Here is a 54,226-nt window from a genome sequence, read left to right on the forward strand (position 1 = left end):
GCTTCGGCTGGCGCGGGCGCCGTGATGGCCGGCGCGCCTGCCGCCGCGGGAGCGGGAGCGGCGGGGACTTCCGGCACGTCGCTGGGCGGCGCCGTCAGCTGGGCCGTCTCGCTCGACGGCAACTCGGTCGGCGGCGGCGGCGGTGGCGGCCGCGGCTTGGGCACGGGCTTGGGTGTCGGCGGTGGCGGCGGCGTCACCGGCAAGGGCTTGGGCGCTTCGGCAATCAATGCCATGCTGACCACATGCGCCTTGTCCTGTCCCGCAGGCACCGTGCCGGCATGCGACGTGAGCCACTCCAGCGCCACGTAATGCAGTGCGCCGATGATCGCGACAAAGACGACGGTGCGGCGGCGCGGCGGTGAGAAGAAGGAAGCTGGCATCATAAGCCGTAGTGTAACGCTTTCGCCCCGCCACTGCCCCTTGCCTGTGCTCAACTCCTGATGTTTTATGTAAGAAAATGTTGGCGACTTTGCGTCAGTTGCAAGCTGATATCTGCTACGCTAGGACTATCCATCCAACAGGAGATTTCGCATGGCAAACCCGCAAATGCCCCAGATTCCGGGCGCAGCAGTTGTGACCGATACGCTCGACTTCGTCAAAAACCTGTGGGGCAGCATGAGCGTGCCTGGCATGGGCGTGCCTGGCATCACGGCACCGACCATGTCGGTGGAAGAGCTGGACAAGAAAATCAACGACTTGAAAGCCGTCGAAGCCTGGCTAAACCTGAACACCAGCATGCTGCGCGGCAGTATTCAGGCGCTGGAAGTGCAGCGCGGCACCATCGCCACCCTGAAGTCGATGGGCGCCTCGCTGGCCGCCGCCATCACCCAGCCTGGCGCCAGCGACACCTCGCTGTTCGAATCCGTGCCGTACGCGTCCGCATTTTTCCAGCAGCCGACGCCCGCAGCGGCGGCGCCGAAAGCGCCCGCACCGGCCCCCGCACCAGCGCCTGAGCCGGCGCCCGCACCAGCGGCCAGCGCGCCCAGCGAGGCGAATGCCCATGCGGCAGCCCAGCTGGCCAATCCGAGTGCTTGGTGGAATTTGTTACAAGATCAGTTCAAACAGGCGGTATCGACGGCAATGTCGCCCGATACGGCCAGTGCGGCGGCCAGTGCAGGCAGCGCGGCCAAGGCCAGGCCGGCAGCGGGCAAGCCGGCCAAGCCTGCCGAGACCGGCGCGGTAGCCAAGGCCAAGGCGGCGCCACGCAAGGCGCCGGCGAAACGCGCGGCGCCCAAGGCCAAAGCGCCAGGCAAGTCCTAGCGCTTCAAGACCTCAAGCAGCGATATGATCAGGCGATACGATGAATGCGGATCGCCTCGATCATATTGTCGGCCTGGCGTTTTACGTCACCGATCGTGATCAGGCCTTCGTCCGCCAGCGCCTTGGCGTGCTCGTACGAAGACTGGAATGTTTCCAGCGTGTCTCCCTTGGCGGCGACCGGGCGTACCCAGGCAATGCTGCCGACTTTCATTTTTTTGTACACTTCATTGACCACATCACGCATAGTTTCTTCCTTATTGTTGTAAAGCAACTCAAGCACGGGCAAGCCCACGCTGGCCCCTAGTTTATCATCCGGCGCGCTCGCGCACGGATTTTCCGGGATTTTCGGCTGCCGGCGGCGCTTTTTCCAGGGCCACGAGTTCCGCTTCCGGCGCGGGCGGCGGCGTCAGCTGCACCAGTTGCTCCATCAATTGCGCGAAACGCTGCTGCCCTGGTGCAATTTTGTCTACATACAACAACACCTCCATGGCCTCGGCCGCCAGCTCCGCCTGGTAGCCGCGCTGCTGCAGGAAAGAAACGATGATTTGCGCCGAATTGAACAGGATGCGCAGATTGTTCGGCAGTTTTTCGCGCGCCGCGCGCATCCAGCTGACCGCTTCGTTGAGCTTGTCCGTCTTCCACAGCAACACGCCCTTGTTCATCAGGTCCGACGCTTCCTTGCGCGACGCGATGATCATGCTCGTGCCTTCGTCGCCCATCTTCGCCTTGTCGAAGATTTTCTGCACCTCGTCCTGCACCACCTGATTGTCGTGGTTGTTTTTCACCACGTAGCACAGCAGGCCGGCCGGCGCATCCTTGACGCCGACGGCGAACAGCAGGGTCGCCAGCTCCATGCAGATGCTTTTCTCGGGCCGCGCCGGATCCTCGGCCAGCATGGCTTCCAGCTCGTCGCCGCACTTGCGCGCGCGCCGGTAATCGCCCGTTTCGTGGTGCACCATGCCTTCCGTGATCTTGGCGCGCAAGCCGATCTGCTCGGGAGAAAATTCGCGCTGCGCCAGCAGCAGCCACTGCAGCGCCTCCTTGGCATCCTTTTTGAGGCCGCATACGCGCGCCAGGCCCAGGTAGGCATCCGGCGTCTTCATGACGGAAAACTCGCCGATGGAAATGCACTTGCGGAAGGCCTTTTCCGCCATGCCGACATTGCCGATTTTTAGCGCCGCCAGTCCCAGGTTGCGCTGGCGCGGCACGGAGTTGGGCGACAGGCGCGCCGCTTTTTCCAGCACGCCGCACGCTTCCTCGTGCTGGCCCATCAGCTGGTAGGCGACGGCCATCTGGTCGTAGGCGTCGATGTAGTACTTGTTTTCAACGATCACGCCCTGGAAGATCTGCCGCGCCGCCTCGTGTTCGCCGTTATTCATGCGAATCTTGCCCAGTCCCGCCCTGGCCCAGCTGTAATCGCGGTCGGCCAGCACTTTTTCATACACGGCGCGGGCTTTTTCCGGTTCGCCGCTTTTCAGCAGCAGGGAGGCCTTCATGCGCAGCAGTTCCAGCTCGTGCAGCTTGTTGACCTCGATCTGCGCATCGCACAATTTGGCCGCGCGCAGATAATCCTTTTCCATGCACGCCTGGTCGATTTCGCGGAATACCTGCTTCTTGTGCCAGACGCGGTTCAGGCGCGTCAGCAGCACGCCTTCCGTGATGGGCTTGATCAGGTAGGCGTCGGGCTGGTGCTCGGCCGCGCCCATCACCGATTCCACGCTTTTCTCGGCCGACACCATCAGCCACACGCTCGATGGCGCCGTCAGGTTGCGCACGCGCGTCTCTTCCAGCACCTGCTGGCCGTTCTTGCCTTCGCCGAGGTTGTAATCGCACAGCACCACGTCGTAGCGCGTCTTGGCCAGCAGTTTCATGGCTTCGCCGCCGCTGGCCGCCTGGTCGATATGGCGCGCGCCCAGGTTGCGCAGCGATTCGCGCAGCAGGATGCGGATGCCGATGAAGTCGTCGACCAGCAGGTAATGCTTGTCGGCCCAGTCGGTGCTGCCCGCTTCGGCGGCGGTGGCGTGGCTGTCTGTCGTCATGGCGTCCTCGTTCAGGGCAGGCGCAGGATGAAGCAGCCGCCGCCCAGGGCGCCGCCATTTTCCAGCGCGATGCTGCCGCTGCTGCCCCGGTGCTTGTGCATCTTCGCCACTTCGCTGGAAAAATACAGGCCCAGGCCCGTGCTGTTGGTGGAGAAATTCACGCCGGCCGCCATGCCGTCCATGGCCGCGCTGCCCGCCTCGAGCAGCGCCTGCGAATAGCCGTCGCCATTGTCTTCCACGCGCAATTCCAGCAAATCGCCGTGCTCCCGCACGGACAGGCGGATCGTGTCCCGCGTGTAGCGGATGGCGTTGTTGATCGCATGCGCGAGCACGCCGATGACGAGGTCTTCATCGAGTGTCCAGATCAGCTCCGGCGGGCATTGCGTCTCCAGGCGGATGCCCTTCGACAGCAGCAGGATCTTTTCCTGGTCCACCACCTGGTCGATGACCTGGCTGACCAGCTGCGGCTGCACGTCGAACGGGTAGCCGGGCTTGCCCACTTCCTTGTACAGGGCCAGCAGCTGGATCAGGTTATCGTTCAGGCGCTTGGTCTGGTACAGCATCTGCGCCATCTGCAGGTAGGCGGGGTCGGCCTGCGGGACGTCTTTCGCCTGCTCGGCCGCCAGCAGCGATTCCAGGGTGCCGCTGACCACGCTGATCGAGTTTTTCATGTCGTGCACGGTCGACGCCAGGAACAGGAAAAGCTCGGGCGAGCTGTGTTGATCTTCCACCGGATATCTCCTTGGGCGCCAGCGGCACCGCGCCGCGGCTCAAATGTTGCCACAAGCAAATTATACCGTTCGTGCCGGGCAGCGCTCCAGCATAGCGCAGAAGTCTGTGATCTGACGCAACAAAGCCGCCCCGCGTGGCGCACGGGGCGGCTTTCAGCCAGCAGCAGGGCTGTCTCAGCGGCGCGCGCCCGCCAGGCGGCGCACCACCGCAACCATGCGGTCGATCTCCTCGTACGTGTTGTAGAACGCGAACGAAGGCCGCACGGTCGCTTCCACGCCGAAGCGGCGCAGGATCGGCTGGGCGCAATGGTGGCCCGAACGCACGGCGATGCCCTCGTCGTTCAGGGCGCGCCCCACTTCGGCCGGCTCGTAGCCGGCCAGCACGAACGAGGCCACGCTGGCCTTGTCCAGCGCCGTGCCGATCAGGCGCACGCCGGCGATCGCCTGCAAGCGATGCGTCGCGTAGTCGAGCAGCGCGTGCTCGTAGGCGGCGATGTTTTCCAGGCCGATGCGCTGCACGTAATCGATGGCCGCGCCCAGGCCCACGGCGTCGGCGATGTTGCCCGTGCCCGCCTCGAAACGGTTCGGCACGCCCTGGTAGACGGTGCGCTCGAACGTGACGTCGGCGATCATGTTGCCGCCGCCCTGCCATGGCGGCAGCTGCTCGAGCAAATCGGCCTTGCCATACACGGCGCCGATGCCCGTCGGAGCAAACACCTTGTGCCCCGAAAACACATAGAAATCGGCGCCCAGCGCCTGCACGTCCACGCGCAGGTGCGACACGGCCTGCGCGCCGTCGACCAGCACGCGCACGCCGGCCGCATGCGCCAGCGCGATGATCTGCGCCACGGGCGTCACCGTCCCCAGCGCATTCGACACCTGCGTCACGGACACCAGTTTGGTCCGCCCGTTGAGCAGTTTGCGGAATTCATCGAGGATGATCTGCCCGCTGTCGTCGACGGGAATCACGCGCAATGTCGCGCCCTTCTCCGCCGCCAGCTGCTGCCACGGCACGATGTTGGCGTGGTGTTCGAGCTGCGAAACGATGATCTCGTCGCCGCTGCCGATGTACTTGCGGCCAAAGGTATTGGCGACCAGGTTGATGCCTTCCGTGGCGCCGCGCACGAAGATGATTTCATTGGCCGAGGCGGCGCCGAGGAAACCGGCGACCTTGGCGCGCGCCGCCTCGTACGCATCGCTGGCGCGCGCCGCCAGCGCGTGCGCGGCGCGGTGGATGTTCGAGTTCTCGTGCGCATAGAAGTACGCGATGCGGTCGATCACCGACTGCGGCTTGTGCGTGGTGGCCGCATTGTCGAACCAGGCCAGCGGCTTGCCGTTGACCCGTTCGGCCAGCACGGGAAAGTCGCGCCGCACGGCATGCACGTCGAACGGCGCCGGCGCCTGGTGTTCACCCGGTGTCGCCCCCGCCGGCTGCGCGGGCAGCACGGTCTGGAAATAGAACTCGGGCTGGCTGTTTGACGGCGGGACAGGCAGCTGGCGCGCAGGTGCACGCTGCGGCGTGGCAAACAGGCCACGCAAGTCGTCCGCATCGTGCTGTCCCCGTCCCTGCCGCGCCAGGCCGTCGAGACCATGGCCCGACGCGGGATAGCCGTGCGCGCCACCGATGAAATAATACGGCGATGGCGCACCGGGCGCGTTGATCGCCGACAGGCGCGGCGTCGGCACGGAGGCCGGCGCCGGCGCAATCGGCGACTCCAGCGGAGGCGTCACGGGCGGCACCTGCGCCGTCGCCACGCCGGGCGCGATGGCGGCGAACGCAGGACCGGGTTGCGGCGGCGGACGGTTCGCATAGCGGGGCGCCGCATCGAGCACGCTGCCGGAACCGCCGAGACTGGGCGATTTATCCACTGCAGGCGCGAGCCCCGGCAGGCGTGCGAAAAACTCGCCCGCCAGGCGATTCAGCGTCGCTTCGTCGGGCAACAGCGATGCAGGCGGCGAAGACGGCGCCAGGGCCGCCGCACCATCACTTGTAGGTGTCTGGGTAGTCATGGTATTTACCGATCTCCACGTCTTCCAGCACGGCCAGCGCATCGTCCGTCAATACGGCCAGCGAGCAATACAGCGAAATCAGGTAAGACGAAATCGCATGGCGGTTGATGCCCATGAAGCGCACGGACAGGCCCGGGCTTTGCTCGCCCGCCAGGCCGGGCTGGAACAGGCCGATCACGCCCTGGCGCTGCTCGCCCGCGCGCAGCAAGATAATCTTGGTCTTGCCGTCTTCGATCGGCAGTTTGTCGGACGGCACCAGCGGCACGCCGCGCCACGTGAGGAACTGCGAGCCGAACAGGCTGACGGTCGGCGGCGGCACGCCGCGGCGCGTGCATTCGCGGCCGAAGGCGGCAATCGCCAGCGGATGGGCGAGGAAGAAGCCGGGCTCCTTCCACACTTTCGTCAGCAGTTCATCGAGGTCGTCCGGCGTGGGCGCGCCCGTCAGGGTAAAGATGCGCTGGTCATCGTGCACGCTGGCCAGCAGGCCGTAATCGGGATTGTTGATCAATTCGCTTTCCTGGCGCTCCTTGATCGTTTCGATGGTCAGGCGCAGCTGCTCCTTGATCTGGTCGTGCGGGCTGCTGTACAGGTCCGACACGCGCGTGTGCACGTCGAGCACCGTGCTGACGGCATTGAGGAAATACTCGCGCGGCTGGTCATCGTAGTCGACGAAGGTTTGCGGCAGTTCCGACTCGTCGCGCTGCGAACACGCCACGCGCACGTCCTTCGGATTTTTCACGCGGTTCAGGCGGTAGATACCCGCTTCCACGGGCAGCCATTGCAGCAGGTGCACGAGCCAGCGCGGCGTGATGGTGGACAGCTGGGGGACGCTCTTGCTGGCATTGGCCAGCTGGCGCGCGGCGTTGTCGCCCAGCGCAAACTGGCTATCGGGGGTTGCTTCGGCCATCAACTACTCCTAATGAGAAAAGTGAATATGCTTATCTGAAAAACAAATAAAGTATCGGACGCCCCTCTCGTTTACTCAACATGCTATCGCCACCAATGCAGCGCTTAATCGACCCGCCTTAATCGACCAATTCCGGTTCGCAGCGCGCCATCAAGCCCGCCAGGCCGATGCCCAGCGCGCCGGCCAGCTTTTCCACCGTCAGCAGCGACGGCGTGGCCGCGCCCCGTTCGATTTCGCCGATGAAGGAACGGTTCAAGTCGGCCGCTTCGGCCAGCCGCTCCTGCGACCAGCCATGCCCTTCGCGCAACTGGCGCACGGCCAGTCCAAACTGTTTGATCAACATGCTGTCCTCATGGGTGGTGGGCAAAGGCGGAGTGCGGTGCAAGTGCGGCGGCGGGCAGCGATACCTCGCCCGCTTCCTGCTGGTTGTGGGCTTGCGTGACGTTGCTGCCGGGCGCCACGTTACGGGTCAGCCAGACATTGCCGCCGATGACAGAACCCTGGCCGATGGTCACCCGCCCGAGTATCGTGGCGCCGGCGTAAATGACCACGTCGTCCTGCACGATGGGGTGGCGCGCCAGTCCCTTTTTCAGCACGCCGTCGGCGCCGGCGGGAAAGCGCTTGGCGCCCAGGGTGACGGCCTGGTAGATGCGCACGCGTTCGCCGATGATGGCCGTCTCGCCGATCACCACGCCCGTGCCATGGTCGATGAAAAAGCTGCTGCCGATGACGGCGCCCGGATGGATGTCGATGCCCGTCTGCGAATGGGCCACCTCGGCGATGATGCGCGCCACCAGCGGCGCGCCCAGCGCATACAGGGTGTGCGCCAGCCGGTAATGGATGATGGCCAGGATGCCCGGATAGCACAGCAGCACTTCATCGACGCTGTGCGCGGCCGGGTCGCCATGGAAGGCGGCGGCCACGTCCGTGTCGAGCTGGGCGCGGATGCGCGGCAGCGCGCGGGCGAAGCGCTGCACGATGGCCAGCGCCTGCTGTTCGATGGGTACCGTCTGCTGCAAGCCATGCTGGCGCGCGTGGTAACTGAGTTCGCGCCGCACCTGTTCGTGCAGGCCGGTCAGGGTCGTGTCGAGCGTGTGGCCGACAAAGAAATCCTCGCTCTCCTGCTGCAGGTCGAGTGGCCCCAGGCGCATGGGGAACAGCGCCGCGCACAGGGCATCGACGATGTCGCGCAAATGCTGGCGCGACGGGAATTCGCGCGCGCCGCACTCCTGGTGGCGCAACAGCCCTTCGCGCCACTGCTCGCGCACGGCGCGCAATTCATCGACGATCTGGCGCAGCTCCCATTGCGGCTGCGCGGCGAGGGGAACGGGAGGCAAGGCACGCTGGTTCATGGTGGTCCTGAGAGGTGAATTAGTCCTGGATCCAGGGCAGGGAGTGCCAGCGCCAGCCGCCACTGTGGCCGCGCTGCTGTTGTCCGTCGAGGTCTCCCTCGAAGCCTTGCGCGATATTGAACACGTGCGTGAAACCGGCCTTCGCGGCCGCTTCGGCGGCAAGGGCCGAACGCTTGCCGCTGCGGCACAGCAGCACCACCACGGCGTCCTTGCCGCCCGCCTTCGCTTCCAGTTCGCGCGTGAAGCGGGGGTTGCGGTTCATGGCCGTGCCGGTGGCCCATGCCACGTGCAGCGAGTCGGGCACGTAGCCGACGAAGGTGCGCTCTTCATTCGTGCGCACGTCGACCAGCACGGCCTTGCCGGCCTGCACCAGCTGCCACGCATCCTGCGCGCTGACGATGCCCGCATACGGCAAGCCTTGCGCCTGCGCCTGGGTGCGCGCGAGATTGAGCACTTCGTCGAACGCCGCCTCGCCGTGCGCGGCGCGCGGGTCGAATACCAGTTCTGTCGCTGCCATCTGTCCACCTCTTTATTCCGTCGTCAAAAAACAAGCACGAGTCCACTGTAGCGAACTTATGTTGTTCGGAAAACAAATTAAAAAGAGTTTGGAAAGATGAAAAACGTATATGGGGGCAGCCCCTCACACGCGTTGGCGCCATCTCTTGACGGCGTATCCAAGAGCAGGCACCGGGGTCGGACCCTGAGGTTCCGCCCCCGGAACTTGCTTCCGGGGGGCAATCAGGAAGCCCGGCGACGCTCGCGCAGCAGGAAACGGGCGGGATCGAGCGCCTCGGCCAGCTGGCGCTCCAGCGGCAGCGGCTCGCCCTCCAGCTGGCAGGCCAGCAGTTCGGCCGCCAGCGGCGCCCAGATCAGGCCGCGCGAGGCATAGCCGAGCAAGCCAAACAGGCCGGGCCAGCGCGGCACGTCGCGCAGGCGCTCGCAGCGGCCCGGCACGCCGGGGTCGGGCACGGCGCCCGCCAGCGGCAGGCGGTCCGGCGCCACGCAGCGAAAACCCGTGCGTCCGGCCAGCGGCGCGTCGAACGGAGGCACGCCGAGGATATCGGCGCTCTTGTGGATGTTCTCGTGCTGGCTCGATGCGCGCACGCTGGCGTCGGCATCCGCGTCGTAGCTGGCGCCCACGCAGACGATGCCGCCATGCGCCGGCGTCATGTAGGCTTCGCGGCAGACGACGAATGGCGGCACGGGCAAGCTGCCTTCGGCCAGGTGCGTGACCTGGCCGCGCACGGCGTCGAGCGGCAGGCCGGCCGCCTGCTCGAACTGCAGCGCGCCCGTGCCGGCGGCCAGGATGACGGTGGACGCCGCCGCGATCAAGCCGCCCTGCGCATCGCGCACCAGCCACTCGCCGTCCTGGCGTTCCAGGCGCAGCACACTGCTGGCAAAGCGCCGCGTCAGCAAAGTGCCGCAGGCGTCGAGCATGGCCGCGCAGACGGAGGCTGGGCGCGCCCAGCCGCCTTGCGCGAACCACCAGGCGCCATCGGGCGCGGGGCAGCCCAGCATGGCTGTCGCCTCGGGCGCTTCCAGCCAGCGGGCAAAATCGGGCGGATACAGGCCGCTGGCGGCGATCTGCCGCTGCACCTGCGCATGCGCGCCGTCGCGCGCCAGCTGCAGCACGCCGCACTGCGCGCCATCGAAGGCGGCGCCGATGCCGCCCAGGCGCTGCCAATGGCGCAGCGAATACAGATACGCGGCGCGCACCAGGCGCGTGGCGATATTGTCGTCCTTCGACAGTTGCGGCATGAAGATGCCGGCCAGGTTGCCGGATGCCTCGCTGGCCGGCTGCGCGTGGCGTTCAACCAGCGTCACCTTCCAGCCGCGCGCGGCCAGCCGTTCGCAGGCCGCGGCGCCCGCCACGCCCGCGCCGATGACGATGGCGCGCCGTTCGGGCGCCACGCGCGCCTCGCTGTCGCCGCGCCGGGCATAGAACACGGCGCGCAAGCGGCTCTCGTCGAAGACAAAGCCATTTTTTTGCAGCGCCGCGCGCTGCGCCTCGTCGAGGTGCACGGCGTGCAGGCGGGCGCCGTCGACCATCAGGCGCGCCAGCATGGCGGTCGCCGGCGGCACCCACGCCAGATGCACTTCATCGACGCGCGCCGACAGCTGCGCCAGGCAAGCGTCAAGCTCGCCGATCAGCACATCGAGCGTGACCAGGCCATCGCGCGACACCATGCGGTGCAGGCCGGGCACGCAGGGCGGCCATTGCGCGCGCCACTCCTGCGGCAAATGGCTGGCATCGATGGGACGGGGCGCCAGCGCGATGTAATGCAGGCGACGTCCGCCATGCCGGGTACAGGCGGCGCGCAGGCGCGCGCCGTCGAAATCCGTGTCGAGCAGGACCAGCGCGTGGCGCATCAGCGCCCCGCGCGGCAAAAGCAGGCGGGCGCATGGTCGTTGACCATGCCGATGCCCTGCATGTAGGCGTAGATGATGGTCGAGCCGACGAACTTGAAGCCCCGTTTGAGCAAGTCTTTCGACAACCTGTCCGACAGGGCCGTCTTGGCGGGAAACTCGCCCGGCTGCCAGCTATTGACGATGGGCTGGCCATCGACATACGCCCACAGGAAGCTGTCGAGCGTCTGCCCCTCGTCGCGCAGGCGCAGGTAGGCTTGCGCATTCGTGATGGCGGCCGCCACCTTCAGGCGGTTGCGCACGATGCCGGGGTCCAGCAGCAGCTGCGCCACCTTGTCCGGGCCATACGCGGCGATCTTTTCCGCGTCCCAGCCGTCGAAGGCGGCACGGTAGGTTTCCCGCTTGTTCAGGATGGTTTCCCAGCTCAGGCCCGCCTGCGCCCCTTCCAGGTTCAGCATCTCGAACAGGCGGCGCTCATCGTGGCAGGGCACGCCCCATTCCGTGTCGTGGTACGCGACGTAGCGGGGGTTGGCCGGATTGGCCCAGGAACAGCGGATGAGATTCATGGTCGTATTCTTCGTGTGCGGGTAACTGCCAGTATAGATTATCGGCCGCGCAGGATGCGCCCCAGTTCAAGCAGGCCGTGCTGAATTTCGGCCGGCGGAATGGCGGCAAAGCCCAGCAGCAGCCCGGGCGGCACGGCGCAGGCAGGACTGGCGTCAGGGTCCGCATAATGGCCCAGCGGGCGCAGTTCGATGCCCCGCTCGACGCCCGCGCGCGATACGGCCTCTTCATCGTGCGCGGGCGCCTGGCGAAAGTAGGCGCACAGTTCCAGGCCGCTGTCGGCCGGGCCGCACGCGAGCTGGTCGTCGAGTTCGCGCGCGATGCCGCGCAACAGCAGGTCGCGCCGCTCGGCATTGCTGTCGCGCGTGCGGCGGATATGCCGGCCGAAATGCCCCTCGGCGATGAAGTCGGCCAGCGCCATCTGCGGCACGATGGCCGTGTGGCGGTCCATCACGGCCTTGGCCTGCACCAGCGCCTCGGCCAGCGCCGGCGGCGCCACCATGTAGCCCAGGCGCAGCCCGGGGAACAGCACTTTCGACAGGGTGCCCACGTACACCACGCAGCCGGCCCGGTCCAGGCTTTGCAGCGACGCCAGCGGCGCGCCCGTGTAGCGGTACTCGCTGTCGTAATCGTCCTCCACCAGCCACGCCTTGTGCTGCGCGGCCCAGGCCAGCAAGGCCAGGCGGCGGGGCAAACTCATGCTCACGCCCAGCGGCATCTGGTGCGACGGCGTCACGTACGCCAGCTTCGCCTGCGGACAGTGCGCCACGCCGTACGCCACGTCCAGCCCCTGCGCATCGACGGGAACGGGAAACACGCGCGCACCGGCCGCGCGCAGCGGGCCGCTGGCGCCGCGGTAGCCGGGCGACTCCATCCAGGCAGCATCGCCCGGCGCCAGCAGGATGGTCGACAGCAAGAACAGCGCCTGCTGCGAGCCCGAGGTGATGACGATCTGCTGCGGCGTGCAGTGGACGCCGCGCGCCGCCTTCAGGTACACGCACAGCAGCTCGCGCAACGGCAGGAAGCCGGCCGGATCGCTGTAGCCGAACTGGTGGTCGGGACGGCGCCAGCGCCGCGCTTCCAGGCGGTTCCACACGTCGAACGGAAAGTGGTCGATGCGCGGCATGCCGACGCGAAAGGCGCGCAGCGGCCCCCGGTGTATCGCCACCTGGCGCATGGCCGCCACCACGCCCTGGCCGCGCGCGGACAGCGGCCGCAGCAGGCCGGGCGCCTCGGCCTTGCCGGCCGGCGCGGCCATGGGTAGCGGCACGTCGCCGCTGACAAAGGTGCCGCGCCCCACGGCGCCATCGAGGTAGCCTTCGGCCGTCAGCAGCGCATACGCATTGAGCACGGTCTGGCGCGACACGGCCAGCAGCCGGCAAAACTCGCGCGTGGGCGGCAGCTGCATGCCGGGACTCATGCCGCCATCGAGGATGGCCGCCTTGATGGCCGCATACAGCTGGCGGAACAGCGGCTCCGGCGCGCCGCGCCGCAGCGGCAAGGCCGCGATGATCTGGTTCAGGTGGGAGGCTGGCATGCTGGGTTGGCGGTTGAATTGGTAGCTTCAAGATAGCACTTATTGGCTGTTTTAAATAGCCAAAACTGGCGCTAAGATGACGGCATTCCCTTTCACTCTCGCGGAGCATCCATGCATCAGTTTTTCGCCACCGTGGCCTGGCAGCGCGATGGCCAGGATTTCGCCGGCCAGTGCTACAGCCGTGGCCATGAATGGCAATTCGACGGCGGCCTGACCGTGCCCGCCTCGTCGTCGCCCCTGTCCGTGCCGCTGCCCATGTCGGTGGCGGCGAATGTCGATCCGGAAGAGGCGCTGGTGGCCGCCACGTCGAGCTGCCACATGCTGTTCTTCCTGTCGCTGGCGGCGCAGCGCGGTTTCACCGTCGACGCCTACCGCGACGATGCCGTCGGCGAGCTGGGCAAGAATGCCGCCGGGAGGCTGGCCATGACGCGCATCGTGCTGCGCCCGCGCATCGCCTTCGCGGGCGCAGCGCCTTCGCCCGAGGCGCTGGCCGCCCTGCACCACGACGCGCACGAGCGCTGCTACATCGCCAATTCCCTGACGGCCGACGTCGTCGTCGAAGGCGGTGCCTAGATGTACACGCCATCCAGTTTTCGCGAAGAGCGCCTCGAAGTGCTGCACGGCCTGATCCAGGCGCATCCGCTGGGCGCGCTGGTGCGCCACGGCGCCGATGGCCTGAGCGCCGACCACCTGCCGTTCGAGATCGGCGCGCCGACGCCTGACGCGCCATTCGGCATCCTGCGCGCCCACGTGGCGCGCGCCAACCCGCTGTGGCGCGCGGCCGGCGGAGGTGCTGCATGCATGGCGATCTTCCAGGGGCCGCACGCCTACATCACGCCCGCCTGGTATGCGGAAAAGCAGCGCAGCGGCAAGGAAGTGCCCACCTTCAATTATGCGGTCGTGCATGCGCACGGCCCCCTGCGCGCCATCGACGACGCGGCGTGGCTGCTGGGATTGGTGGAGCGGCTGACGGCACGCCACGAGACAGGTCAAGCCACGCCGTGGCGGGTGAGCGATGCGCCGGCCGCCTACATCGACAAGCTGTTGAAAGCCATCGTCGGCATCGAAATTCCCCTCACGCGCCTGACGGGCAAATGGAAGCTGGGCCAGAACCGCAGCATGCAGGACCAGGCCAGCATGGCGCACGGCCTGGCGGCCGACAACCAGCCCGGCGCGGCCCGGGCGCTCGGTGCGCTGATCGCCGCCAACGTCACGCCAGCCAGCTGACGGCCGCCGAAAACGTCAGGAACGACAGCGCCGTCGACACCAGGATGATGCGGGCGATGCGCGCCGTGTTTGCGCCGAAACGCTCCGACAGCAGGGTGACGTTGCTGGCGCTGGGCAGGCAGGCCACGAGCACCATGCAGGTCAGCGAAAAAGGATCGAGCGGCGCACCGAGCGCCATGGCCGCGTGGCCGATGCCCCATACCAGCAGCGGATGCAGCAGCAGCTTTTTCAGCGCCACCGGCACGTACTCTTTCATCGGCGCCGGATCGCTGGTGCTCATCTGCGAACGGGCCAGCACGGCGCCGATGGTAAACAGGGCCACGGGCGAGGCGGCGTCGGCCAGCAAGCCCACCGTCTGCGTCAAAGGCTTGGGCAAGGCCAGTTCCAGCCACGACGACAGGGCCCCCAGCACGATCGCCCACGGCATCGGGTTGCCGGCCATGCCCTTCATGGCATTGGCGATGGCCGCGCGGCTGCCGTGCGCGCCGCCGCTGCCGATGCGCGACAGGGCGATGCACAGCGAGCTGGTAATGAGCATGTCGACGACGATGGTGACGATGACGGGCCCCGACGAACGGGGGCCCAGCAAGGTCAGCAGCAAGGGCACGCCCATGAAGCCCGTATTCGGGAAGGCCGCCACCAGCGCGCCGAAGGCGGCGTTGTTCCAGTCGATGCGGTGGCTCAGGGTCATGGCCATGGTGACGCCGACCATGATCAGCGCGCACAGCAGGTACACGCCGAACACGCTGCCATCGAGCAGCTGTGCGATGGGCGTGGCGGCGCCGAAGCGGTACAGCATGCAGGGCAGCGCGAAGTACAGGACAAAACTGTTCAAGCCGCCGATGGCGGCCAGCGGCAGCAGGGTGCGCCGCACGGCCAGGTAGCCGCACAGCACCAGGGCGAAGAAGGGGAAGGTGATGGCGAGGATGGTCAGCATGGAGAGCCATTGTAACGGCGCCCTCGTCCGCCGTCAGCGCGGCGCAAAAAAAGGGCCGCTCGCGCGGCCCCAAGGAGGTTCTGGGGAGAAACCGGATTGGGTGCAGGCCAGGGCCTTACTTCGGCTTGAGCTGGGCGCGGATCTCGCCGCCCGGGTAGCTGGCGCTGTGCACATTCACATACAGGTTGCCGGCCTGGTAGCTCGCGTACTGAGGCGGCGTCAGCGTGGTATTCGGCGGCACGGCAAACATGCCTTCGGCGGTCTTCACCAGCGGGACGATGACGGGGCCATTCGCGCCCACGGGCGCTTCGTGGATATACGCCACAGTGGCCACCATGCCCGTATAGCGCACGCCGCCGCTGACGCCGCGGTCGGTGGCCACGCGGATATCGCTGCTGCCGCTGGCCGTGCTGGTATTGGCCGGCACTTCCTGCGCGCCCGACAGGGTGACGCCATGGCCGCCAGGGTGGTGCGGTCCATGGGAACAGGCGCCCAGCAGGGCCGCCAGCGCCAGCGCCGCGGCGGCGCGGCCGGCGTGTTGATGCAATGTGCTCATCGCAATACTCCTAGAACGGACATCGGATCGCGGATGGCGCCCCGCCCCCGATCGCCGGGCGCACGCCGCACTGGTGCTGCACGTATGTCGCGCAAAAAAATCTTGCCGTAGTGCGACAGTAACCCCATGCGGCATTGCCCGTTTTGCTTTTTGCCAAACTTAGGCTGGTTTTCCGTGCCACGGCGACACGTCAGGCCAGATGCCCTTCCGCCACCCAGCCGCGGTTGGCCGCCGGCGCCTTCGGTTTCGGCGCGATGCCGCTGCTTTTTTCCGCGTCGAGGATGATGCTGCGCATGCTGTCGCTGGCGGCCGGCCCTGGCGCGAACGCGTAGTACTCGTCATTGATGGGCAAGCCCGTCATGGCGTCGACCAGCACCGGATCGGCGGCCAGGCCCGTGTCGCGGCTGGCGATCACCAGGCTGGCGCCTTCCGGCGCGAAATTCTCGTTACCCCAGGCAATAAAGGCCAGCAGGACGGGCTTGAACGCGCGTCCCGACTTGGTCAGCACATAGTCATAGCGGGGCGGCTTGGCGCAATACAGGCGGCGCGTCATCAGGCCGCCCTCCACCAGGTCGGCCAGACGGCGCGTCAGGATGGTGGGGGCGATCTTCAGGCTCTTTTCAAATTCGTCGAAGCGCGTCTTGCCGTAAAACGCTTCGCGCAGGATGAGGATGCTCCACCATTCGCCCACCTTGCCCAGGCTGCGGGCGATCGGGCAAGGCAAATTATTAAAGTTGGTATGTTTCATGACCATCTCCTCACAGAAATTCCAGCACAACAATCGAAAAAAATCACGGTTACGTCAATTTGCACGCTACAGACTTCAGTTACTATCCATGTGATAGCCACTCGCACCCCATGGCGGTGGCTTGAAAATACGCAAAAACTCACTTTTTTCTTGCTCTAGTACAATAATGTCTTGTTCAAACACCCTAAACCCGGTGCGGAAAACGTTGCCAGTCAGGCCAGCACGCGCGACTGCCAACAGGCGTTTTTCACTCGATGCGTACACGATGACTCCTTTGAAGTTTGCAGTCCTGCCAGCCCTGCTCGCCCTTTCCCTCTGCCAGACCACCACCGCCGGTACCGTCTCTTCCGCGTCGCTCCAGGCCAGCTTCGTCATCCGTGAGGCTTGCACCATCCATGCGCACCGCGCGCAGGCGCAGGTGCAATGCAGCCACGACACGCCCTACCTGATGCAGCGCCAGGTCACGCCATCTGGCGCCAGCCTCGTCACCGTCAGCTTCTAGAAGTAAATCGTCGCCGTCACCGTATCCTTGTAGTCGCCGGGACGCGGCGACACCTGCGCCGGTACCCGGCCATACACCGTCACCGGCACGCTCACGCCCGTGCCCGTCCCCGTAAACATGCTGGTGCCAGCCGTGCCATCGCCCCATAGCGGACCATCGAGGGTCGACGAGAGGCGATAGCTGACCTTGTCCGTCGTCAGCGTATTTTTCATTTGCCGGTTGGCCACATTGGCCGCCACGCTGCCGCCGTTGAAGGCGATCTGGTAAGCATTGTTGTTCACGCAGCGCACCGACAGGGTGCTGGTGCTGCGCAGGTTGCCCGTCAAAATCGACGCGTTGGCGAAAGCCATCGGACTGGCCGTGATCGTGCAATCGTTGACGGCCGTCGCATTCACCGTAAAGCCGAAGCTGCCGCTGTTGACGGTGCAGCCGAACAGGTTGACGAGGCCATACGTGGTGTAGGTGTACGTGCCCTGGCCGGCAAAGCTCGACGTGTAGACGGTATTCGCGTTGGCCACCGTCGGCACGGCCGCCAGGCTGGCGCCGGCCGGTATCTTCGCGTACACGGTAAACGTCGTGGAATACGTGCCGGCCGGGGCCAGCAAGCCGGCCGACAGGAATATCGTGAAGGTCGACGGCGCGCCCGGCACGCCGGCGCCGCCCCAGATCTTCGCCGTCGCGTACGAACTGTCCACGTAGACGTTGTATTCCATTCGTTGCGTGCCGTTGCCCAGCTTGCGCGGCAGGGCCGAGGTGGAATTCGTGCCCAGCCCCAGCGAGATGCACGCCTGCGCATTTGGCGTGAGCAACTGCCCCAGGTTCAGCGAGAAAAACTGGCAGCTGAGGGTACCTGTTGCCTGTGCCACATAATCGGTGCCGGAAATCGGGCTGACGTTGCCGAAATCGATATTCGTCATGCTGACCGTGCACGTGTCGGCCGCCTGCGCCGCGCCGCCCCAGGCGCAGCCCAGCAGCAGGATCAGGCATGGCAGCAGGCGGCGCATCAGCGGCCTCCCCCGGCGCCGCAGCGCAGCGGGCCGATCGCGGGCAAGCCGCCGGTTGCCGGGCGCACATAGGCAAAGCGCACCGTGCACAGGCTGTCGCCCTCGCCAATCTGCAATTGATTTTCCTCAAGCAAGTCATCGACGAAGGCGATGCCGTCGAACCCCACCACCGTGCGCTTGCCGCTCTGCACGTGCAATACGGGCAGCCCGGGCGCCAGCGGCTTGCCGTCCGCATCGTGGATGATGATGGTGGCCGCGCTATAGCGTTCGATCGGGAAGGCGGCCAGCACGCCCGCCAGGTGCTGCGGCACCACGTTCAGATTGGTCACGGGCACGCGCGCATCGACGTCGAGTTCATCCGTGGCGATGCTGATCTGGTTATTGCCATAGGGATTCAAATTCGGCACCAGCAAATAGCCGCTGCTGCCCGTCACGCCGATCTGGCGGTTTTCATGCAAGACGGGAATATTCGCCACGCCGGCCGTCGATACCAGCGCGAAACCGTTGCCCACCTGGCGCGCCGCCGCCACGTGGCCATCCATCAGCACCAGCGCGCCGGTAGCCCCGAGCGAGGAGGCATTGCCCGTGTCGCCGTGCTGCGTGCGCGCGGACACGCGGCCGTAATTGCCCAGGTATTCCAGCTGCGCCTGACGATAGGCATTGCTGCCGACGGTGCCCGCCTGCACACCCCAGCCGAAGCCGCCGCCAAAGTCGGCCGTGCGCTGCACGCTGAGGCTGCGGCCATTCTCGCCATTCTGCCGGTTGCCGTTCACGCTGACGGCCAGGTTGTTGTCGAACGCCATGCTCAGGCCAAAGTAGAAGCCCCGCTTCGCGCGCTGCCGCAGATCCTGGAACAGGCTGGCATTGAAGAACAGCCCGTGGAACAGCGTGGCCGAGTAGCCGACGGTGGCCAGCTTCGATGGCGGCGCGCCGGGCGTGCGGTAACTGATATAGCTGGTGCTGACGCTACTGCCTGCCGGCAATGGCAAGCTCACGGTAAGGCGGTCCGCCGCGCGCACCACGGGGCTGCCGTCGCGCGAGGCCAGGTCGCCGAAGCCGGCGCTGGCGCGCACGCTTTGCGCATCGACGCTGAAGCGCGGGCCCAGGTATTGATAGCCGGCGCTCAGCTGCGCGCCGCGGCTGCTGCCCGTGCTGGCCGACAGCGCGCCGTTGAGGACACCAGCCTGGCCCAGCCGCCACAGCACGCCCGCGCCCGCCTGGTACAGGCCGGCGGCCAGCTCCGCATGGCCTTCGACGGTGAGGCTGTCGCTGACGCCATAGCGGCCCGACGCGCTGGCGACGAGCTGCCGCTCATAGCCGAACAGGCGGGTGCCGTAGTCGCGCCGCACGGCGCCGGCCTCGAACGAGTAATCGCTCAGGCCGCCGGCCAGCATGCGCGTGTCGACATACAGGGGCAGGACGGTCGTCACGCTGCGCCCCAGCGCATCGTGCGTGATGATGGTCGCTTGCCCGGCGCCATTGATGCCGGCCACCTGGTTCAATACGAATGGGCCGCTGGGCACGCTGGCTGCATATTGCTGCACGCCATTGACGTACAGGCTCAGCGACGAAGGCACGAGCGCCGTGCCGTCGACGGAGGCGACGGGAAACGTCAGCAGGTCGGGACGCAGCTGGAAATTCTTGCGCCACTGCACGCCACCGACGCGCACGGCGCGGCTCCAGCTCAGCGAGGAGGTAATCAGGTCGCCCACCTGCCAGGTGCGCAGGGTGTCGGGATCGGCGTGGCTCCAGAACGTGTCGAAGCGCATGTACTTGCGCTGGCCCGTTCCCAGGTTCAAGGTGCCCGTATTGCTGAACACGCCGCTGTCATTGAAGTAACGCACATCATTGAACAGGGCAACGCGCCGCGTCTGGCCCAGTTCCGCGTACGCTTCGTAATTGAGGACGGCGCCCGGCGTGACGCGCGCCGGCGGCGTCTGCGCCAGCGCGCGCGCGCTGATGCGGTAGGGCGAACGCAACTCGTCCGCCACCTGCAGCGAAATGCTCTGGCGCGCCGCGTCATAGTCATAGCCGAGTCCGGGAATGGCATCGAGCGCCACCTCGGTCTGGCCGGGCGCACCGAGGCGCGCCGGGTCCAGCCCAAGCTGCTGCAAGTTCGCCACACTGCTGCGCAAGCCCTTACCCACCTGGGTAAAACGCAAGATCAGCCCCGTTGATTCAGCATTCACACTCACCTCCAGATACAGTTCATTCGGCGCCGCCGGGTCGCTGGGCAGGCGGGCCGGGCCGGGATCGGCGCCCGACTCGCCGCTTGCCGCCGCGCCATCGGCCCTGGCCAGCGGCACCATGGCCAGCAGCAGCAAGGTCCAGCAGGTCCGCCATGTCAGTGCGCGTTTCATGGTTTAACCCGGTTGCGCCCGCTGCCGTGGCACGCCACCAGCGCGCCCGCCATGACGGCAGTTTTGTTAAGGTGTCGAGTTCTTGGCAACGAGCGCCTTTGCATTCACATTGACCGTTATAGTCAGCGGCCCGTCGAGTTCCGCTTCCCGCGCGACGGGCAATCGCCAGACGCGCATGCGTTGCGCCAGCACATAGCCAAACAATCCCTTGCTGATGACAAATTCCTTGCCGGCCTGGTTGCTCAGTGTCATCGCACCGATCTGGGCGTGGAAGTTGCCGCTGTTCTTGACGCGCAGCATCCATTCCCCCTCCTGGCGGAACACGTGCCAGTCGAGGATTTCCTTGCCTGGCGCGCCGCTGGGCAGCACGAACACGGGCACCGAATAGCGCAGGCGGATATCGACGCCGCTGCGGCCCGCCTCATCCTCGCGGCTGACTTCATCGATGAGCACGCGATACGTCTTTTCCTGCGCCGCCGGACCGGCCTGGGCGCGCACCAGGCGGATGGTCTGCCGGCTGTTCGCGGCCACTTCGACAATCGGCGGACTGGCCACCAGCTCCTGCGTCGGCGCCAGCACTTCCTCGCCATTGCGCTGCTCCCAGGCGAACACCCGCACCTGCCCGTACATGGGCTGGTCGCCGAGGTTTTGCAGGTTGATCCCCGCCGCACTCTGTTCGGCGCGGAAATTGATCGTCACCGGCGAAATCTGCAGGTTGGCGGCCTGCCCGCCCGCGGCGCAGCACAGCGCAGCGAGCAGCGCCAGCAGCGGCCTGAACAAGGAGGCGGAGCGGACCTTCACGCGGGCCCGCCTTAAAAGTACACGGTGGCGGTGATGGTCGACTTGTAGGTATCGGGCGCCGGTGTCGCCTGTGGCGGAATGTTGCCGTACACGGTGATGGGCTGGGAAGAACCCGTGCCCGTGCCGCCCACGGTATCGGTGCCCTGCGTGTCACCCCACAAGGTGGCCCCCGCCGTCTGGTACAGGTTGAACTGCACCTTGCCGAGGTTGCCGCCGGTGCCGCTCATGTAGCGCGTGGTGCCGGTCGACCCCGTGCCGGAACCGGCGGTCAGGCCCACGTTGTAGGGCGTGGTATTGGTGCAGGTGACATTCACGGTCGTATTGACGTTAACGGCAGTAGCCAGTACGCCCTGACTTTGGCCAAAGTCGAGATTGGCCGCCGAAATGGTGCAATTGGCGATGATTTTCAGGGTGACGTCAAAGGTCGTGTTATTGCTGCCGTTCAAATACACGGCCGCATCCGCCGAGCCAGGCAGAAATGCCGTACCGGCGATGGCGACGCTGGCGACAGCGATCAAGCGGGGGAAAGTAGCTCGCAACATAATACCTCCTGATGATGGAACATCATTAATGAGCCCTCCAATATGAAGGGCATCGAGGATAGTCACGGTATTGCCGGCGTTTTCTTGGGCACGCAAACCAGGACAACAAATTACAGGGCTGAGAGCCAGGAACGTGGGGGCATCAGCTTTTTTTGCCGCATTTGCAAAACAGATTTTTTAACAAGCGACATTGCTTAAAATCAATGCCTGAGTGAATTATTAGCGATCTGGGAAATCGCCGCTTCTGCTGGCGGCGAAACATCTTTTGAAACACGAGAAAAGCAGAAAAAAAAGAAAAAGCGAGGCATAATAAGCCACAACTTGCTTTTTGGTTAAGTCATCCATGCCATGCCATTGACCAGCGAAACCATCAAAAAAAACATCTTGATCGTGGACGATTCCGCGTTCGAGCAGCGCATGCTGATGGAGCTGCTCAGCGAGCAACCGTACCGTTTCAGCATCGCCTTCAACGGCTACCAGGGCTACCAGCTGGCGCTGGCCACGCGTCCCGACCTGATCCTGCTCGACGTGCGCATGCCGGAAATGGATGGCTACACGGCATGCCGTTTGCTCAAGGCCAATCCCGATACCGAGCAGATCCCCGTGATCTTTCTCAGCGGAGCAGATGCCGCGAAAGAACGCATCATGGGCTTGCAAGTGGGGGGGGTCGATTACATTTCGAAGCCATTTACGCCGGAAGAACTGGCCGCGCGCATCCATATCCACCTGGGATTGATGCGTAAAAGCAACAGTACGCCGCCCGCCGTCACGCCGATCGGCGAGCGCCAGCAGCATCCGGACCTGGTGTTCGTCAATGCCGTCAAACAATTAATACTCGATAACCTGGGCAGCCTGCCCAACCTGTCCGAGATCGCCCGCAGCGTGGGCACCTACCGCGAAAAGCTGACCCTGATGTTCCGCGAGCAGACGGGCATGACGGTATTTGCCTTCATCCGCGAAGCGCGCATCGCGCGCGGCGTGGAATTGCTGCAGCAGACCGACATCGACGTGCAGGATATCGCCCTGCTGATCGGCTTTCACAATGCGGGCAACTTCGCCACGGCCTTTCGCGAACGCATGGGCGTCACGCCCAGCGCCTACCGCCAGCGCCTGCAGGAGCAGACGGGCCAGCGGCAGGTATCGAACGGACACTAAGGCTGCCGCCAACTCAGAACTTGTAGTTCAGCTTGAGGGACGCGAAGCGGCCGCGCGGGTCGGCCTGGGTATAGTCGAAGCCCGACGCCGAGTAATCCCACGGCGCGCGCTTGTTGGCCAGGTTTTGCACGATGAAGGTGACGTTTGCGGCCGGCGTGACTTGCCAGCTGGTGGTCACGTCGAACGTGCTGAAGGCGGCCACCGATTCATCGAGATGCGTGTTTTGCGCATAGCTGCCCACATAGTTCCACGTCAGGGTCGACGACCATTTTCCCTGTTCCCAGGTGGCCGAGGTGACGCCGCGCCATTTCGGGATCGAGCCGAAATAATTGGTGCCGGCGCCATCCGTCAGCGGCGCGCCATCGGACAGCGGCTCGGCAAAGCGCAGCACGCGGCTCAGCTGGCCGGCCAGGGTCAGCTTGCCCCAGTCCTTGTCGACGAAGCGCTGGCGCAGGTCCAGGTCGATGCCGGACACTTCGCGCTGGCCCTGGTTGCGGTACTGGCGGTACAGCGTGGTGATGCGGCCGTCGGCGTCGCGCGTGATTTTTTGCGGCGCCGTCGCCTCGTTGGCGATGGTGGTGGTGGCGCTTTCCGTGCCGATCACGCCATCCTGCTTGATGCGGTAGTAATCGAGGCCGATGCTCGAGCTGCTGGTGGGCGAGACCACCACGCCCAGGTTCAGGTTGTTCGAACGCTCGGGCCGCAGCGCCGTATTGGCGATGGTGATGGCCGTCACGCCGCGCGTCTGCGTCGGCGTGATCGGGTCGCGCGGATCGAGCACGCTGACATAGCTGACGGCCGTGCTTTGCGTGATTTCCGGCAGCGACGGCGCGCGGAAACCGCGCGACACGGTGCCGCGCAGCAGCAGCCACGGCGCCGCCTGGTAGCGCGCGCTGGCCTTCGGCGAGAACGCATTGCCAAAGTCGCTGTAATGGTCGGCGCGGCCGGCCAGGTTGACGGAGACGTCTTTCACGACGGGGACGTTAAATTCGGCAAACAGGGCCGACACATTGCGCGAGCCATTGATGATGTTGATGGCCGGCCGCAGTTCCGTGCCCGACAGCACGGCCGTCGAGGTTTGCGAATCCATCTTTTCGCGGCGCCACTGGGCGCCGGCGGCAAAGCCCAGTGGGCCGGCCGGCAATTGCCACAGGTCTTTCGCGGCCGAAAAGTCGAGCGTGTCGAGCGTCGATTCGGCCGGACGCAGGGTCGACAGGCGCAGGCGGTTGCGCACGGCTTCGCTGTTTTGCGACTGGTCGAAGAAATTGTAGCTGCCGTCGGCCAGCACCTTCTGGAATTCATAGCGGTTGACGAAGTTCTGCACCGTCTCTTCCAGCTTGCTGCTCGAATGGCCCACGGCCGCATCCCAGTCCCAGCCCGCCAAGGTGCCCTTGACGCCGGCCAGCGCGCGGTAGAACGTGACCTTGTCCTGCTTCAGGCGCGGCCCCAGGTCGAACAGGGTGGCCGTGAACGGCAACGGCGTCGCGCCCGGATTGTTCGGATGGCCCACGGGCAGCACGACGGGAATCGTGTCGAGCGCCTGCGTGGCGTTGTTCCACACGCGCGTGGCATTGTTGACCGTCAGCGGCGCGCTGAAGGTCTGGTCGGCGCGCGAGTAGCTGTGCAGCAAGTCGACATATGCTTCCGTGTCCGCGTTCAGCTTGACGGTGGCGCGCGCGGCCGTATGCACGCGCTGGATGCCGGGAATCAGGGTCTTGTACGGCGACGGGTTGTAGGCCAGCACCTGCCCCGTCTTGCCGGGCGTGATGTCGCCATAATTGACCAGTTGCAGCGGTCCGCGCACGCCGCCCAGTGTCCGCGTCGGATCCGTGCCCGCGTAATTGGTGATGGCCCAGCCCAGGCTGCCCCGCTGCTGCTGGCGGAAATCCGCATCGCGCATCCACGCCACGTCGCTTTGCTGCAGCTTGTCGCGTTGCTGCGCATCGATCGAGAAGACCAGGCTGTAGCCATCTTCCTCGAGCTTGCCAAAGCCCGTCTGCAGCGCCGCGCTCTTTTCGTGCTGGCCCGTGCCTTCGGTCGAGCCGCCCCACTGCGCCGTGATGTCCGTGCCCGTGAATTCCTTGTACAGGATGATGTTGACCACGCCGGCCACCGCGTCGGAGCCGTAGACGGACGAGGCGCCATCCTTGAGCACCTCGATGCGCTGCACGGCCGCCATCGGCAGGCTGTTCAGGTCGACAAAGGTTTCCTGCAGGTTTTGCGCCGTCGCATAGCTGGCCACGCGCTTGCCATTGACGAGGATCAGGGTGTTTTTCTGGCCGATGCCGCGCAGCGACAGGCCCGAGGTGCCGGCCGAAAAACTGCCCGTGTACTGCTCGTTGTAGCTGTTGCCGCTGTTGGCGGAGATCGCACGCAGCACGTCCGAGACGCTGGTCTTGCCGCTGGCTTTCAATTCCTTGGCGGTGATGACCTGCACGGCGCTGGCGCCCTCCTTTTCGCTGACGCGGATATTCGACCCGGTAACGTTGACGCGCACCATCTCCTCCTCGGCGTGGGCGAAGGCGGGAAAGGCGGCAGCGATGGCAAGACTGATGGCGAGTGGTTTGAACATGGTTTCCTCTTATTGGGATTGCAGCCTATTTCAGATAAAAAAGGCCGAGCGGGGGCACGCGGACCGGGTGGGCCAGCGGACAACAACAAACGGGGGCAGGAACGAATTACGGGATGCGTGGACGCGCACGCATCGGCATCCACTGCGCCATGCATTGCATGGTCAGCTGGTGCCGGGTGGCGGAAAAAATGGCAGAAAAAGTAAAGCGCAACATAAAAGACACCGGTAAGCGGGGAAATGCCACTATATCGCGGTGCCTTTATGGCGTGAACGAATTAAAAATTGAATGTATATACGATTTGGATCTAAGGACTTGGTTTTTGGCAACGTCAGGCGTCGGCCAGCGCTGCCGGTGCGGCCGCCGCGCGGCGCGCCTGCACGCCCCACCAGTACCAGGAAATCAGCGCATTGACCCAGTAGGCGGCGTACAGCACGGCCGTCAGGTGCAGGCCGCGGCTGTAATAGAGCGGCACGGCCACGGTGTTGACGAGCAGCCAGAAGGCCCAGGTTTCGATGCGCCGGCTCATCAGCAGGAATTGCGCGATGATGCTGAACACCAGCACGGCCGAATCGATGAAGGGCGCGTACGCATTCGTGAAGCGGTGCAGCAACAGGCCGTAGATCGCCACGGAGGCGATGCCGGCCGGCACGATCCAGGCCAGGCTGCGCCAGCCCGTGCGCGTGATCGGCAACGGCTTGCCGCCCGCGCCGCGCCGCCATTGCAGCCAGCCGATGACGCAGGTGACGATGAAAAACAGTTGCAGCATCACGTCGGCGTACAGGTTGACCTGGTAAAACAGCACGGTAAACAGGACGCAGCCGACGATGCCGATCCACCAGGAATGAATGTTGTTGCGTCCGGCCAGGATGATGGAGACGGTCATCAGCGCGTTGGCGGCGATCTCGAGCGGGGGAGTCAAGCGGTGGTCCTTTGCGGGGCAGTGGGTGGGTGCACCGCGCCACTATAGCCGATTTACAACGCCCGGTGTCCCGTACGCCGGGCGGCCATGCCAGCGTGCCTGGCAGCGGAAAACGCGCAAAAACCTACGAAAAGCAAACAATGCCGGCCATCAGGGGCTGCGCCCCTTGACTTCCGTGGCCATTCTGGCAAATTGAATATCAAGTTGAAACTCTATGGAAGCACCCGTATGCGCCTGCGCCATTTCCTGTTTGCGGCAGCGCTTGGCATCTCCGCCCTGCCCGCCCTGGCTTGCCGCATGACGATGGCGCTGGAGCAGTGGCCGCCATATGTGTATCGCGATGCGCAGGGCCGCTATACGGGCCTGGACCTGGAATTGCTGCAGGCCATCTTCAGGGAAGCGCGCTGCACGCTCGTCACCTTGCCGGAACTGCCGACGGCGCGGCGCCAGCTGCTGTTCCAGCAAGGCGGGCTGGACCTGATGCTGGCCGCGTCGGAAACACCGGAGCGCCAGTCGTATGCGCGCTTTTCCATTTCCTACCGCGACGAAACGGTGGGCATCTTCAGCAAGCCAGGCAACCAGCATCCGATCGACAGCTTCGCGCAGCTCGCGCGCGGCAAGTCGACCCTGCTGGCGCCGAAAGTGGGCTGGTATGGCCCGCAGTACGCGGCGGCCAGGCCGGTGCTGGAAAAAGAGGGCCGCCTGAATGCGTTCGGCAGCTTCCAGCAAGGCATACGCATGCTCGACGCGGGCCGCGCCGAGCTGCTGATGGGCGACGTGCTGGCCGTGCGCCACGAGGCGCGCCTGCAGGGCGTCGCCCTGAACGCCCTGCCCTTCCTCGCCCTGCGCGCGCCCGTGCACCTGATGCTCAATACGCACAGCACCAGCAGCGCCGACCTGGCGCGCCTGAACGCCGCCATCACGCGCCTGGAACAGCGCGGCACGCTGGCGGCGATACGCGCCCGCTACGAGGCGCCGTAATCGTGCATCAGCCCTGGCTTGCCGCTTCCAGTATCTCCAGCTTCGTCTCGCGGCCATTTTTTTGCACGCCCTGCGCCTTGTCGTAGCTTTCGATCAGCGCGCGGTATGGCGGCACGATATGGTCGGTCATGATGGCGGCGAACTCCATCGCATCGGCGCGGTTCCAGGTGCTCATCACTTCAGCCAGCACGGCATACGTGTCGATCGGCACGGCGCCGGCCTGCGTCACGCGCGCCATGGTGATGTCGGTGGCCATTTTCGACCAGTTGCCCGAGGCGTCGATGATGGCAAACACCTTGTAGCCGGCCGCCAGCGCGCTGATGGTGGGGAAGGCCATGCACACGCTGGTGAGCGTGCCGGCGATGAGCAGGGTCTTGCGGCCCGTCTTTTCGATGGCGTCGACCCAGGCCGGATTGTCCCAGGCATTGATCTGGCCCGTGCGCGGGATGTAGACGGCTTCCGGGTTGAAATGGTGGATTTCCGGGATCAGCGGGCCATTCGGGCCATCGGGCACGGAAGCCGTGGTGAAGGTCGGCATGTTGGCCAGGCGCGACAGCTTGGCCAGCGCCGTGACGTGACCGCGCAGCACGTGCTGCTCGATGTCGCGCACCAGCTGGAACAGGCCGCTCTGGTGGTCGATCAGCAGCATGACGGCGTCGTCGGGATCGATCATCGGTGGCAAGCCTTGGAAGTTGGCGGGGGTGCTCATGGTAGTCTCCTTGAGGTGGCGCCGCCTGGCGGCGCCGCGTGAATTCCCATGCCGCGGGATGCGGCATGGGTTACTGCATAGAACGGCTTACTGCCCGATGCGGGCAAAGCGGCCGCTGTTGAAATCCTCGAACGCCTGCACGATTTCCGCCTCGGTATTCATCACGAACGGGCCATGGCCGACGATGGGTTCGTCGATGGGCTCGCCGCTCAGCAGCAGTACCACGGCGTCGTTGTTCGCCTCGATGGCGATGCTGTCGCCATCGCGCTCGAACAGCGCCATCTGCGCTTCGCGCAGCACGCTCTCGCCGTTGACCAGCACCGTGCCGTGCAGGACGATCAGCGCCGTGCTCCAGCCTGGCGTGACGGGCAGTTCCGTCAGCTTGCCCTGGGCCAGGCGCATGTCCCACACCTGCATCGGCGAGAACGTGCGGGCCGGGCCATGCTGGCCGTCGAACTCGCCGGCGATCACGCGCACCGAACCTGCGCCGCCGGACAGCGCCACCGTCGGAATCGTGTCGCTGGTGATGGCCTGGTAGCCGGGCGCCGTCATCTTGTTGCTGGCCGGCAGGTTCACCCACAGCTGCACCATTTCCAGGGTGCCGCCCGACTGCGTGAAGGCGGGCGAGTGAAACTCTTCATGCAGGATGCCGGCGCCGGCCGTCATCCATTGCACGTCGCCGGGACCGATCACGCCGCCCTGGCCCGTCGAATCGCGGTGCGCCACTTCGCCCTTGTAGACGATGGTGACCGTTTCAAAGCCGCGGTGCGGATGCGAGCCGACGCCGGGCGGACGGGTGCCGGGGGCAAATTCGGCGGGACCGGCATAGTCGAGCAGCAGGAAGGGGCTCAGCTGCTTGCCATGGCCGCTGTACGAAAACATCGAGCGCACGGGAAAACCGTCGCCGACCCAGTGCTGGCGGGGTGCGCTGTAGATACCTGTGATTTTGTTCATCTCGATCTCCTGTTGGGGTTTGCATTACGATGGAGACAGAATACGCTTGCAACGATGAGGGCGGTAGACGGTAAAATCCGCCATCAGCGTTCCAAAAATAGAACGATCAAGGAGGCGGCATGCAGGATCTGAATGACTTGTATTACTTTGTGCAGGTGGTCGACCATGGCGGCTTCGCCCCGGCCGGGCGCGCGCTGGGCATGCCGAAATCCAGGCTGAGCCGGCGCATCGCGCTGCTGGAAGAGCGCCTTGGCGTGCGCCTGCTGCAGCGCACGACGCGGCATTTTTCCGTCACCGACGTGGGCCAGTCGTTTTACGAGCATTGCAAGGCGATGCTGGTGGAAGCGGAAGCGGCGCAGGAGGCGATCGAACTGACGCGGGCCGCGCCGCGCGGCACGGTGCGCCTGTCCTGCCCCATCGCCCTGCTGCATACCCTCGTGGGCCCGATGCTGGCCAGCTTCATGCGCGACCATCCGCAAGTGACCTTGCTGCTCGAAGCGAGCAACCGCCGCGTCGACCTGGTGGCCGAAGGCATCGACGTGGCCATCCGCGTGCGCCCGCCGCCGCTGCCCGACAGCGACCTGGTGCTGCGCGTGCTGGCCGAGCGCAGCCAGTGCATGGTCGGCAGCCCGCTGCTGTTCTCCGGCGCCCCCATGCCGACGGCGCCGGCCGACCTGGCCGACTGGCCCAGCCTGGCCATGGGCACGCCGCAGCAGCATTACCAGTGGGACCTGCATGGACCGCATGGCGCGCGCGCCCAGCTGCGCCACATGCCGCGCTTCGTCACGGGCGACATGCTGACCCTGCGCGACGCGGCCGTGGCCGGCGTGGGCGTGGTGCAGCTGCCGACCATGATGATAGGCGCACAGATCGCCAATGGCAGCCTGCTGCCGCTGATGGAGCAATGGCGGCCGCAGCGCGAAATCATCCATGCGGTTTTCCCGTCGCGGCGCGGCCTGCTGCCGGCCGTGCGCACGCTGATCGACTACCTGGCGCACAGCTTCGCCGCCCTCGGGGAAGAGTGAAGCATTTCGGGTAGGATGGGGGCCTCTGCAACGGCCTGAAAACAGCATGCGTTTATTGATACTGTCGGACCTGCATCACGAATTGTGGCGCGACGAAGCGCCACAGCCAGACCTTGCGCTCAGCCGCCCCGACGTCGTGATCCTGGCCGGCGATATCGACACGGGCAGCCGCGCCATCGCCTGGGCAGCCACCACGTTTGCCGGCCTGCCCGTGCTGTACGTGCATGGCAACCATGAAGGCTATGGCCACCACCTCGACAAGGTGCGCCAGGAACTGCGCGCGGCCGCGGCCGCCACCGGCAACGTGCACTTCCTCGACTGCGGCACGCACGTCGTCGAAGACCAGGCCGGCAACAAGGTGCGCTTCCTCGGAGCGACCCTGTGGACGGATTTCCGCCTGCTGGGCGACGACACGCGCCAGGCCGCCATGCGCGACGCGGAAGCGGCCATGAACGACTACCGGCGCATCCGCCTGGCGAACATGGGTTTTCGCAAGCTGCGCGCGGCCGACACGGCCATGTTCCACGCGCAGCAAAAGGCGTGGCTGGCGCGCGAGCTGGCGCTGCCGTTCGATGGCCGCACGGTCGTCATCAGCCACATGGCGCCGTCGCTGCTCTCGGTCGATGACGCGTATGGCAGCGAAGCATACTCGCCCGCGTATGCGTCGCGCCTGGACGCGCTGGCCGCACAGGCCGACCTGTGGGTGCATGGCCATATCCACGTCTCGCGCGACTACCGTATCGGCAACTGCCGCGTCGTCTGCAACCCGTGCGGCTACAAGACGCGCAGCGGCACGCCGCAAAATCCCCGCTTCGACGCGAATTTCATCGTCGAGCTGGCCGCACGCTAATCGTCGGGTTTCAAGCGTCCTGCCAGCAATTGCTGCAGGCGGTGCTTGCCGGCCCGGCGCGCCGCGCGCGGCGCGGCTTCCGACTGGTGCGCGCCGGCGCCGCCGCGCAATCTGGCGGCTGCCACCAGCGGATTGCGCGGCTTGGGCGTGGCTTTCACTTTAATTTTCATGGTTGCTCCGTTCAAGCGCTGATGCAGACAAGCTGCGATGCATGGTCATCAGCGTCATTCCTGTCGGTATGCCGGGGTCGCCTGAAACAAAAAACCCCGGCGAGTTTCCTCACCGGGGTTTTAAAGGACACCGGCTCGGGATCGGCGCTATGCCGATGGCCCCGAGCGCCATGCGCGGGGCTAGTGGTCGTACAACTTGCTGCCAGCCTGCTCGAACATGGGTTTCCTTTCTATGTCATGGTTAATCTGCACTGCGGACGCTGATTCTGCACCGGATGCTGCAGTGCGTCAACCGCTTTGCATGGCGAACGCGCCAACGTTGTTATTTTGGCGCGGACTCGCTGGCCTTTGCTTTTTCCTTTGCGATGCGCGCATCGAGCTTGGCCTCGTTGCTGGCCGCATACTTGCTGCACGCTTGCGTATCGATGAAGGGGTTCGGCGTGACGCCTACCAGCAAGCGCCTGAGTTTTTCATCGGCGCCGGAGTGGTCGGGATGGGCCGAAATCAGGATGTCGCACGGCAGTTTGGCGAAGTCCTGCATGACGCGGCGAAAGGCCGGCGTCAGGTCCGCATGGCGCGCGTCAGCCAGATAGTGAAAATCGTCAGCGGCCACCGGCGTGAGGCTGGCGCCGAACACCACGCTCAGGCATTCCTCGCGCTCCGCATCCTCGCAGGAAACCCACGTCCAGCTGGTGCTGCCCGGCGTATGCCCAGGCGTGTAGCGCGCCATCACGCTGACTTCACCGAGCTGCAAAATCTCGCCGTCGGCGATTTCACGCACGTTCTCCACGGCCGGCATGGGGTCGATTTCTCCCGCCTGCGGATCGCTGTCTATCACCTTCCCCGCGCGCAGCGCCTGTGCGCCGAGCGGACTGGCGACGACTTGCGCGCCGCTGTCGCGGGCCAGCGCGGCGATGCCGCCCGAATGGTCGAAATGCGCCTCCGTATTCAGGATGAACTTGATGTCCTCCACGCGGAATCCCAGCTCGAGGATATGCTCCTTGATGGCCTCCACCGACTGCGGCAGCGCGCCATCGATCAGGATCAGGCCCTCCTGCGTATGGATCAGCACCACGCTCAAGCCGCCCACGCCCACGTAATAGGTGTCGCCATGGATGCGCGCCGGCTGCTGCGGGCGGTTCCACTGCTCCGCATACGGCGAGGCGATGGGCTGCGTCAGAGGATCGAGGGCGGGCGTGGCGGCCTGCGCCGCCGGCAGCAGCGCCATGCTTGCCAGCGCGATGCCGAGTAAGGTAGTGGGAAGGGAAAAAGGCTGCATGCTGCTCCAGGAGTGAGGGTGCGGTAGTCGATGCCACAGGGTACCGTCGTCGCCCATGCGCGGTCAAGCAGGCAAGCATGGCGACTTGCGCTACGATAGAGGCCCAGCCACTTTCATGCGCCTTGCCGCGCCTCCTGCCATGCGTTTGCTGATCCTGTCCGACCTGCACCTGGAAGTATGGCGCGACGACGCGCCCGCCATCGACCTCGCCGCCAGCCGTCCCGACGCGGTGATCCTGGCCGGCGACATCGACACGGGCAGCAATGCCATCGCCTGGGCCGCGCGCACCTTCGGCGCCCTGCCCGTGCTGTACGTGCATGGCAACCACGAAGGGTATGGCCACCAGCTCGAACACATGCAGGACGCCGTGCGCGACGCCTGCGCCAGCGCCAACGCGCATGGCGCGCATATTCGCCTGCTCGACGGCGATTCCGTGGTGCTCGACGGCGTGCGCTTCCTCGGCATCACCCTGTGGACGGATTTCCTGCTGTTCGGCGCGCAGCGCCAGGCAGAGGCCCTGAGCGCGGCGCAAAACTACATGCCCGACTACAAGCGCATCAGCACGGGAGGCGATGCGCCGCGCCTGCTGTGCGCGGCCGACACGGCGCAGCTGCATGCGCGGCACAGGGCCTGGCTGGCGCAGCAACTGGCGCAGCCGTTCGCCGGAAAAACCGTCGTCATCACGCACATGGCACCGTCGATGCTGTCGGTGGAAGAGCAGTACGCCAGCAACCTGGGCTCGCCCGCCTTCGCCTCGCACCTCGATGAACTGGTGGCGCAGGCCGACCTGTGGGTGCACGGCCACATGCACGCCTCGCTCGACTATCGCATCCAGGATTGCCGCGTCGTGTGCAACCCCTGCGGCTACAAGCGGCCCGACGGCACGCCGGAAAATGCACGCTTCGATCCCGGCTTCATCGTCGAACTGGAAAGCCCGGCTTAACGCTTTCCATAGCGCAGCTGCACCACGCCGCTGGGCAACTGGTGCGTGCTTTCCAGCCGCCAGTCGCTGCGCGGCAGCGCCTCGTCGAACAGCCGCACGCCGCTCCCCAGCACCACCGGCAGCACGGACAAGGCCAGGTTGTCGATGACGCCTTCGCGCAAGCCGGCGCGGATGACGGCGCCGCCGTCGAGATACACGTGGCGGCAGCCCTCCTCGGCCAGGCCTGCCAGCACTTCCCGCACGCTGCCTTCGCGGCGCTGCTCGCCATGGCGCGGCGCGAAGTCGCGGTGACTCAGTACCACCACGCGCTTGCCCGCATACGGCCACGGCTCGAACCCCAGCACGGCGTCATACGTGCTGCGCCCGATCAGCAAGGTATCGACTTGCGTCATCAATGCCGTGTAGCCGGTGGCGTCGGGCGAATCGGGCGCCAGCTCTTCCAGCCAGGACAGGTCGCCGTTTTCTCCCGCGATGCAGCCGTCGATGCTGATGCCGAGAAAGACGCTGACGAAAGGTTTTTGCATGATGTGCTCTCCAATTAATTCTACAGTGTAGAATTATGCCCATGAAAACCAAAAAACTTCAAGCCATCGAACCTCCCGTGCGCCGCGCCGGGCGACCGCGCCGCGCCGCGCCCGCGCTGGACAGCGCCGCCATCCTGCAGGCGGCCCTGCCCCTGCTGGAAGAAAAAGGCGAAGCCTTCTCGATGCGCGCGCTGGCGCAGAGCCTGGGCGTCGATGCCATGGCCCTGTATCACTATTACGCGGGAAAACAGGAATTGCTGCTGGCCCTGATGGCGCAGCGCTTCGCCGCGCTCGACCCGCGGCAGCCGCCCTTCACACGGCGCCAGGCGCCGCAGCGGCGCTTGCTGGCGCTGTGCGCGCTGTACCTGGAGCTGGTCGGCGCCACGCCGCATTTCGTGCGCCTGATGGCGCGCGGCCTGGTGGCGCAGAGCGATGTCGCCGAGCGCTTTACGGCGCTGTTCGAGCTGGCCCTCGACGGCCTGGATCTGCCGCAAAAACTCCGCTTGCGCGGCCGCGATGCCGTCGTCGATCTTTTACACGGCTATGCGCTGGCGGGCCGGCCGGCGGGCGAGACGCAGTGGCACGCATCGGTCGCCCTGATCCTGGCGGGGATGCGGGCGCACGGTTGAAGCCTGCCCTCAGGGCGCCTGCAGCACGCGCAGCCGTTCGCTGGCATGGCTGTTGCCGGCGTTAAGCGCCAGCGACTTGCCATAGTTGGCGATCGCACCTTGCCTGTCGCCCGCCTGCTCGAGGATTTCCGCCAGGCTGTCGTAGGCATTCCAGCTGGCCGGATGCAGGCTGGCGTTCAGGCGCAGGATGGCCAGGGCCTGCGGCAGCTGCTGCTGGCTGCTCAATTTGTAGCCCCAGACATTCAACGCCTCCTCGCCCGGCAGTGCTTGCGCATCGCGCGCGCGCAGCTCGGCCCACGCCTGCGGTGCCTGCCCGAAACCGCGTTGCAACAGCAGCTTGCGCAAGGGCAGGACCGACGGCGGCAGGCCGAACCCCGTCGACGGATGCATGGCGGGCACATAGAAGCCGGCGATTTCATCGATGAACAGTTCCGGATTGACGCCCTGCAAATTGGTCAGCACCACCACCGACAGGTCGTCTTCCGGATACACGAAGAAGGCCGAACGCATGCCGCCGATGGGGCCGGCAGCGCGGTGTTCGCCGCGCACCGTCACGGGCCAGCCCAGCGCCGAACCGTTGAGCAGGTCGTTCGGCCCCTGCGTCGTGCCGTTGTTCAGCAGATACGGGCTCCACATGGCTTGCAGGCTGGCCTTGTCCTTCAGCAGTTTGCCGCCCTGCAAGGCCAGCAGCCACTGCGCGATATCGCCGGAGGTCGACAGGATGCCGGCTGCCGGGCGGAAATAGGCGGGGAAGGTGACGTAGGCGATCGCCAGCCGCGTGCCCGTCAGCCACTTGCCGCCCTCGTTGCGCGAATAGGTATAGGCACCGGCGGAGTGCGGGACCACATCGCTGGAGTCGCCGAAACGCGTGTGCGTCAGGCCCGCCGGCTTGAACTGGTGGTTTTCCACGAAGCGCACGAAGGACTCGCCGCTGAGCTTTTCGATGATCTTGCCGATGAGAACATAGCCGGTCTGGTTGTAGCTGTAGCGCTCGCCCGGCGCGAACTCGAACGGCAGGGCCTTGACCTTGCTCCAGGACAGCGCTTCATCCTCGCCGCCCAGCAGCTTCTCCTGCTCGTCGATGATGTTGGGCAAGCCGGACGTATGCGTCATCAGCTGGCGTATGGTCAGCGCGCGCCAGGATGGCGGCAGGTCGTCCAGGTACAGCGAGATGGGGTCGGTAAGCTTGAGCTTGCCCGCCTCGACCAGCTGCATGACGGCCACGCCCGTAAACGCCTTGGTGCAGGAATTGATCGAGAAAACGCTTTCGTCGGTGGCCGCCACGCCGTTTTCCACGTTGGCCGTTCCCAGGGCGGCCAGTTCGACGACCTTGCCACCCTGGATGACGGCCACTTGCAGCGCAGGAATCTGCTGCTGCGCCATCTGTTGCCGCAGGAAGGCCATGACCTCGGCCGACGTCCCTGGCGCAGCGTGCGCCCAGACGGGCAAAGCCAGGCACAGGCCGCTGATCAGCGCTACCAGTTTCATGTTGTATCCGTTCACGTGGGGGGCGCCGGCCACGCAAGGGGGAGCGTGGAGCGCCTCGGCAGCCACCTTAGCGGATTATGCAACTTTGCGAAACAGAAATATCCGTATCAATCTGGCCCCCAGGCAAAAACAGGCGCCCCGCGGGACGCCTGTTGCACCAGGCAGGACAAGGCTCAGGCGAATTGCTTGAAATCCGGCTTGCGCTTCTGGAAGAAAGCCGTAAACGCTTCCTTCGCTTCCGCGCCGCCCAGCATGGCGCTGAACAGCTTGTTTTCTTCCGCGATGGCGGCCTTCATCGGTTCCATGCGGCTTTGCTTCATCAGGCGCTTGGTGGCGCGGATCGAGGCCGCCGGCAGGGCCACCAGCTTGGCGGCCTGGCCTTGCGCGAACGTCATCAGCTCGTACAGGGGAACGACTTTCGACACGAGGCCCATTTCCAGCGCTTCCTGTGCGGGGAAGGACTCGCCCAGCATCAGTTTTTCCGCCGCGCGCGGATAGCCGGCCAGTTGCGTGAGCAGCAGGCTGGAGCCGAATTCCGGGCACAGGCCCAGCTGCGTGAACGGCATCGAGAAGCTGGCATTGTCGGCCGCGTAGACCAGGTCGCAGTGCATCAACAGCGTCGTGCCGATGCCGATGGCAGGGCCGGAGACGGCCGCCACCACGGGCTTGCTGCTGCCGTACAGGGCGCGCATGAACTGGAACACGGGACGGTCAAGGTCGAGCGAGCCGTCGGCGGGGCGCGCCGTCTTCATGAAGTCATCGAGGTCGTTGCCGGCCGTGAAAATCTCGCGCTTGCCGCAGATCAGTATGGCGCGTACGGCATCGTCGGTTTCCGCCGCCACCAGCGCGTCGGCCAGGGTCTGGTACATGGCGCCCGTGATCGCATTCTTGCGCTCCAGGCGGTTGAATTCCAGTGTGAGGATGCCCTCGCTCTTGCTGCACAAAATATCCATGTCGTCTCCAAAAAGATAAAGGGCGCCGGGGTAATCCCGCAGCGCCCTGTTTTATTGCTTTACCCGGCCAGGCTTATACGCGTTCAAAAATTCCGGCCGCGCCCATGCCGGCGCCCACGCACATCGTCACCATGCCGTACTTCTGCTTGGTGCGCTGCAGTGCATGGATCACGGTGGCCGCGCGGATGGCGCCCGTCGCGCCCAGCGGATGGCCCAGGGCGATCGCGCCGCCCATCGGGTTCACTTTCGCCGGGTCCAGGCCCAGGTCGCCGATGACGGCCAGCGCCTGTGCGGCAAACGCTTCGTTCAGCTCGATCCAGTCCAGCTGGTCCTGCGTGATGCCGGCGGCGGCACACGCTGCCGGAATGGCGAACTTCGGACCGATGCCCATGATTTCCGGCGGTACGCCGCGCACGGCGAACGACGAGAATTTCGCCAGCGGGGTCAGGTTATGCTCGCGCAGGATTTTTTCGCTGACGATCAACAGCGCGCCGGCGCCGTCGGACATCTGCGAGCTGTTGGCGGCAGTGACGCTGCCCTTGGCGGCGAAGACGGGCTTCAGCTTGGCCAGCGACTCCATCGACGAATCGGCGCGCGCGCCTTCGTCGGTGTCGACCGTGCGGCGCGTTACATCGACCTGGCCGGTGGCCAGGTTCGGCGTGCGCGTGATGATTTCCACAGGCGTCGTTTCAGCCTTGAAGAAACCGGCTTGCTGCGCGGCGATGGCGCGGCGGTGCGATTCGACGGAGAACGCGTCCTGCTGTTCGCGCGACACTTTCCATTGCTGCGCCACTTTCTCGGCCGTCAGGCCCATGCCGTAGGCCATGCCGATGTTCTCGTCGCTAAACATGTCCAGGTTCATCGATGGGTGATGGCCCATCATCGGCACCATCGACATCGATTCGATGCCGCCGGCGATCATGACGTCGGCTTCGCCCACGCGGATGCGGTCGGCCGCCATGGCGATGGCCGTGATGCCCGACGCACAGTAACGGTTGACGGTGACGCCGCCCACGGTCTTCGGCAAGCCGGCCAGCAGCACCGAGTTACGCGCGATATTGAAGCCCTGCTCCGCTTCCGGGAACGAGCAGCCGATGATGGCGTCGGTGATCAGCGCCGGATCGAGGCCAGGCGCTTGCGCCAGTGCCGATTGCAGCACGCGCACCAGCAGGTCGTCCGGGCGGGTGTTCTTGAACATGCCGCGCGGCGCCTTGCCGATCGGGGTGCGGGTTGCAGAGACGATGTAGGCGTCTTGAAGTTGTTTGCTCATTTTATTCTTTCAAAGATGTTGAACGAGGTTCGTGTTCTGTCGAATATCCGGGGTACTGGCTTATCGCTTCTGCGACAAATACCAGTCCACCGTCACCTGTGCCGCCAGCGTGCCTTCGGAGTCGAAGATATCGACTTCCACGGGAAACGCCACCTTGCCATCCTGCGCCAGCTGCGCCTTCAAGGCAGCCAGGTCGCCCGGTACCCGGCCTTCGGCGCGCGTCGCGCCCCGGGCCACCTTCTGGTACCGAATGCGCGACTCCTTGGCCACCGGGCGCAAGCCCAGTATCAGTTCGGCGAAGCCGCCCGCCATGGCCGCGCCGGAAGCCGTCTCGGCCAGGGTAAACAAGGCGCCCGCATGCTGCGTGCCCAGGTGGTTATGCAGTTTGGGATCGTCCGGCATCGACACCCTGGAGGTGCCGGCGCCGATGTCGTCGATGCTGATCCCCAGCAGCCGCACGAAGGGCAAGGTGTCCATCATCTGTTGTTTGATACGGTCATACACCATGCTTGGCCTCACGCGCAGCAATACTTTAAATACGAGGGACAGGATCGACATCGACGCTGTGCTTAGTTGCGTACCGGCTTACCGGTCTGCATCATGCCCATGATCCGTTCCTGGGTTTTCGGATGGTTCAACAGCTCCAGGAATGCCTTGCGTTCCATATCCAGCAGCCACTGTTCGCTGACGAAACTGCCCTGGTCCACATCGCCGCCGGATACGATCTCGGCGATCATCTCGCCCAGCTTGAAATCGTGCGCCGAGATGAAGCCGCCGTCGCGCATGTTGACCAGCTGCGCCTTGATTGTGCCCCAACCGTAGCGGCCCGTGACCTGGATCAGCGAAGGCAGTTGCGGACGGAAGCCGGCGTCGAACATGGCGCGCGCTTCGACCTTGGCCACGTGCAGCAGCTCGTAGGCGTTGAACACGATCACGTCGTCTTCCTTCAGGTAGCCCATCTTCTTCGCTTCCAGCGCCGATTTCGACACGTTGGCGGTGGCCGCGTTGGTGAAGCCCGTTTTCAGGAATTGCAGGATGTCGTTGCCCTTGGCTTCCTTGTAGGCGCGCTGCGCCGCTTCCTTCAGGCCGCCGCCGGCAGGAATCAGGCCCACGCCCACTTCCACCAGGCCGATGTACGACTCGATCGAGGCCACGCGCTTCGATGCGTGCAGCGCCAGCTCGCAACCGCCGCCCAGTGCCAGGCCAGCGACCGCGGCGATCACCGGCACGTTCGCGTATTTCAGCGACATGAAGGTGTTCTGCAGTTCGGCGATGATCGGATCGACGGCTTTCACGCCGCCTTGCATGAACGCCGGCAGGGCCGATTGCAGGTCGGCACCGGCCGAGAAGGCGCCGCCTTCGGCTGCGTCGGCGTGCCAGATCACCAGGCCCTTGAAGTTTTTCTCGGCTTCGGCCAGGGCCAGTTTCAGGCCATTGATCACGCCTTCGCCGATCACGTGCATCTTGGTCTTGAACGAGATGATCAGCACATCGTCGCCCGTATGCCAGACGCGCACGGATTCGTCTTCGAAGACGGTGGTGCCGGCGGTCTTGCCGTCGATGGCGCCGCTGCCCAGGACTGGCGCGCGGAATGGCTGGCGGTCATACACGGACAGGGTCGAACGCGGCACGAAGCTGTTCGACACGGCGGAGTACGAGCCTTCCGGCGTGTGCACGCCGCCTTTTTCAGCGACCGGACCTTCGAAGACCCAGGCTGGCAGCGGTGCGTTGCACAGCGCGTGGCCGGCGTCGATGTCTTCCTTGACCCAGTTGGCCACTTGCAGCCAGTTCGATGCCTGCCACGTTTCAAACGGGCCGACGTTCCAGCCGAAGCCCCAGCGCATGGCGAAGTCGATGTCACGCGCATTGTCGGCCACGGTGTCCAGGTGGATGGCGATGTAGTGGAAAGCGTCGCGGAAGATCGCCCACAGGAACTGGCCTTGCGGGTTCGTCGATTCGCGCAGCGCCTTCATCTTCTTGACCGGATCCTTTTCCTTCAGGATGCGGGCGATGATGTCGGCAGCCTTGGCGCCGCCGGCCACGTATTCACCGGTGGCGAAGTCCAGGCGTTGAATTTCCTTGCCGACCTTCTTGTAGAAGCCCGCGCCGCTCTTCTGGCCCAGCGCGCCTTTTTCCACCAGCGATGCCAGCACGGCCGGCGTCTTGTAGACGGCGGCGAACGGGTCGTTCGGCAGGTAGTCCTGCATGGTCTTGATCACATGGCCCATGGTGTCCAGGCCGACCACGTCCGCCGTGCGGAAGGTGCCCGACTTGGCGCGGCCCAGCTTGGAGCCGGTCAGGTCATCGACGACGTCCACGGACAGGCCGAATTTTTCCGCTTCATGCACGATGGCCAGGATGCCGAACACGCCAACGCGGTTGGCGATGAAGTTCGGCGTGTCCTTGGCGCGTACCACGCCCTTGCCCAGGGTGGTGGTCAGGAAGCCTTCCAGCTGGTCGGAAATTTCAGGCTTGGTGAACGCGGTCGGGATGATCTCGACCAGGTGCATATAGCGCGGCGGGTTGAAGAAGTGCACGCCGCAGTAGCGCGATTTCAGGTCGGCGTCGAAACCGTCGGCCAGCTTGGTGATCGACAGGCCCGAGGTGTTCGAGGCGAAGATCGCGTTCGGGCCGATGTGCGGAGCCACCTTCTGGTACAGGTCGTGTTTCCAGTCCATGCGCTCGGCGATGGCTTCGATGATCAGGTCGCAACCGGCCAGCAGGTCCAGGTTGTCTTCGTAGTTGGCGACCTGGATCAGCGCGGCGTCATCCTTGTTGCCCAGCGGCGCAGGCGACAGTTTTTTCAGGTTTTCGATGGCGCGCAGCACGATGCCATTCTTCGGACCTTCTTTGGCAGGCAAGTCGAACAGCACGACCGGCACTTTCGCGTTGATGCAATGGGCGGCGATCTGCGCGCCCATCACGCCGGCGCCGAGGACGGCTACTTTTTTAACGATGAAATTGGTCATATTTTCCTCAAGTCTTAGAACAGGTCTGCGTCGAGTGCCATCAGGTTGGCCGAACCGGAGCGCGCCTGACGGATCAGGGTTGCCGTTTCAGGCTGCAAGCGGGCGAAGTAGAAACGTGCGGTAGCCAGTTTGGCGGTGTAGAACTTGTCGCCGCTGGATTCTTTTTCGAGGGCGATCTTGGCCATCTGCGCGAACAGGTAGCTGTAGATCATATGGCCGACGACACGCAGGTAAGGCACGCATGCCGCACCCACTTCGTCCGGATTCTGGAATGCCTTCATGCCGATTTCCATGGTCAGCTTGGTGACTTTGTCGCCCAGGTCGCCCAATGGCGTCACGAATTCGCTCATCGCTTCATCGGTGCCGTTGTCTTCGACGAAGGCCTTGATCTTTTCGCCGAACTTGCGCAGCTTGGCGCCGTTGTCGCCGAGGATCTTGCGACCCAGCAGGTCCAGCGACTGGATCGTGTTCGTGCCTTCGTAGATCATGTTGATGCGCGCGTCGCGCACATACTGTTCCATGCCCCATTCCGAGATGTAGCCGTGGCCGCCGAACACTTGCATCGCGTCCGAGGTGGCGATCCAGGCGTTGTCGGTGATGAAGGCCTTGATGACGGGCGTCAGCAGCGCCACTTCGTCGGCAGCTTCCTTGCGCACGTCGGCGTCAGGGTGGTGCAGTTCGCGGTCGATCTGCAGCGCCACGTAGGAAGTGAAGGCGCGCGCGCCTTCCGCGTAAGCCTTGCCGGTCAGCAGCATGCGGCGCACGTCAGGGTGCACGATGATGCGGTCGGCCGGCAGTTCCGGGTTCTTGATGCCGGACAGCGAACGCATTTGCGTGCGGTCCTTGGCGTAGATCAGCGCGTTCTGGTAGGCGATTTCCGTCAGGCCCAGCGACTGCATGCCCACGCCCAAACGGGCCGCGTTCATGAAGACGAACATGGCGTTCAGGCCCTTGTTCGGCTGGCCGATGATCCAGCCCTTGGCGCCGTCCAGGTTCATCTGGCAGGTCGAGTTGCCGTGGATGCCCATCTTTTCTTCGATGGCGCCGCAGGTGATCGGGTTGCGCTCGCCGACGGAACCGTCGGCATTCGGCAGGAATTTCGGCACCAGGAACAGCGAGATGCCTTTCGAGCCTTCCGGCGCGTCCGGCACGCGGGCCAGCACCAGGTGCAGGATGTTTTCCGACATGTCGTGCTCGCCGGCGGAGATGAAGATCTTGTTGCCGGTGATGGTCCAGGAACCGTCCGCCTCGGGCAGCGCTTTCGAGCGCAGCAGGCCCAGGTCGGTGCCGCAGTGCGGTTCGGTCAGGCACATGGTGCCCGTCCATTCGCCCGACACCAGCTTCGGCAGATAGACTTCCTTCTGGTGCTCGGTGCCGTGTTCCTTCAGGCACTCGTAGGCGCCGTGCGACAGGCCAGGGTACATGGACCAGGCCTGGTTCGACGAGTTGAGCATTTCATAGAACGAGTTGTTCAATACCACTGGCAAGCCCTGGCCGCCGTATTCCGGATCGCAAGCCAATGCCGCCCAGCCGCCTTCGACATACTGCTTGTAAGCTTCTTTGAAACCTTTCGGCGTCGTCACGTTTTTCGTGACGGGGTCGTGGTGGCAGCCTTCGCGGTCGCCGGAGTGGTTCAGCGGGAACAGGACTTCGGAAGTGAATTTGCCGCCCTCTTCCAGCACCTGGTTGATGATGTCGGCGTCGACTTCCGCGTAGTGCGGCATTTGCTTCAATTCTTCTTCCACTTGCAGGAATTCATGCAGGACGAATTGCATATCCCGGATTGGCGCGACGTATTGACCCATAATTTTCTCCTGAAGGCGTTTAGCTAAAGTGTGTACTGGTGAATTGCGTGTTCGTTGCTGCGAAAACTACTGATTCCTGACGGCTTGTTCCTGACTGGCTGCAGCGGGATTCTGGTACGACGCCAGCAGGCGGACAAAGCCCGCCTGCGCCCGTTCGATGCTGCCCGGCACGCGCAGGAAGCGCGCATCGTGATGCAGGGCCAGGATCAGGCCATACATCTCGTACACGAGCTGCTGGGCGTCCGTGTCCGCTTTCAGGTCGCCCGTGGCGATCGATTGCTCGACACAGCGCAGCAGCGCGCCCTGCCAGGCCCGCACCATGGCCACCAGGGCTTCGCGGATCGGGCCCGGCCGGTCGTCATACTCGACGGCGCCGCTGATATAGATGCAGCCGGAAGCGATTTCCACGCTGACCCGCTTGACCCAGCGCGCAAACATCGATTGCAGGCGCTGGATGCCGCGTGGTTCTTTCATGCTGGGGAAAAAGACTTCTTGCTCGAAACGGTAGTGGTAGAGCTTCAGCACTTCCATCTGCAAGTCTTCGCGCGAGCCAAAGTGGGCAAACACGCCCGACTTGCTCATGTTCATTTTGTCCGCAAGCAGCCCAATGGTCAGGCCTTCCAGGCCGTCGCGGCTGGACAGGTCCAGCGCCACGTCGAGGATGGCTGCACGGGTCAGTTCGCCCTTGCGCATGAATTTGACTGAAGTATTCAAGAGGTCCGTTCTCAAAGTGATGTTGCCGATTTGGCGGACTGAAGCGCGGGTAAAAAAAAGCACGCCCCGAAAAAATCCGAACGCTCGTACTATTATCCACTACCACGTAAAAGTCAAACGGGAACTTTAGAGCCGGTGTTCTATTGGTGCAGCGCAGCATTCTCTGGCCGCGTTGTTGATAGTGCTTTCAGGGCGGCAAAGGCGGGTTTTGCCGGGGCTCGCTCCCGGTTTTTCCCGCCCGCGCCGCTGGCGGCGTGCCTCAGTCGAGGCCGCCTGCCTTGCTCAGTTGACGGCGGTCGCGCTTGGTCGGCCGCCCTTTGATGGTGCTGCCCGGTTCGCGGAACAGCTTGCGTTCTTCCGCCAGCAGTTCGCGGCGGGCGATGCTGGCCGGCGTTTCCCCATACAGCAAGCGCGCCACGGGCGCCGCGCCGCGCTTGTCGGACAGGCCCAGCACGGCCACTTCCCACGTTTCCGCGCCATTGTCGATGGCCAGCTCATCGCCCAGGCGCACGCTGCGCGCCGGTTTCACGCGCTCGCCGTCCACTTTCACCTTGCCCGTATCGACGGCCTCGCTGGCCAGCGAGCGCGTCTTGAAGAAGCGCGCCGCCCACAGCCATTTGTCCAGCCTTACCGTTGTCATTTCACTCATGCGTACTTGCCCACTGAAAAAATGCGCATCACCAGCCGGTACACGAGGAACGCGGCTTCGTAGCCGATGCGCCGGAAGCGGCCGATGTGCTTGAAATCATCCTGGTGGATGACGATGCCGTCGGCCACGCCCTGCTCGATATGCTGGCGCAGGCTTTGCGCAAACGCCACGTCCTTGATGACCACGTTCGCTTCCTGGTTCAGGAACAGGCTCAGCGCGTCAATATTGCTCGAGCCCACCGTTGCCCAGTCATCGTCGACGACGGCCACCTTGGCGTGCAGCTGCGTCTTGCGGTATTCGACGATTTTCACGCCGGCGGCCAGCAGCTTCGGATAGAACGAGTGCGCCACGGCATCCTGCATGCGGAATTCGCCCACGCCGATCAGCAGGACCACGTCGACGCCGCGCTGGGCCGCCTGCGCCAGCGCGCGGCGCAGCTTGTGCCCGGGGGCGAAATACGGGTTGGCCAGCATCACGCTTTTACGCGCCTGGCCCAGCGCCTGCAGGTAGGCGCGCTGGATGGTGCGGCGGTTGCGCAGGTTGTCGCGCACGACAAAGCCGGCCACGACGGGATTCTTCGCCAGCTCCTTGCTGACGACGCGCATCTTGCGGTACAGCTTGATGCGCCGCACCAGGTTCATCTTGCCCAGCCGCGCCCACTGCGCCTGTACTTCTTCGTGGATGGCGTCCACCAGCGGGCCCTTCACCTGCACGGCGAAGTCCCAGCGCGGCGCTTCCAGGCTGATGTTGTGGTCGTAGTCGCAAAACATGTCATCGTTGATATTGATGCCGCCCACCAGGGCGATCTCGCCATCGGCCACGCAGATCTTGCGGTGCGTGCGCGTGATGCCGCGCCGGAACCACGGATTGAAGATGCGGTGGTGCACGCCGGCCGCTTCCAGCTGCGCATGCATGGCATTGACCCTGCGGTTGCCGGTGCCGAACCAGTCCGTGATCATGCACACCAGCACGCCGCGGGCGGCCGCGCGTTTGAGCGCATCGAGCACCAGGGTGCCGGTGGCGTCGTCGGCAAAGATATACGTCTCGAAATAGACTTCGGAACGCGCGCCGTCGATGGCCGCGACCAGGGCGGGAAAGTAATCGGTGCCGCAATACAGCAGCTGGATGTCGTTGTGGGCGATGAAATTGACTGTGCGCATGCCGGCAGTCTACGCGAGTTTCAAAGCAGCAACTATCGGCGCGTGGTCCGACAATTTTGCCCACAGGGTGCCATGCATCACTTGCGCCCCTTCCACCTGGAAACCGCGGACGTAGATGCGGTCCAGGCGGAACCACGGCAAGGCGGCGGGAAAGGTGCGCGCCGGCACGGGAATCGGCGTTTTCGTCTGGCGCCGCGCCAGGGTGCGCACGAGGTCGCCCAGGGCCGAGTTCGATGCACGCTGGTCGAACACTTCCACCACGCCCAGCGCATTGCGCAGCTTGTCGCTGAGCGTATTGCGCCAGTCGTTGAAGTCGCCGGCAATGATGACGGGCTCGCCATTGGGCGCCGACTCCATGACGGCGTCGATCAGCGCCTGCGTCTGCCGGCCCCGTCCCGATTCAAACAGGCCCAGGTGGACCACGTAGCAATGCACATCGGCGTGCGGCGTGTTGAGCACGCAATGCAGGATGCCGCGTTGCTCGTAAGCATGATCTGAGACGTCGTGGTTGGTTTGCGAGGCGATGGGGAACTTGCTGAGCAAGGCATTGCCGTGGTGGCCATGGTCATACACGGCGTTCATGCCGTAGGCCGTGTGGTGCTCGGGGCCGGCAAAGAATTCATGCTGCGATGCTTCCGGCCAATGCTTGTGGCCATTGTTCTCGGCGCCGAAGCGGGCCGCGTTGCGGTCATGCTTGCCCTGCACTTCTTGCAAAAAAACAACATCTGCATGGAACAGCGCAATCGCCTGCTTCAATGCATGGACCCTGGGCAAGCCCCGCACGGAGGAAACGCCCTTGTGTATATTATAAGTTGCTACGCGAATTTTCATGCATCGATTCTACTCCCAGACAGGCCCCGCGCGGCGCCAGCGTAGGTGCGCGTGCGCACCCAAACGGGCAGAATCATCGTGCCGGACGCAATCAGGCCAGCATGCGGCCCACGCCTGCCGTCACGCTCACCAGCAAGGCCGTGATGCCGGCGGCCCAGACCACCTTGACCAGCAAGGGCGCGCCGCGCCAGGCCACCGTGCGCTTGCCCTTGGCGAACGCGCCCGGGTGCAGCAGCCAGCCGATCGCCATCAGCGGCATGCCGATCGGCGGCGTGCGGCCGGGCACGGTGGAGGTGAAGAGCGCCAGGATAAAGCACAGACACAGGATGATGCCCACGGTGCCCAGCAGTTTTTGCTGTGCGGTCAAATGAATCCAGTTCAACATGAAATACTTTCTAGAAAGGTCAGGTAAGGCGTCGTGCCAGGCCCGTCATGGCCGGCAATTGCAGGATCGCTTCCGCGTTGGAGGACGAAAAACAGCGGTCGGCCGCCGCCAGGTACGGCAGCCACGCATATTGCAAGTGTTCGCGCGGGCTCAGGGTGATGGCGATGTCGCGTGGCACTTGCACGCTGAACACGTGCTCCGTGTTGCGCGTCACGCCGGGCGCATAGCGGTGGCGCCAGATCGGGTAGATCTCGTACACATTCGACAGGTTCCAGTCGCGCAGCACGATGCCTTCGCCATCGGCAACGATGCCGGTTTCCTCGCACAGTTCGCGCGCGGCCGTCTGCAGCAGCGGCTCGTCGACGGCGTCGAGCGAACCGGTCACCGACTGCCAGAAGCCGGGCTGGCCCGCGCGCTCGATCAGCAAGACGTCCAGATCGGCCGTATGAATGACGACCAGCACGGAAACGGGAATTTTATGGGTCATATCAACAATGAAAAAGGCGCCTTGAAAGCGCCTCTTTTTGCATAGCTTATCAAACAGCGACCGCCGCAGCGGCCGCATGCCTCATTACACTACCTTGGGCTCGGCGCTGCGCAAACGGATGTGCAGTTCGCGCAGTTGCTTCTCGTCTACTTCCGACGGCGCATGGGTCAGCAAATCTTGCGCGCGCTGGGTTTTCGGGAAAGCGATCACGTCGCGGATCGATTCGGAACCGGTCATCATGGTCACGATACGATCCAGGCCGAATGCCAGGCCGCCATGCGGCGGCGCGCCGTATTGCAGGGCGTCGAGCAGGAAGCCGAACTTCAGCTGCGCTTCTTCGGCATCGATCTTCAATGCACGGAAGACCTTGCTCTGGACTTCTTCGCGGTGGATACGGATCGAACCGCCACCCAGTTCCCAGCCGTTCAAGACCATGTCGTAGGCCTTGGCGATGCAGGCGCCCGGATTGGTTTCCAGCATGTCTTCATGGCCATCTTTCGGCGCCGTGAATGGATGGTGGGTTGCCGTCCAGCGGTCCGCTTCTTCGTCGTGTTCGAACATCGGGAAGTCGACCACCCACAATGGCTTCCACACGTCGTCGAACAGGCCGGCTTTCTTGCCGAATTCGCTATGGCCGATTTTCACGCGCAGCGCGCCGATGGCGTCGTTGACGACTTTCGCCTTGTCGGCGCCGAAGAAGATCAAGTCGCCGTCTTGTGCATTCGTCAGTTCAATGATCTGTGCCAATGCCGCATCGTGCAGGTTCTTCACGATCGGCGATTGCAGGCCGTCGCGGCCCTTGGCTTTTTCATTGACCTTGATGTAGGCCAGGCCCTTGGCGCCATAAATGGCAACGAATTGCGTGTATGCATCGATTTCCGAGCGTGGCATGGCGCCGCCGCCTGGAATCAGCAAGCCCACCACGCGGCCCTTCGGCATGTTGGCAGCGCCCGAGAAGACCTTGAAGTCCACGTCTTTCATGACGTCGGTCAAGTCCGTGAAGGCCAGCTTGACGCGCATGTCCGGCTTGTCGGAACCATACAGGCCCATCGCTTCGGCGAAGTCCATCACCGGGAACGGGTTCGGCAGGTCGATATCGAGGGTGTTCTTGAAGACGACGCGTATCATGTCTTCGAACAGGTCGCGGATTTCCTGTTCCGTCAGGAACGAGGTTTCGCAGTCGATCTGCGTGAATTCCGGCTGGCGGTCAGCGCGCAAGTCTTCATCGCGGAAGCACTTGGTGATCTGGTAGTAACGGTCGAAGTTGGCGACCATCAACAGTTGCTTGAATAACTGTGGCGATTGTGGCAAGGCGAAGAAGCTGCCGGCGTTCACGCGCGACGGCACCAGGTAATCGCGCGCGCCTTCTGGCGTCGACTTGGTCAGCATCGGCGTTTCGATGTCGATGAAGCCCAGCGCGTCGAGGTACTTGCGCACTTCCATCGTGACCTTGTAGCGCAGGCGCAGGTTGTTCTGCATTTGCGGGCGGCGCAGGTCCAGCACGCGGTGCGTCAGGCGCGTCGTTTCCGACAGGTTGTCGTCGTCGAGCTGGAATGGCACGGGCACGGAAGGGTTCAGCACTTCCAGTTCCGAGCAAACCACTTCGATCTTGCCCGATTTCAGGTTGTTGTTGATGGTGCCGTCGATACGGTTCGTCACCACGCCCGTCACGCGCAGGCAGAATTCGTTGCGCACGGCTTCGGCGACCTTGAACATCTCCGCTTGTTCCGGGTTGCAAACGATTTGCACCAGGCCTTCACGGTCGCGCAAATCGATGAAAATCAGGCTGCCGTGGTCGCGGCGGCGATGTACCCAGCCGCACAGGCTGACGGTTTGTCCCAGCATGGCTTCAGTAACGAGGCCGCAATATTCAGTACGCATAGACATAAAATTCTCAGTTCAGGTTAGTGAGTGTTCAATCCGGCCACGTCCCCCGTGGGACGCCTGCCTTTATTCTTTGGCTACCGGGGCCGTTACAGCGACAACTTCCGCAGGCGCCACCACGCCCATCGAGACGATGTACTTGAGCGCCGCATCGACGCTCATGTCCAGCTCGACCACATCGCTGCGCTTCATCATCAGGAAGAAGCCCGATGTCGGGTTCGGCGTCGTCGGCACATACACGCTGACGTAATCGCCCACCAGGTGGTTCGCCGCATCGCCGCCCGGCACGCCGGTCAGGAAGGCGATGGTCCAGGAATTCTGGTGCGGATATGGCACCAGCACTGCCTTGCGGAAAGCATTGCCCGACGAGGAAAACAAGGTATCCGATACTTGCTTGACGCTCGAATACAGGGAATTAACGATGGGTATGCGCTGCAGCAACTTTTCCCACAGTTTCACCACGTAATTGCCGACCAGGTTATTCGTCAACAAGCCTGTCAGGAAGACGATGACTATCGTCAGTATCGTGCCCAGGCCGGGAATGTCAAAGCCAAACAGCGAGGTCGGGCGGAAACGCGCCGGTACCAGCAGCAGGGACTGGTCCAGGGTGCCGATCACCAAATTGAGTACCCAGACGGTAATGGCCAGCGGTACTAAGATCAGCAATCCGGTAATGAAGTATTTACGCATCGGTTTCTCGGTAATGGAATGGTTCGGCGCAACGCGCTTGTCAGTCCGCTTTTGGCGCCGCCGCGGCAGGCGCGGGCGCCGGGGCAACGGCGGCAGGCGCGCTCTCGGCAGCAGGAGCCGGCTTGGCGTTATCGGCCGGGCCCGTCGGAATGGCCGTCGTCGGTGCCGTGCCGCCGCGGAAATCGGTCGCGTACCAGCCAGTGCCCTTCAATTGGAAACCGGCGGCCGTCAATTGCTTCTTGAAACTGGGCTTGCCGCACGACAGGCACACCGTCAGTACTGGATCGGAGATCTTTTGCAAGACATCCTTGGCAAAACCACACTCGTCACAACGGTAAGCGTAAATCGGCATCTCTACTCCGAGAAAATCATCAAAAACCCTGAATTATAAAGCTTTTCCGCCAGTCTCTACGGAAATCGCCCGGTCGCTTGCCCTGCCAGGCTCAGTCCGCCCGGCGGCGCCAGCTCATCCAGCGCTCCTTGCCGGCGAAGACAGCGATGGAATCGCCGACGGCTTCATCGGCCAGGCAGTCGAAATGTGGCGCCAGCAAGGCGTTTAATTGCTCACGTGACATACCAAATGGCGGCCCCTTGGCATTATCGTCAAAGAAAAAGTAGCCGGCCAACATCGCGCCCGGCGCCAGCAACTGCGCCCAGCGGGCCGCCACCTGCGGCCACATGGCGCGTGGCATGGCGCACAGGAACGCCCGTTCATAAATCAGGTCCAGCGGCGCGTCTGGCTGCCAGGCAAAGAAATCGGCTTCCACCACCCGCCCCGCCCGTTCGCCAAGCTGGACGCGCGCGGCGGCCACGGCCGCTGGCGAAAAGTCGATGGCCGTGGCGTCCCAGCCCGCGTCGAGCATGAAGGCCAGTTCGTAGGCGGAACCGCAGCCGGGTATCAGACAGCGCAACGGCGCCGGACTGCCCAGCACGAAGCTGCGCAGGCGCGCGGGTACGCCGCCCTGGTCCCAGGGCGTGAATTGTTTCTCAAAACGCTCGTCCCAGAAGGCGGGCGACAGCGGGTCGCGGGTATGGAAGTCAGCCATCACTTACGTCCTGATCCTGTTAAAACGGCAGTTGATGCCAGCGCATATACACTTGCAAGCCCAGCGCGCCGAGCGCGAAGGCGCCGACGAAATACACGATAAAGCTCAGCAGGCGGTTCGTCTGGCGTTGTTCTGCCAACAAGGTTTTCATCAGTTCCACGTCGTTTTCGCGCGGCTCGCCATGCACCGTCAAGGCCTGGTGCAGCAAACGCGGCAGTTGCGGGAAGATGTGCGCATAGCGGGGCGCCTCGGCGCGCAGGCGCTCCATGAAGCCTTGCGGCCCCACCTGATTGCTCATCCATTTTTCCAGGTAGGGCTTGGCCGTCTGCCACAGGTCCAGTTCCGGGTCCAGCTGGCGTCCCAGGCCTTCGATATTGAGCAGGGTCTTTTGCAGCAGCACCAGCTGCGGCTGCACTTCCACATTGAAGCGGCGCGAGGTCTGGAACAGACGCAGCAGAACTTGCCCAAAGGAAATATCCTTCAGCGGGCGGTCGAAGATCGGCTCGCAGCAGGCGCGCACGGCCGCTTCCAGCTCGTCGACGCGCGTGTCTTTCGGCGCCCAGCCCGATTCGATATGCGCCTCGGCCACGCGCTTGTAGTCGCGGCGGAAGAAAGCGAGGAAGTTTTGCGACAGGTAATCCTTGTCGTAATCGTTCAAGGTGCCGACGATGCCGAAATCCAGCGCGATATAGCGGCCGAACGAGTCGGGCGCGATGGAGACGAGAATATTACCCGGATGCATGTCCGCATGGAAAAAGCCGTCGCGGAACACTTGCGTGAAGAAAATTTCCACGCCATCGCTGGACAGTTTGCGCAAGTCCACGCCGGCCGCCACCAGGCGGTCGATCTGCGACACGGGGATGCCGTACATGCGCTCCATCACGATGACGCTGCTGGAACAATAGTCCCAGTGCATTTCCGGCACCAGCAGCAAGTCCGAATTGGCGAAGTTGCGGCGCAGCTGGCTGGCGTTGGCCGCCTCGCGCATCAGGTCCAGCTCGTCATGCAGGTATTTGTCGAATTCGCCCACCACTTCGCGCGGCTTCAAACGCTTGCTGTCGGCCCACAGGCGGCTGATCCAGCCGGCTGCGATATGCATCAGCGCCACGTCTTCGTCGATCAGCTTTTTCATGCCTGGACGCAAGACCTTCACGGCCACTTCACGGCCATCCTTCAAGGTGGCGAAGTGCACCTGGGCAATCGAGGCGGACGCCACCGGTTCGCGCTCGAAGCGGGCAAACAGCTGGTCCGGATGGGCGCCCAGGGACTTGGTGATCTGCGCGATGGCCAGGTCGGAATCGAAGGGCGGCACGCGATCCTGCAAACGCGCCAGTTCCTCGGCGATGTCGGGCGGCATCAGGTCGCGCCGCGTCGACAGCACCTGGCCGAATTTCACGAAGATGGGCCCCAGTTCTTCCAGCGCCAGGCGCAGGCGCAGGCCGCGTGGCGACGACAGGTCGCGCCAGAAAATCAGGGTGTCGATCAGCTTGGCAGTGCGCGGAACTTGCAGACCAGAAATTGCTATCTCATCTAGACCGTACTTGATGGAAACACGGATGATCTTAAACAGGCGCAGGAATTTCAATATCATGTAGACACATCCGGTGAAGAGGACTGCGGCTGGAGGGCGGCGGCCGCCTTTTCCAGCCGGGCGAGGCGCTTGGCCAGGCGTTCGACGTCATCGCGCACGCGCGTCACGCCAGCCGAGTATTCCAGCAAGGTAGCGGGACGGATCAGCATGGGCTGTTCGTCCAGAAAGTATTCCGCCACGTTTTCCGCCAGCTTTTGCTGGCCCGTGCGCACGAAGGCAAGGGCATCCCTGGCGCCGGAGACCACGCGCGTGGCCAGGATGGGGCCGAACAGCTTTTCCAGGTCGTGCTCCGCTTCCCAGCGCAAGCCCTTGCTCAATTGCGAAATCGCATTGGCAAACTCGGCGTCGCCTTCGATTTTCACGTACGAAAACGCCCGTTCGCGGTTTTGCAGAATCAGCGGCACGTCGGACAGTTTGACGCGGATGGTGACATTGGCAGACACGTCCGCCGGCGCCGCTTCCAGCATGCCGGCGCTGTCGACGCGCATGCGCAGGGCCACGGCGCCCGTATCGATGCAGGCCAGCTTGCCGGCGTGCACCGCCAGTTGCTGGCGCGCCCACGGCTCCTGCGCCAGCAGGTGATTGATGCTCGCGATAACGGGAGTCATCAAGGTAAGGTCGGGAATCGGTGCCATCATATGCTTGCGCGCCGCGCGCGCCCTTAAAAAGAAAAAACCGCCCGTACAACAACGCGGGCGGCTTCGATCTTACCAGTTCAGCAGAAAATATCCCTCAAGCACCATGAATTAGCCATGGGCTTAAGCTGCTATTCAGGAAATAATTATCATTAACCCAATTGTTGAATGCCTGCCAAGACCCAGCCGCTATTGCCGCTGACGGGTTTCGACATATTCCACACTTCCGCGAACGGCTCCGCCGCGGCATCGGGCGCCGAACGGATCAGGCCCGTGAACTTCACGCTGGCCAGGTAATCGGTGACGCTCGTCTCGATGCCAAGCAATTCGGCGTCGATGCTGACGACGTCCGTGAAATCGGCTTGCGCACCGCGCTCCTGGATCTGCATGCGCAGCTCAGCGTACACTTCCGGCGACGTGAATTCGCGGATGTCGTTGACGTCCGCCTTGTCCCAGGCCGCTTGCAGGCGAATGAAATTGCTCTTCGCGTGACGCAGGAAGGCATCCTTGTCGAAATCGGCAGGCACGCCCCATGGCGCGGCCACGGGCGCGACCTTGTCCAGGCCGACGCCGGACGAGACCGGTTGCAGCGGCGGCAGCGGTGGAATGCGCGAGCCGATATCGGGCGTGTTACCCGCTGGCGCAGGCTGGTTGCCGCCAAAACCGGCGAACGGCGCATGGCCACCCGCATTGTTTTCGCGCTTGCCGCGCACCATGCGGTAGATGAAGAACGCCGCACCTGCCAACAGGGCCACCATCAGCAAGGTGCTGATCATGCTGGCCAGGGCGCCGCCCAGGCCGAAGTGCGACAGCAAGGCGCCCAGGCCCAGGCCCAGCAGTGCACCGCCCAGCAAGCCTTTCCAGCGGCTGGGTGCCTTGGCGGAAGGCGCCGGCGCGGGGGCCGGTTGCGCCTGGCGTGGCGCGGCGGCCGGTGCGGGGGCTGGTGCCGGCGCGGGAGCCTGGCGGCCCACGTTCTGCGACTGGCGGCCAAACGAACGGCCACCGCCCATCGGACGGGCCAGCGCCTCGCCCAGCATGGATACCGTGGTCGCGGCCAGCATCATGCCAACCATAAATTTCTTCAATTTCATTCCATCTCCTAAATTCACCGGCAACACGCGAGTGACCTCGTTGTCTTACATCTTGATGCCGGTATGCAAAGCGGCTATGCCCGCCGTCAAATTGTAGTACTGCACGCGCTCCAGGCCCGCCGTTTCCATCATGGTCTTCAGCGTTTCCTGGTCCGGATGCATGCGGATCGATTCAGCCAGGTAACGATAGCTTTCCGCGTCACCGGCGATTTTCTGTCCGAACCACGGCAAGACCGAGAACGAATACAGGTCATACGGCTTTTGCAGCGGTGCCGCCACCTTGGAAAACTCCAGCACCAGCAGCTTGCCGCCCGGTTTCAGCACGCGGCGCATTTCCGCCAGCGCCACATCCTTGTGCGTCATGTTGCGCAGGCCAAAGGCCACGCTGACACGGTCAAAATAGTTGTCGGGGAATGGCAGTTT

The 54,226-nt window shown here is 64.4% G+C and carries 56 protein-coding genes and 1 pseudogene (1 of these 57 cut by a window edge); 10 read left to right on the forward strand and 47 right to left on the reverse strand.

Annotation, left to right across the window (positions count from 1 at the left end; genetic code table 11):
- A pseudogene (locus AC1RDJ_RS07715) lies at positions 1-383 on the reverse strand (hypothetical protein); the annotation flags it as partial.
- 148 nt (positions 384-531) lie between these two features.
- On the opposite strand from AC1RDJ_RS07715, the gene AC1RDJ_RS07720 reads away from it, so the two are divergent.
- Positions 532-1,260, forward strand: a complete 729-nt coding sequence (locus AC1RDJ_RS07720) for a PhaM family polyhydroxyalkanoate granule multifunctional regulatory protein (RefSeq protein ID WP_071325553.1) — start codon at positions 532-534, stop codon at positions 1,258-1,260.
- Positions 1,261-1,288: 28 nt separating this feature from the next.
- Here AC1RDJ_RS07720 and AC1RDJ_RS07725 read toward each other — a convergent pair whose 3' ends face one another.
- The 11 genes from AC1RDJ_RS07725 to pdxR all read right to left on the reverse strand — a co-directional run bounded on the left by AC1RDJ_RS07725 (position 1,289) and on the right by pdxR (position 12,767).
- Positions 1,289-1,504, reverse strand: coding sequence for a hypothetical protein (locus AC1RDJ_RS07725; RefSeq protein ID WP_010394693.1), 216 nt, complete (start codon positions 1,502-1,504; stop codon positions 1,289-1,291).
- Between the two features lie 64 nt (positions 1,505-1,568).
- Positions 1,569-3,299, reverse strand: a complete 1,731-nt coding sequence (locus tag AC1RDJ_RS07730) for a tetratricopeptide repeat-containing response regulator (protein WP_071325554.1) — start codon at positions 3,297-3,299, stop codon at positions 1,569-1,571.
- Positions 3,300-3,310: 11 nt separating this feature from the next.
- Positions 3,311-4,030, reverse strand: coding sequence for a sensor histidine kinase (locus AC1RDJ_RS07735; RefSeq protein ID WP_493027155.1), 720 nt, complete (start codon positions 4,028-4,030; stop codon positions 3,311-3,313).
- Between the two features lie 174 nt (positions 4,031-4,204).
- A complete protein-coding gene (locus AC1RDJ_RS07740; RefSeq protein WP_493027156.1) occupies positions 4,205-6,040 on the reverse strand; it encodes a family 2A encapsulin nanocompartment cargo protein cysteine desulfurase in 1,836 nt (611 codons plus the stop codon).
- On the reverse strand, positions 6,015-6,947 hold the full coding sequence (locus AC1RDJ_RS07745; RefSeq protein WP_071325557.1) for a family 2A encapsulin nanocompartment shell protein: 933 nt from the start codon (positions 6,945-6,947) through the stop codon (positions 6,015-6,017). The genes AC1RDJ_RS07740 and AC1RDJ_RS07745 overlap by 26 nt, the downstream gene beginning before the upstream one ends.
- 118 nt (positions 6,948-7,065) lie before the next feature.
- On the reverse strand, positions 7,066-7,290 hold the full coding sequence (locus AC1RDJ_RS07750) for a helix-turn-helix domain-containing protein (protein WP_034784364.1): 225 nt from the start codon (positions 7,288-7,290) through the stop codon (positions 7,066-7,068).
- Between the two features lie 7 nt (positions 7,291-7,297).
- Positions 7,298-8,299, reverse strand: coding sequence for a serine O-acetyltransferase EpsC (gene epsC / locus AC1RDJ_RS07755; RefSeq protein WP_071325558.1), 1,002 nt, complete (start codon positions 8,297-8,299; stop codon positions 7,298-7,300).
- A gap of 19 nt (positions 8,300-8,318) precedes the next feature.
- The gene (locus AC1RDJ_RS07760; protein ID WP_083412027.1) at positions 8,319-8,816 is read right to left on the reverse strand and encodes a rhodanese-like domain-containing protein; all 498 of its coding nucleotides are present in this window, start codon (positions 8,814-8,816) and stop codon (positions 8,319-8,321) included.
- 221 nt (positions 8,817-9,037) lie between these two features.
- Positions 9,038-10,669: an FAD-dependent 5-carboxymethylaminomethyl-2-thiouridine(34) oxidoreductase MnmC1 gene (gene mnmC1, locus AC1RDJ_RS07765; protein WP_493027157.1), complete on the reverse strand. Its 1,632-nt coding sequence runs from the start codon at positions 10,667-10,669 to the stop codon at positions 9,038-9,040.
- Positions 10,669-11,232, reverse strand: a complete 564-nt coding sequence (locus tag AC1RDJ_RS07770) for a DNA-3-methyladenine glycosylase I (RefSeq protein ID WP_493027158.1) — start codon at positions 11,230-11,232, stop codon at positions 10,669-10,671. Before AC1RDJ_RS07770 ends, mnmC1 begins: the two co-directional genes overlap by 1 nt.
- A 38-nt stretch (positions 11,233-11,270) precedes the next feature.
- Positions 11,271-12,767: a MocR-like pyridoxine biosynthesis transcription factor PdxR gene (pdxR, locus tag AC1RDJ_RS07775; protein WP_493027159.1), complete on the reverse strand. Its 1,497-nt coding sequence runs from the start codon at positions 12,765-12,767 to the stop codon at positions 11,271-11,273.
- Between the two features lie 111 nt (positions 12,768-12,878).
- On the opposite strand from pdxR, the gene AC1RDJ_RS07780 reads away from it, so the two are divergent.
- A complete protein-coding gene (locus tag AC1RDJ_RS07780) occupies positions 12,879-13,340 on the forward strand; it encodes an OsmC family protein (protein WP_493027160.1) in 462 nt (153 codons plus the stop codon).
- Complete coding sequence (locus tag AC1RDJ_RS07785) at positions 13,341-13,994, forward strand: FMN-binding negative transcriptional regulator (RefSeq protein ID WP_493027161.1); 654 nt, start codon at positions 13,341-13,343, stop codon at positions 13,992-13,994. It abuts the gene before it with no gap.
- Here AC1RDJ_RS07785 and AC1RDJ_RS07790 read toward each other — a convergent pair.
- The 4 genes from AC1RDJ_RS07790 to AC1RDJ_RS07805 form a co-directional block, all read right to left on the reverse strand.
- Complete coding sequence (locus AC1RDJ_RS07790) at positions 13,978-14,931, reverse strand: AEC family transporter (RefSeq protein WP_071325563.1); 954 nt, start codon at positions 14,929-14,931, stop codon at positions 13,978-13,980. The genes AC1RDJ_RS07785 and AC1RDJ_RS07790 overlap by 17 nt on opposite strands.
- A gap of 115 nt (positions 14,932-15,046) precedes the next feature.
- On the reverse strand, positions 15,047-15,487 hold the full coding sequence (locus tag AC1RDJ_RS07795) for a CHRD domain-containing protein (protein ID WP_493027162.1): 441 nt from the start codon (positions 15,485-15,487) through the stop codon (positions 15,047-15,049).
- A gap of 190 nt (positions 15,488-15,677) precedes the next feature.
- A complete protein-coding gene (locus AC1RDJ_RS07800) occupies positions 15,678-16,235 on the reverse strand; it encodes a winged helix-turn-helix transcriptional regulator (RefSeq protein WP_071326735.1) in 558 nt (185 codons plus the stop codon).
- Between the two features lie 75 nt (positions 16,236-16,310).
- Positions 16,311-16,499, reverse strand: coding sequence for a hypothetical protein (locus AC1RDJ_RS07805; protein ID WP_289887455.1), 189 nt, complete (start codon positions 16,497-16,499; stop codon positions 16,311-16,313).
- 10 nt (positions 16,500-16,509) lie between these two features.
- On the opposite strand from AC1RDJ_RS07805, the gene AC1RDJ_RS07810 reads away from it, so the two are divergent.
- Positions 16,510-16,737, forward strand: a complete 228-nt coding sequence (locus AC1RDJ_RS07810) for a hypothetical protein (protein ID WP_156894971.1) — start codon at positions 16,510-16,512, stop codon at positions 16,735-16,737.
- On the opposite strand, the gene AC1RDJ_RS07815 is transcribed toward AC1RDJ_RS07810, so the two are convergent.
- The 4 genes from AC1RDJ_RS07815 to AC1RDJ_RS07830 all read right to left on the reverse strand — a co-directional run bounded on the left by AC1RDJ_RS07815 (position 16,734) and on the right by AC1RDJ_RS07830 (position 21,444).
- Positions 16,734-17,741 carry a Csu type fimbrial protein gene (locus tag AC1RDJ_RS07815; protein WP_071325566.1) on the reverse strand — a complete coding sequence of 336 codons (1,008 nt, stop codon included), beginning with the start codon at positions 17,739-17,741 and terminating at the stop codon, positions 16,734-16,736. The genes AC1RDJ_RS07810 and AC1RDJ_RS07815 overlap by 4 nt on opposite strands.
- Positions 17,741-20,101 (reverse strand): fimbria/pilus outer membrane usher protein, encoded by a 2,361-nt coding sequence (locus AC1RDJ_RS07820; RefSeq protein ID WP_493027163.1) that lies wholly within the window; start codon positions 20,099-20,101, stop codon positions 17,741-17,743. Before AC1RDJ_RS07820 ends, AC1RDJ_RS07815 begins: the two co-directional genes overlap by 1 nt.
- A 66-nt stretch (positions 20,102-20,167) precedes the next feature.
- The gene (locus AC1RDJ_RS07825) at positions 20,168-20,902 is read right to left on the reverse strand and encodes a fimbrial biogenesis chaperone (RefSeq protein ID WP_232250986.1); all 735 of its coding nucleotides are present in this window, start codon (positions 20,900-20,902) and stop codon (positions 20,168-20,170) included.
- An 11-nt stretch (positions 20,903-20,913) separates the two neighbouring features.
- A complete protein-coding gene (locus AC1RDJ_RS07830) occupies positions 20,914-21,444 on the reverse strand; it encodes a Csu type fimbrial protein (protein WP_071325568.1) in 531 nt (176 codons plus the stop codon).
- Between the two features lie 348 nt (positions 21,445-21,792).
- Here AC1RDJ_RS07830 and AC1RDJ_RS07835 point away from each other — a divergent pair, with 348 nt between their 5' ends.
- Positions 21,793-22,599: a response regulator transcription factor gene (locus AC1RDJ_RS07835; protein WP_071325569.1), complete on the forward strand. Its 807-nt coding sequence runs from the start codon at positions 21,793-21,795 to the stop codon at positions 22,597-22,599.
- 13 nt (positions 22,600-22,612) lie between these two features.
- Here AC1RDJ_RS07835 and AC1RDJ_RS07840 read toward each other — a convergent pair whose 3' ends face one another.
- The gene (locus tag AC1RDJ_RS07840; protein WP_493027164.1) at positions 22,613-25,171 is read right to left on the reverse strand and encodes a TonB-dependent receptor; all 2,559 of its coding nucleotides are present in this window, start codon (positions 25,169-25,171) and stop codon (positions 22,613-22,615) included.
- 329 nt (positions 25,172-25,500) lie between these two features.
- The gene (gene pnuC / locus AC1RDJ_RS07845) at positions 25,501-26,091 is read right to left on the reverse strand and encodes a nicotinamide riboside transporter PnuC (protein WP_289887460.1); all 591 of its coding nucleotides are present in this window, start codon (positions 26,089-26,091) and stop codon (positions 25,501-25,503) included.
- 228 nt (positions 26,092-26,319) lie between these two features.
- Here pnuC and AC1RDJ_RS07850 point away from each other — a divergent pair, with 228 nt between their 5' ends.
- Positions 26,320-27,072, forward strand: a complete 753-nt coding sequence (locus AC1RDJ_RS07850) for a substrate-binding periplasmic protein (protein ID WP_289887463.1) — start codon at positions 26,320-26,322, stop codon at positions 27,070-27,072.
- Between the two features lie 7 nt (positions 27,073-27,079).
- Here AC1RDJ_RS07850 and AC1RDJ_RS07855 read toward each other — a convergent pair whose 3' ends face one another.
- Both AC1RDJ_RS07855 and AC1RDJ_RS07860 read right to left on the reverse strand, forming a co-directional pair.
- The gene (locus AC1RDJ_RS07855; RefSeq protein WP_289887464.1) at positions 27,080-27,781 is read right to left on the reverse strand and encodes an isochorismatase family protein; all 702 of its coding nucleotides are present in this window, start codon (positions 27,779-27,781) and stop codon (positions 27,080-27,082) included.
- Between the two features lie 87 nt (positions 27,782-27,868).
- On the reverse strand, positions 27,869-28,735 hold the full coding sequence (locus tag AC1RDJ_RS07860; RefSeq protein ID WP_493027165.1) for a pirin family protein: 867 nt from the start codon (positions 28,733-28,735) through the stop codon (positions 27,869-27,871).
- Between the two features lie 119 nt (positions 28,736-28,854).
- Here AC1RDJ_RS07860 and AC1RDJ_RS07865 point away from each other — a divergent pair, with 119 nt between their 5' ends.
- Both AC1RDJ_RS07865 and AC1RDJ_RS07870 read left to right on the forward strand, forming a co-directional pair.
- A complete protein-coding gene (locus AC1RDJ_RS07865; protein WP_493027166.1) occupies positions 28,855-29,760 on the forward strand; it encodes a LysR family transcriptional regulator in 906 nt (301 codons plus the stop codon).
- 46 nt (positions 29,761-29,806) lie between these two features.
- Complete coding sequence (locus AC1RDJ_RS07870) at positions 29,807-30,610, forward strand: metallophosphoesterase family protein (protein WP_493027167.1); 804 nt, start codon at positions 29,807-29,809, stop codon at positions 30,608-30,610.
- On the opposite strand, the gene AC1RDJ_RS07875 is transcribed toward AC1RDJ_RS07870, so the two are convergent.
- Positions 30,607-30,780: a hypothetical protein gene (locus AC1RDJ_RS07875; RefSeq protein WP_198043811.1), complete on the reverse strand. Its 174-nt coding sequence runs from the start codon at positions 30,778-30,780 to the stop codon at positions 30,607-30,609. The genes AC1RDJ_RS07870 and AC1RDJ_RS07875 overlap by 4 nt on opposite strands.
- 322 nt (positions 30,781-31,102) lie before the next feature.
- On the reverse strand, positions 31,103-32,059 hold the full coding sequence (bla, locus tag AC1RDJ_RS07880; protein ID WP_493027168.1) for a subclass B3 metallo-beta-lactamase: 957 nt from the start codon (positions 32,057-32,059) through the stop codon (positions 31,103-31,105).
- A gap of 139 nt (positions 32,060-32,198) precedes the next feature.
- Between bla and AC1RDJ_RS07885 the strand changes: the two genes are divergently transcribed.
- Positions 32,199-33,002 carry a metallophosphoesterase family protein gene (locus tag AC1RDJ_RS07885; RefSeq protein WP_493027169.1) on the forward strand — a complete coding sequence of 268 codons (804 nt, stop codon included), beginning with the start codon at positions 32,199-32,201 and terminating at the stop codon, positions 33,000-33,002.
- Here the strand turns inward: AC1RDJ_RS07885 and AC1RDJ_RS07890 are convergent.
- Positions 32,999-33,526 (reverse strand): dihydrofolate reductase family protein, encoded by a 528-nt coding sequence (locus AC1RDJ_RS07890; RefSeq protein ID WP_071325577.1) that lies wholly within the window; start codon positions 33,524-33,526, stop codon positions 32,999-33,001. The two genes, AC1RDJ_RS07885 and AC1RDJ_RS07890, sit on opposite strands and share 4 nt — an antisense overlap.
- A 41-nt stretch (positions 33,527-33,567) precedes the next feature.
- Here AC1RDJ_RS07890 and AC1RDJ_RS07895 point away from each other — a divergent pair, with 41 nt between their 5' ends.
- Positions 33,568-34,155: a TetR/AcrR family transcriptional regulator gene (locus AC1RDJ_RS07895; RefSeq protein ID WP_493027170.1), complete on the forward strand. Its 588-nt coding sequence runs from the start codon at positions 33,568-33,570 to the stop codon at positions 34,153-34,155.
- A gap of 9 nt (positions 34,156-34,164) precedes the next feature.
- On the opposite strand, the gene AC1RDJ_RS07900 is transcribed toward AC1RDJ_RS07895, so the two are convergent.
- The 20 genes from AC1RDJ_RS07900 to ubiE form a co-directional block, all read right to left on the reverse strand.
- Positions 34,165-35,643, reverse strand: coding sequence for a serine hydrolase domain-containing protein (locus AC1RDJ_RS07900; RefSeq protein WP_493027171.1), 1,479 nt, complete (start codon positions 35,641-35,643; stop codon positions 34,165-34,167).
- 173 nt (positions 35,644-35,816) lie between these two features.
- Positions 35,817-36,596 carry an enoyl-CoA hydratase gene (locus tag AC1RDJ_RS07905; RefSeq protein WP_493027172.1) on the reverse strand — a complete coding sequence of 260 codons (780 nt, stop codon included), beginning with the start codon at positions 36,594-36,596 and terminating at the stop codon, positions 35,817-35,819.
- A gap of 73 nt (positions 36,597-36,669) precedes the next feature.
- Positions 36,670-37,866: an acetyl-CoA C-acyltransferase gene (locus AC1RDJ_RS07910; RefSeq protein WP_046682137.1), complete on the reverse strand. Its 1,197-nt coding sequence runs from the start codon at positions 37,864-37,866 to the stop codon at positions 36,670-36,672.
- 60 nt (positions 37,867-37,926) lie between these two features.
- Positions 37,927-38,424 carry a PaaI family thioesterase gene (locus AC1RDJ_RS07915; RefSeq protein WP_232250987.1) on the reverse strand — a complete coding sequence of 166 codons (498 nt, stop codon included), beginning with the start codon at positions 38,422-38,424 and terminating at the stop codon, positions 37,927-37,929.
- 11 nt (positions 38,425-38,435) lie between these two features.
- Positions 38,436-40,835: a 3-hydroxyacyl-CoA dehydrogenase/enoyl-CoA hydratase family protein gene (locus AC1RDJ_RS07920; RefSeq protein ID WP_071325582.1), complete on the reverse strand. Its 2,400-nt coding sequence runs from the start codon at positions 40,833-40,835 to the stop codon at positions 38,436-38,438.
- Positions 40,836-40,849: 14 nt separating this feature from the next.
- Positions 40,850-42,640, reverse strand: a complete 1,791-nt coding sequence (locus AC1RDJ_RS07925; RefSeq protein WP_071325583.1) for an acyl-CoA dehydrogenase C-terminal domain-containing protein — start codon at positions 42,638-42,640, stop codon at positions 40,850-40,852.
- Positions 42,641-42,706: 66 nt separating this feature from the next.
- Positions 42,707-43,333, reverse strand: a complete 627-nt coding sequence (locus AC1RDJ_RS07930; RefSeq protein ID WP_071325584.1) for a TetR/AcrR family transcriptional regulator — start codon at positions 43,331-43,333, stop codon at positions 42,707-42,709.
- Positions 43,334-43,613: 280 nt separating this feature from the next.
- Positions 43,614-44,003 (reverse strand): RNA-binding S4 domain-containing protein, encoded by a 390-nt coding sequence (locus AC1RDJ_RS07935; RefSeq protein WP_493027173.1) that lies wholly within the window; start codon positions 44,001-44,003, stop codon positions 43,614-43,616.
- A complete protein-coding gene (gene clsB, locus AC1RDJ_RS07940) occupies positions 44,000-45,163 on the reverse strand; it encodes a cardiolipin synthase ClsB (RefSeq protein WP_071325586.1) in 1,164 nt (387 codons plus the stop codon). Before clsB ends, AC1RDJ_RS07935 begins: the two co-directional genes overlap by 4 nt.
- A gap of 9 nt (positions 45,164-45,172) precedes the next feature.
- The gene (locus AC1RDJ_RS07945) at positions 45,173-45,994 is read right to left on the reverse strand and encodes an endonuclease/exonuclease/phosphatase family protein (RefSeq protein ID WP_071325587.1); all 822 of its coding nucleotides are present in this window, start codon (positions 45,992-45,994) and stop codon (positions 45,173-45,175) included.
- A 91-nt stretch (positions 45,995-46,085) separates the two neighbouring features.
- Positions 46,086-46,379: a hypothetical protein gene (locus AC1RDJ_RS07950; protein ID WP_071325588.1), complete on the reverse strand. Its 294-nt coding sequence runs from the start codon at positions 46,377-46,379 to the stop codon at positions 46,086-46,088.
- Between the two features lie 19 nt (positions 46,380-46,398).
- Positions 46,399-46,866 (reverse strand): dihydroneopterin triphosphate diphosphatase, encoded by a 468-nt coding sequence (gene nudB / locus AC1RDJ_RS07955; RefSeq protein ID WP_071326739.1) that lies wholly within the window; start codon positions 46,864-46,866, stop codon positions 46,399-46,401.
- Between the two features lie 84 nt (positions 46,867-46,950).
- Entirely contained in the window at positions 46,951-48,753 is a 1,803-nt protein-coding gene (aspS, locus tag AC1RDJ_RS07960; RefSeq protein WP_198043815.1) for an aspartate--tRNA ligase, read from the reverse strand.
- Positions 48,754-48,816: 63 nt separating this feature from the next.
- The gene (locus AC1RDJ_RS07965; RefSeq protein ID WP_071325590.1) at positions 48,817-49,440 is read right to left on the reverse strand and encodes a DUF502 domain-containing protein; all 624 of its coding nucleotides are present in this window, start codon (positions 49,438-49,440) and stop codon (positions 48,817-48,819) included.
- Positions 49,441-49,480: 40 nt separating this feature from the next.
- Positions 49,481-49,792, reverse strand: coding sequence for an FmdB family zinc ribbon protein (locus AC1RDJ_RS07970; RefSeq protein ID WP_493027174.1), 312 nt, complete (start codon positions 49,790-49,792; stop codon positions 49,481-49,483).
- 91 nt (positions 49,793-49,883) lie between these two features.
- Positions 49,884-50,486: a methyltransferase gene (locus tag AC1RDJ_RS07975; RefSeq protein ID WP_071325592.1), complete on the reverse strand. Its 603-nt coding sequence runs from the start codon at positions 50,484-50,486 to the stop codon at positions 49,884-49,886.
- A 19-nt stretch (positions 50,487-50,505) separates the two neighbouring features.
- Positions 50,506-52,077, reverse strand: coding sequence for a ubiquinone biosynthesis regulatory protein kinase UbiB (ubiB, locus tag AC1RDJ_RS07980; RefSeq protein ID WP_071325593.1), 1,572 nt, complete (start codon positions 52,075-52,077; stop codon positions 50,506-50,508).
- Positions 52,074-52,712, reverse strand: a complete 639-nt coding sequence (locus AC1RDJ_RS07985) for a ubiquinone biosynthesis accessory factor UbiJ (RefSeq protein WP_493027404.1) — start codon at positions 52,710-52,712, stop codon at positions 52,074-52,076. Before AC1RDJ_RS07985 ends, ubiB begins: the two co-directional genes overlap by 4 nt.
- A gap of 152 nt (positions 52,713-52,864) precedes the next feature.
- Positions 52,865-53,803, reverse strand: coding sequence for a Tim44 domain-containing protein (locus AC1RDJ_RS07990; protein ID WP_493027175.1), 939 nt, complete (start codon positions 53,801-53,803; stop codon positions 52,865-52,867).
- Positions 53,804-53,848: 45 nt separating this feature from the next.
- A protein-coding gene (gene ubiE, locus AC1RDJ_RS07995; protein WP_034753359.1) for a bifunctional demethylmenaquinone methyltransferase/2-methoxy-6-polyprenyl-1,4-benzoquinol methylase UbiE crosses the window boundary here: on the reverse strand, positions 53,849-54,226 show its 3' portion. The gene runs 357 nt beyond the window's last position; only the last 378 of its 735 coding nucleotides appear in the window; the start codon falls outside the window, past its right edge — the gene reads right to left on this strand; it ends in the stop codon at positions 53,849-53,851.

It is taken from the genome of Janthinobacterium sp. GW822-FHT07H10, from assembly GCF_058798675.1.

What these genes read in the sequence shown, in the direction of transcription:
- AC1RDJ_RS07975 (WP_071325592.1), bottom strand. Translation starts at nt 50,486, where the DNA reads ATGGCTGACTTCCATACCCGCGACCCGCTGTCGCCCGCCTTCTGGGAC.
- AC1RDJ_RS07910 (WP_046682137.1), bottom strand. Translation starts at nt 37,866, where the DNA reads ATGAGCAAACAACTTCAAGACGCCTACATCGTCTCTGCAACCCGCACC.
- AC1RDJ_RS07865 (WP_493027166.1), top strand. Translation starts at nt 28,855, where the DNA reads ATGCAGGATCTGAATGACTTGTATTACTTTGTGCAGGTGGTCGACCAT.
- AC1RDJ_RS07930 (WP_071325584.1), bottom strand. Translation starts at nt 43,333, where the DNA reads ATGCGCAAGGGCGAACTGACCCGTGCAGCCATCCTCGACGTGGCGCTG.
- AC1RDJ_RS07850 (WP_289887463.1), top strand. Translation starts at nt 26,320, where the DNA reads ATGCGCCTGCGCCATTTCCTGTTTGCGGCAGCGCTTGGCATCTCCGCC.
- clsB (WP_071325586.1), bottom strand. Translation starts at nt 45,163, where the DNA reads ATGCGCACAGTCAATTTCATCGCCCACAACGACATCCAGCTGCTGTAT.
- aspS (WP_198043815.1), bottom strand. Translation starts at nt 48,753, where the DNA reads ATGTCTATGCGTACTGAATATTGCGGCCTCGTTACTGAAGCCATGCTG.
- AC1RDJ_RS07915 (WP_232250987.1), bottom strand. Translation starts at nt 38,424, where the DNA reads ATGTCGATCCTGTCCCTCGTATTTAAAGTATTGCTGCGCGTGAGGCCA.
- AC1RDJ_RS07925 (WP_071325583.1), bottom strand. Translation starts at nt 42,640, where the DNA reads ATGGGTCAATACGTCGCGCCAATCCGGGATATGCAATTCGTCCTGCAT.
- AC1RDJ_RS07895 (WP_493027170.1), top strand. Translation starts at nt 33,568, where the DNA reads ATGAAAACCAAAAAACTTCAAGCCATCGAACCTCCCGTGCGCCGCGCC.
- AC1RDJ_RS07840 (WP_493027164.1), bottom strand. Translation starts at nt 25,171, where the DNA reads ATGTTCAAACCACTCGCCATCAGTCTTGCCATCGCTGCCGCCTTTCCC.
- AC1RDJ_RS07875 (WP_198043811.1), bottom strand. Translation starts at nt 30,780, where the DNA reads ATGAAAATTAAAGTGAAAGCCACGCCCAAGCCGCGCAATCCGCTGGTG.
- AC1RDJ_RS07795 (WP_493027162.1), bottom strand. Translation starts at nt 15,487, where the DNA reads ATGAGCACATTGCATCAACACGCCGGCCGCGCCGCCGCGGCGCTGGCG.
- AC1RDJ_RS07890 (WP_071325577.1), bottom strand. Translation starts at nt 33,526, where the DNA reads ATGCAAAAACCTTTCGTCAGCGTCTTTCTCGGCATCAGCATCGACGGC.
- AC1RDJ_RS07785 (WP_493027161.1), top strand. Translation starts at nt 13,341, where the DNA reads ATGTACACGCCATCCAGTTTTCGCGAAGAGCGCCTCGAAGTGCTGCAC.
- bla (WP_493027168.1), bottom strand. Translation starts at nt 32,059, where the DNA reads ATGCAGCCTTTTTCCCTTCCCACTACCTTACTCGGCATCGCGCTGGCA.
- AC1RDJ_RS07750 (WP_034784364.1), bottom strand. Translation starts at nt 7,290, where the DNA reads ATGTTGATCAAACAGTTTGGACTGGCCGTGCGCCAGTTGCGCGAAGGG.
- AC1RDJ_RS07720 (WP_071325553.1), top strand. Translation starts at nt 532, where the DNA reads ATGGCAAACCCGCAAATGCCCCAGATTCCGGGCGCAGCAGTTGTGACC.
- nudB (WP_071326739.1), bottom strand. Translation starts at nt 46,866, where the DNA reads ATGACCCATAAAATTCCCGTTTCCGTGCTGGTCGTCATTCATACGGCC.
- AC1RDJ_RS07770 (WP_493027158.1), bottom strand. Translation starts at nt 11,232, where the DNA reads ATGAATCTCATCCGCTGTTCCTGGGCCAATCCGGCCAACCCCCGCTAC.
- AC1RDJ_RS07815 (WP_071325566.1), bottom strand. Translation starts at nt 17,741, where the DNA reads ATGCGCCGCCTGCTGCCATGCCTGATCCTGCTGCTGGGCTGCGCCTGG.
- ubiB (WP_071325593.1), bottom strand. Translation starts at nt 52,077, where the DNA reads ATGATATTGAAATTCCTGCGCCTGTTTAAGATCATCCGTGTTTCCATC.
- AC1RDJ_RS07835 (WP_071325569.1), top strand. Translation starts at nt 21,793, where the DNA reads ATGCCATTGACCAGCGAAACCATCAAAAAAAACATCTTGATCGTGGAC.
- AC1RDJ_RS07970 (WP_493027174.1), bottom strand. Translation starts at nt 49,792, where the DNA reads ATGCCGATTTACGCTTACCGTTGTGACGAGTGTGGTTTTGCCAAGGAT.
- AC1RDJ_RS07905 (WP_493027172.1), bottom strand. Translation starts at nt 36,596, where the DNA reads ATGGATATTTTGTGCAGCAAGAGCGAGGGCATCCTCACACTGGAATTC.
- AC1RDJ_RS07935 (WP_493027173.1), bottom strand. Translation starts at nt 44,003, where the DNA reads ATGAGTGAAATGACAACGGTAAGGCTGGACAAATGGCTGTGGGCGGCG.
- AC1RDJ_RS07725 (WP_010394693.1), bottom strand. Translation starts at nt 1,504, where the DNA reads ATGCGTGATGTGGTCAATGAAGTGTACAAAAAAATGAAAGTCGGCAGC.
- AC1RDJ_RS07945 (WP_071325587.1), bottom strand. Translation starts at nt 45,994, where the DNA reads ATGAAAATTCGCGTAGCAACTTATAATATACACAAGGGCGTTTCCTCC.
- AC1RDJ_RS07885 (WP_493027169.1), top strand. Translation starts at nt 32,199, where the DNA reads ATGCGTTTGCTGATCCTGTCCGACCTGCACCTGGAAGTATGGCGCGAC.
- AC1RDJ_RS07740 (WP_493027156.1), bottom strand. Translation starts at nt 6,040, where the DNA reads ATGACTACCCAGACACCTACAAGTGATGGTGCGGCGGCCCTGGCGCCG.
- pdxR (WP_493027159.1), bottom strand. Translation starts at nt 12,767, where the DNA reads ATGCCAGCCTCCCACCTGAACCAGATCATCGCGGCCTTGCCGCTGCGG.
- AC1RDJ_RS07830 (WP_071325568.1), bottom strand. Translation starts at nt 21,444, where the DNA reads ATGTTGCGAGCTACTTTCCCCCGCTTGATCGCTGTCGCCAGCGTCGCC.
- mnmC1 (WP_493027157.1), bottom strand. Translation starts at nt 10,669, where the DNA reads ATGCGCCACGCGCTGGTCCTGCTCGACACGGATTTCGACGGCGCGCGC.
- AC1RDJ_RS07800 (WP_071326735.1), bottom strand. Translation starts at nt 16,235, where the DNA reads ATGAAACATACCAACTTTAATAATTTGCCTTGCCCGATCGCCCGCAGC.
- AC1RDJ_RS07965 (WP_071325590.1), bottom strand. Translation starts at nt 49,440, where the DNA reads ATGCGTAAATACTTCATTACCGGATTGCTGATCTTAGTACCGCTGGCC.
- AC1RDJ_RS07730 (WP_071325554.1), bottom strand. Translation starts at nt 3,299, where the DNA reads ATGACGACAGACAGCCACGCCACCGCCGCCGAAGCGGGCAGCACCGAC.
- AC1RDJ_RS07950 (WP_071325588.1), bottom strand. Translation starts at nt 46,379, where the DNA reads ATGTTGAACTGGATTCATTTGACCGCACAGCAAAAACTGCTGGGCACC.
- AC1RDJ_RS07985 (WP_493027404.1), bottom strand. Translation starts at nt 52,712, where the DNA reads ATGGCACCGATTCCCGACCTTACCTTGATGACTCCCGTTATCGCGAGC.
- AC1RDJ_RS07860 (WP_493027165.1), bottom strand. Translation starts at nt 28,735, where the DNA reads ATGAACAAAATCACAGGTATCTACAGCGCACCCCGCCAGCACTGGGTC.
- AC1RDJ_RS07870 (WP_493027167.1), top strand. Translation starts at nt 29,807, where the DNA reads ATGCGTTTATTGATACTGTCGGACCTGCATCACGAATTGTGGCGCGAC.
- AC1RDJ_RS07920 (WP_071325582.1), bottom strand. Translation starts at nt 40,835, where the DNA reads ATGACCAATTTCATCGTTAAAAAAGTAGCCGTCCTCGGCGCCGGCGTG.
- AC1RDJ_RS07820 (WP_493027163.1), bottom strand. Translation starts at nt 20,101, where the DNA reads ATGAAACGCGCACTGACATGGCGGACCTGCTGGACCTTGCTGCTGCTG.
- AC1RDJ_RS07855 (WP_289887464.1), bottom strand. Translation starts at nt 27,781, where the DNA reads ATGAGCACCCCCGCCAACTTCCAAGGCTTGCCACCGATGATCGATCCC.
- AC1RDJ_RS07760 (WP_083412027.1), bottom strand. Translation starts at nt 8,816, where the DNA reads ATGGCAGCGACAGAACTGGTATTCGACCCGCGCGCCGCGCACGGCGAG.
- AC1RDJ_RS07790 (WP_071325563.1), bottom strand. Translation starts at nt 14,931, where the DNA reads ATGCTGACCATCCTCGCCATCACCTTCCCCTTCTTCGCCCTGGTGCTG.
- AC1RDJ_RS07780 (WP_493027160.1), top strand. Translation starts at nt 12,879, where the DNA reads ATGCATCAGTTTTTCGCCACCGTGGCCTGGCAGCGCGATGGCCAGGAT.
- AC1RDJ_RS07900 (WP_493027171.1), bottom strand. Translation starts at nt 35,643, where the DNA reads ATGAAACTGGTAGCGCTGATCAGCGGCCTGTGCCTGGCTTTGCCCGTC.
- AC1RDJ_RS07990 (WP_493027175.1), bottom strand. Translation starts at nt 53,803, where the DNA reads ATGAAATTGAAGAAATTTATGGTTGGCATGATGCTGGCCGCGACCACG.
- AC1RDJ_RS07745 (WP_071325557.1), bottom strand. Translation starts at nt 6,947, where the DNA reads ATGGCCGAAGCAACCCCCGATAGCCAGTTTGCGCTGGGCGACAACGCC.
- epsC (WP_071325558.1), bottom strand. Translation starts at nt 8,299, where the DNA reads ATGAACCAGCGTGCCTTGCCTCCCGTTCCCCTCGCCGCGCAGCCGCAA.